The following is a 57,671-nucleotide window of genomic DNA, read 5'->3' as shown; positions in this document are numbered from 1 at the left end:
TCGCCGAGTGGACACCGCAGCTCTACACCTTCCAGGGCGGGCAACTGAATCTGTCGCCGGACGAGCAGACCCGCTGGGTCGGTGCGCCACGGATGAGCGCCATCACCCGCGGCTTGCTCGAGGGGCTGGAGGTGCAATTTGCCTGTCGGATTACCGAGGTCTATCGCGGCGAAGAGCATTGGCATCTGCAAGACGCCGAAGGCTTCACCCACGGGCCATTCAGTCATGTCGTGATCGCCACGCCGGCACCGCAAGCTACGGCGCTGCTGGCCGCCGCGCCGAAACTCGCCGGTGCCGCCGCCGGGGTAAAAATGGACCCGACCTGGGCCGTCGCCCTCGCCTTCGATACGCCGCTGGATACTCCGATCGAGGGTTGCTTCGTGCAGGACAGCCCCCTCGACTGGCTGGCGCGCAATCGCAGTAAACCGGGGCGCGACAACACCCTCGACACGTGGGTACTACACGCGACCAGCGCCTGGAGCCGACAGCACATCGACCTGCCCAAGGAAGCGGTGATCGAACAACTGCACGGCGCGTTCGCCGAATTGCTGCACAGCGCGATGCCAGCACCGACCTTCAGTCTTGCCCATCGCTGGCTCTACGCACGCCCGGCGACGGGCCACGAATGGGGAACGCTGGCGGATGCTGATCTGGGCCTGTATGCCTGTGGCGACTGGTGCCTGTCCGGACGCGTCGAAGGTGCCTGGCTCAGCGGCCAGGAAGCTGCCCGCCGCCTGCACGAGCACTTGCAATGAATCGCATCAACCCACGCAAATTGCTGCTGTCGAAATGGACAGCAGCCCACCCGCAAAACCGTGAAAAGCATTTCCTGGTGACTGAGCTGATTTGCGATGAAGAGGGCACGGTGCTCGAAGTCGAGTTGCAGGCAGTGCTGACCAAGCGCGTCGAACGATTCGACTGGCATGCTTTACAAAACAACGCCCAATGGAAAATCGGCTGGCTCATGTAGGAGCTGCCGAGGGCTGCGATGTTTTGATCTTTGCTTCTCAAAACTCCCAAATCAAAAACAGGATCAAGAGATCGCAGCCTGCGGCAGCGCCTACAGAAAAACTTATACAAATGATTTGACTTGTACAGCTATGAATCTATGCTTAGGAAATGTTGTACAGAGATCAATCTCTGTACAGGTATAGATTCGAGAGGTATCCATGTCAGACCTTTCCATGTCCCGGCCGAAGATCGCCATCAGTGCCTGCCTGATGGGCGCCGAGGTTCGCTTTAACGGCGGTCACAAGGAATCACGCCTGTGCAGCCGCACCCTCGCTGAACATTTCGAATTCGTCCCGCTGTGCCCGGAAGTCGCCATCGGCATGGGCATCCCCCGCGAACCGATCCGTCTGGTCGGCGATCCGCAAAACCCGCAAGCCGTCGGTACTGTCCATCCCTCGATCAACGTCACCGCGCCTCTGGCCGAGTACGGCGAGAAAATGGCCGGCGAGCTCAATGACATCTGCGGCTACATCTTCATGCAGCAATCACCTTCCTGCGGGCTGGAACGGGTCAAGGTCTATCAAGATAACGGCGCGCCGGTGAATGGCGGTGGCCGGGGCATCTACGCGCAGGCCTTCTGTGCGCGGCACCCGGACTTGCCGGTGGAAGAAGCCGGACGCCTGAATGATCCGGTGCTGCGTGAAAACTTCATCACCCGGGTTCTCGCCTACAGCGCCTGGCAGCAAGTGCTTGCCCAAGGCCTGAGCCGCCGTGTGCTCACCGAATTCCACTCACGCTACAAATACCAGCTGATGGCCCACAACCCGCTGCAATACAAGGCGCTAGGCAAGTTGCTGGGCAACATGGCGCAGAGCGACCCTGCCGAACTTGGCCCGCGTTACTTCAGCGAACTGATGGCAGCGCTAAAAAAATGTGCGACCCGCGGCACCCATAGCAATGTTCTGCAGCACATCACCGGCTACCTGAAACAGGCGATCAGCGCCGAAGACAAGCAGGAGATGGTGCATGTGATCGGCCAATATCGGTTGGGCATCGTTCCGCTCGTGGTGCCGCTGACCCTGCTCAAGCATCACTTTCGCCAACACCCCGACCCGTACATTGCGCAACAGGTTTACCTGCAACCGCACCCGGAAAATCTCAGCCTGCGAAACTTGATTTGATGAACGTGAGCCCCGACACCAGCGCCCAGGAAGACCTCGGCGCCGATTTCAAGAAAGCCCTCGACGATGGCTGGTTGCCGATCCGCGAAGTGGCGCGGCAAACCGGCGTCAATGCGATCACGCTGCGTGCGTGGGAACGGCGCTATGGTCTGATCGTCCCGCAACGCACGCCCAAGGGGCATCGGCTGTATTCCGCCGAGCACGTGCAACGCATCCTGACGATCCTCACCTGGCTCAACCGTGGCGTCGCGGTCAGCCAGGTCAAGCCGCTTCTCGACACTGCGCAAGACCTCGGCGAGTCGGTGGAAAACGATTGGCAACGCTTGCGTCAGACCCTGCTCATGGCCGTCACGCAACTCAATGAACGGACCATCGACGACAGCATCAATCAAGTCATGGCGCTGTATCCCCCGCGCACGCTGTGTGAGCAGTTGCTGGTGCCGCTGCTGGCTGAACTTGAACAGCGCTGGCAGGGCCAGTTCGGCGCGCAGATGGAGCGGGTATTTTTTTATTCGTGGTTACGCAGCAAATTTGGCGCGCGCATCTACCATAACAATCGTCAATTGCACGCCGCGCCACTGTTGCTGATCAATCATTCCGACCTGTCACTGGAACCTCACCTGTGGCTGTGCGCGTGGCTGGTCAGCAGCGCTGATTGCCCGGTGCAGGTGTTTGACTGGCCACTGCCGTCCGGAGAGCTGGCACTGGCGGTCGAACACCTGCAGGCCCGCGGCGTACTGCTGTATTCCAGCAAAGCCATGCAGCTTGCGCAGTTGCCAAAACTTTTGGCTGGCGTCAGTTGCCCGAAAATCATCGTCGGACCAACGGTTTGCATCCACCAGGCCGAGTTGTCCGCAAGAACCTTGGAAACTGCTGATTTGTACCTGGCTGAAGATCCACTTTCAGCGCATCAGGCACTCGTTCAGCGTGGGCTGATTTAATGGACGCGACGACAACCGATATGCAATTGATCTGGCTGCGCAGCGACTTGCGCCAACATGACAACACCGCCCTCGCGGCTGCCGCAGCGCGCGGTCCGACTGTTGCCGTGTATCTGCTGAGCCCGCAGCAATGGCAAGAACATGACGACGCGCCCTGCAAGGTCGACTTCTGGCTGCGCAATCTGCACGAACTGAGCAAAAGCCTCGGCCAACTGAATATTCCTCTGTTGATCCGTACGGCGGCGCATTGGGATCAGGCGTCGGCAGAACTGTGCAAACTCTGTCGCCAGCTGAATATCAAGGTCGTGCACGTCAACGAAGAGTATGGCTTGAACGAGAGCCGGCGCGATGCGGCCGTGGCCGAGGCATTGCAGGCCGAGGGCATCGAATTTCACAGTTATCTCGATCAATTGCTGTTCAAGCCTGGCACCGTACTGACCAAGACCGGGACTTACTTCCAGGTGTTCAGCCAGTTTCGCAAGGTCTGCTACGAACGCCTGCATCGCTCGATCCCGGCGTTGGTGGCCGCACCCGGCAAACAGACGCCACTGGGCATCGACAGCGATCCGGTTCCTGCATCCGTCACCGGCTTCGCCACGCCAAGCGAAACCTTGCGCGATCTGTGGCCTGCCGGTGAGAAAGAAGCCCGGCGCCGCCTCGATACCTTCGCCGACGCCCAAATCGATTACTACAAAAGCGAACGCGACTTCCCGGCCAAGCCCGGCACCAGTCAGCTGTCAGCGTACCTGGCCGCTGGCGTGGTTTCGCCACGCCAATGCCTGCACGCCGCCCTGCAAAGCAATCAGGGTGAATTCGAAAGCGGCAAAGTCGGCGCTATTACCTGGATCAATGAGCTGTTGTGGCGCGAGTTCTATAAACACATTCTGGTCGGCTATCCACGGGTCTCGCGCAATCGCGCCTTCCGTCCGGAAACCGAAGCGCTGGCCTGGCGCGACGCCCCCGACGAACTCGCGGCGTGGCAAGAGGCGCGTACCGGACTGCCGATCATCGATGCGGCGATGCGCCAATTGCTCGAAACCGGCTGGATGCACAATCGCCTGCGCATGGTCGTGGCGATGTTCCTGACCAAAAACCTGCTGATCGACTGGCGCGAAGGCGAGCGGTTTTTCATGCGTCATTTGATCGATGGTGATCTGGCGGCGAACAACGGCGGCTGGCAATGGAGCTCGTCGACCGGCACCGATTCGGCGCCGTACTTCCGCATTTTCAACCCGTTGAGCCAATCGGAAAAATTCGACAGCGAGGGCCTGTTCATCAAGCACTGGCTGCCGGAACTCGCCGACCTCGACAAAAAACAGGTGCATGACCCGGCCAGTGCCGGTGGCTTGTTCGGCGTGGCGGATTATCCGAAGCCGATCGTCAACCTCAGTGCATCGCGGGAGCGGGCGCTGACTGCGTTCAAGAACCTGCCCTCCCGCCAACCAGCCGGGGTCGATCATGAGTGAATTCCTGCGCAGCTTCGCCCGGCAATTTTCAGCGCTGAACAAAGACAACCTGCAACGTCTGGGCGAGTTGTACAGCGATGACATTCACTTCACCGACCCGTTGCATGAAGTTCAGGGGCTGGCGCAGCTGCGCGATTACTTCGGTGAGCTGTACGCCAACGTCAGCGAGCTGCATTTCGATTTTCACGGCTACGACCAGATTGGCGAGGGTGAAGGCTACCTGCGCTGGGTCATGAGTTATCGCCACCCGCGTCTGGCCAGTGGTCGGGAGATCCGCGTCGGCGGCTGCTCGCACTTGCTGTGGCGCGACAAGGTTTATCGTCACCGGGATTATTTCGATGCCGGGGCGTTGCTGTATGAGCACTTGCCAATATTGGGCCGGGTGATCGCCTGGCTGAAAAGGAGAATGGGATGAGTCGTACACCTCCACGGCGTTATTGGTTGACGGGTGCCAGCAGTGGCATTGGCGCAGCATTGGCAGAAAGCATTCTCGCCACCGGCGCGCACCTGGCTGTCAGCTCGCGCCAGGTCGCCGCGCTCAAAGTGTTGTCGCAACGCTATCCGGGACAAGTGCTGGTGGTGCCGGGCGATCTGACCAATAGCCAGACCGTGCGTGAAATCGGTGAGCAGATCGCTGAGGACTGGGGGTCGCTGGACACCGTGATCCTCAATGCCGGCACCTGTGAATATGTCGATGCCCGGCAATTCGATTCTTCCATCGTCGAGCACGTGGTGCGCACCAATCTGCTCGCCAGCGCCTACTGCATCGAAGCCGCCCTGCCGCTACTGCGCAAAGGCACCGCGCCGCATCTGGTAGGGATGGCGAGTTCCGTCACTTACCTGCCGTTGCCACGGGCAGAAGCGTACGGCGCATCGAAGGCCGGGTTGCGCTATCTGTTCGAGTCGTTGCGCATCGACCTGGCGGATGAGGGCATCGAAGTCACGGTCATCAGCCCCGGTTTTGTCGAAACACCGCTGACCGCCAGGAACGATTTCCCGATGCCGCTCAGTTGGCCTGTGGATAAAGCTGCGCGGCATATCTTCGCCAAGCTCAAGGATCGCCCACTGGAGATCGCTTTCCCGGCGCTGTTCATGGCCGCGCTGTGGCCCTTGTCGAAACTGCCAACGGGTCTGCAACTGGCAATCGGTAAACGCATGGTGCGCAAACCGCCACCGCAGCGAGATCCAGTATGAAAATCGCCATTATCGGCAGCGGTATCGCAGGACTCACCTGCGCCCATCTGCTCAATCGCCGACATGACGTCACGGTGTTCGAGGCCGGCGACTGGGTCGGTGGCCACACGCACACGGTGCAGGTCAGCGTCGAAGGTCGCCAATATGCCGTGGACACTGGTTTCATTGTATTCAATGACTGGACCTACCCGAATTTCATCCGCCTGCTCGGCCAGCTCGGCGTGAGCTTCAAACCGACCGAAATGAGCTTCTCGGTCAACGATCCGGACAGCGGCCTGGAATACAACGGCAACAACCTCAACAGCCTGTTTGCCCAGCGGCGCAATCTGCTGTCGCCGGGTTTCTGGGGCATGCTGCGCGACATTCTGCGATTCAATAAAGAAGCCCAGCGCGACCTCAACGAGCTGCGCATCGACGCCGACATGACCCTGGATGATTACCTCAAGGCCGGCGGCTACGGCGAGCGTTTCATCCTGCATTACATCGTGCCGATGGGTGCAGCGATCTGGTCGATGTCGATGGCCGAGATGCTCAATTTTCCGCTGCAATTCTTTGTGCGCTTCTTCAAGAATCATGGCTTGTTGTCAGTCAGTGACCGGCCGCAATGGCAAGTGATCGAAGGCGGTTCCAGCGCTTACATCGCGCCACTGACCGCCGCGTTCAAGGACAGGATTCGCCTCAATTGTCCGGTGAAGCGAGTGGATCGCGACGAACACGGCGTGGTTATCCACAGCCCGGCGGGGATCGAACACTTCGACAAAGTGGTGTTCGCCTGTCACAGCGATCAGGCCCTGCAAATACTGGCCAGCCCGAGCGAGGCCGAACGCGCGATCCTCGGTGCCCTGCCCTACGCCGACAACGAAGTGGTGTTGCACACCGACACGCAACTGTTGCCCACACGCAAACTGGCATGGGCCAGCTGGAACTATCGCCTGAGCGGTGCTGGCCATACTCACGCGGCCGTCACTTACGGCATGAACATTCTTCAGGGCATCGAAAGCGATACCACGTTCTGTGTCAGCCTCAACCAGAGCGCCGGCATCAACCCCGACAAAGTGCTGGCTCGCTTCACTTATGCCCATCCGCAGTTCAGCCTAGCGGCGGTGGCGGCGCAGAACCGCTGGGCCGAACTGGATGGCGTCCGCCACACGCACTACTGCGGCGCCTATTGGGCCAACGGTTTTCATGAGGACGGTGTGGTCAGCGCACTGCGCGTGGCGGCCGCGTTCGGGGAAACCCTATGAACAGCGCCCTCTACAGCGGCTGGATCGGCCATCGGCGCTTCTCCCCGCGCCGACACGAATTTCGTTACCGGATCGGTTTGCTGTACCTCGATCTGACCGAACAGGACGCGTTGTTCGGCCTGTCGGCGCTGGCCAGCCGCAGTCGCTTTGCGCCGTTTTCATTTCGCGAGACCGACTACCTCAAAGCCTTCACCGGCACCGGCATGCGCTTGATCGACGCCGTGCGCCAGCAGGTCGGCATCGCCATCGGCCATGAACCGCAAGGGTCGGTGTGCCTGCTCACGCAACCGCGCAGTTGGGGGCTGGCGTTCAATCCGGTGAGTTTCTTTTATTGCCATGAGGCCGACGGGCAACTGGCGGCGATTGTCTGCGAAGTCACCAACACACCGTGGCGCGAGCGCTATCACTATGTGTTGCCAGCGCGCGCGCCAATCGATCCGCAGAGCGCTCATCAGCATTTCGCGGTAGCCAAGGCCTTTCATGTTTCACCGTTTCTGCCGCGCGATCTCGAATACCGCATGAGCTTCAGCCCCGCCGCGCAAACCCTCGGCGTACACATGGCCGACTGGCAGGGCGAGCACAAACTGTTCGATGCCACGCTCAATCTGCAACGCGAAACACTCGACCGTCAGAGCCTGCACCGCTACTTGCGACGCTTCCCGTGGATGACCGCGAAAACCGCTCTGGCGATTTATTGGCAAGCCGTACGACTGCTGTTCAAACGCGCTCCGATCTTCTCTCATCAGGCTGCTGACGGCAGCTTTCAAACCGCCACCGTGCCTACCAAGGAACACCGCCATGAAATCCTCTAGTCTGTCGGTCAGTCGGCTCAGTGCCAACGGCTTGACCGGTTCGCTGCTGCGTCGTGGCGTGCTACGGCAAATGGCCCGGCTCCAACACGGTCAGCTTGTGGTGGTCGAGGATGGCGAACGGATGCTGTTCGGCGCACCCGGCAGTGCCTTGGTGGGCGAGATCCACATACTCGATGCCGCCGCCTGGGGCATGGTCGCCAGCAACGGCTCGATCGGCGCAGGCGAAGCATTTATCCACGGCTATTGGAGCTCGCCGGACTTGACCGCCGTGGTGCGAGTGTTCGTCAGCAACCTTGAAGTTCTCGATGCGATGGAAGGAGGGCTGGCTCGTGTCGGCCGACCACTGGTGCAAGGCTTGCACTGGCTCAATCGCAACACGCGCAAAGGCTCCCAGAAAAACATTGCCGCGCACTACGACCTCGGCAACGAGCTGTTCGAACAGTTTCTCGACCCGACCATGATGTATTCGGCGGCGCAGTTCCTGACCCCCGAAGACAACCTGGAACAGGCGCAACTGAACAAACTGGAGCGCATCTGCCAGAAACTCGCGCTCAAACCCAGCGATCACCTGCTGGAAATCGGCACTGGCTGGGGCAGCATGGCGCTTTACGCGGCGCAAAATTACGGCTGTCGGGTGACCACCACCACGTTGTCGAAAGAGCAGTACGCGTTCACCGCAAAACGCATCGAACAACTGGGCCTGCAAGATCAAGTGACGTTGTTGCTCAAGGATTATCGCGACCTTACCGGCGAGTACGACAAACTGGTGTCGATCGAGATGATCGAAGCGGTCGGCCACCGCTTCCTGCCGACCTACTTCAAACAATGCGCGCAGTTGCTCAAGAGCAACGGCCTGATGCTGCTACAGGCGATCACCATCCGCGAGCAGCGTTATGAGCAAGCCAAGCGCGGCGTGGACTTCATCCAGCGCTACATCTTCCCCGGCGGCGCCCTGCCCTGCGTGCAGAAGATGCTCGAAATCGTTGGCCGCGACACCGACATGAACCTGCTGCACATGGAAGATTTCGGCTTGCACTACGCCAAAACCCTGCGCCTGTGGCACGAGAATTTTCGCCGCGCCCACGGCCGCTTGAGCGAACTGGGCTACGACGATTACTTCCTCAGGCTGTGGGAGTTTTACCTGTGCTACTGCGAGGGTGGCTTCCTGGAGCGCACCATCGGCACCGCGCAATTGTTGCTGGCCAAACCGGCCGCCATGCCCGCGCCGCTGCTCGGACGCTTCGATGCTTAAGCGGATCGCCAATGCCGCGCTGTTCCAGATCGGCTGGCTGGCCTGCGTGCTGGGCGGCAACAGTTTGTGGCTGTTGCTGGCGCTGGCGGTGCTGGTGATTCATCTGCTCTGGGTCAGCAGCTGGGCGGCGGAGGGACGTTTGATCCTCAGCGTGGTGATTGTCGGTACGGCGGTGGACAGCGTTTTGCGCAGCCTCGGTGTGTTCGCGTTCGAGGATTCGTCACCGCTGATTCCGTTGTGGCTGATGCTGCTATGGGCGTTGCTGGCGACCACGCTGCGCCACTGTCTGCAATGGACCGCACGGCCATGGTGGCTGGCCAGCGTGCTGGGGGCCGTCGGTGGTGCGCTGTCGTATTACGGCGGTGGGCGCCTGGCCGGCGTGCAATTTCCCTACGGCGAGCTCCCCAGTCTGATCGGCATTGGCCTGCTCTGGGCGCTGCTGTTCCCGCTGCTGCACCTGATGGCTCGACGCCTGGCTCATTGAGCGTCTGTCAGAGCGTTCACACACGCAGCATCCACTGCCTTACACTGCCGCCCATGAAGACCATTCCCCACCAACAAATCGCTGAACCGGCGGTCACCTGTTCGACCTGCGCAGCCTGCTGCTGCCAGCTCGAAGTGATGCTGATCACCGACACCGGCGTGCCTGATCGTTTCATCGATACCGATGAATGGGGCGGCGAAGTGATGCTGCGTCTGGACGACGGCTGGTGTGCGGCGCTGGATCGCGACACGATGATGTGCACGATCTATGAGAAGCGTCCGCTGATCTGTCGCGAGTTCGAAATGGGCGCGCCGGAGTGCATCGAAGAACGCCGGGGCATTGCCACGGTATATCGCTGATCTTTCAACGAGCGTGTGCGATGAACCGCCATCGCTCAGCCACCTGTTTCTGGTCGAGGACGGCGGGTGGCTGGAGATCCTTTTGCAAATGGACCAGGCAATAACCTGCTGCCCTGCAGGCCAATCAGTTCCTACGCGTGTTGCCGTCATTTCCTGCCGCCCCTGTCTGCCTTTCTGATCTCATTCAGTATCTCCAGTCGATATCGTTCACGTCCCCGTTCGAGGGTGCTGATTGCGTCAAGACACACTGCAAATAACGACGATATTCGACGGCTTTATCTCGGTATCAGTATGAGCAGGCTGGTCGATTGCTTTCCCGTCTGGTGCGAAACGATCGACAGCAGAATCGCTCCCAACACGTCAATCGGCAGGATGCCGAAACACCGAGCCTCGCAAGCGCCGAGGGCAATTTTTCAAGGATGAAGAAATATGGCAGCAAAACCACCTCGCGGTGGCAAAACCCACGTAGAGGCCGATGTCCACGTCAGCCCCAACCGGCCATCACAAGGGGACTCAACCCATCCTGACGGGGTGAATCAAAACGGCTTCGCCCCCTGGACGTTCAAAGTGGATTCGGCAACGCGGCCCAGCTCCGTGAGTGAGATCGACCTTGATGCGATTCTGCCGGCTGCGGTTGTCACGGTGCAGCAGACTTCAATGGCAACTCAAACCCGTCCCTCCACGCAGACGCTGTTAATGCACTACCTGATCGATGCGCAGATAAAACTGCCGCATGCCGACAGTGATGGCTTCAGGGTGTACAACAAACGTCATTATGTGGATTTGTCCGACGGCGGCACCGTTCTTGTCGCACTCGACGCCAAAACTGGCCTGTACCGGGCCCGACGCGCAAACGAATTGCAGCCGTCCGGCCCTGAGCTGCAGCGTAATCCCGATACCGGCCTCTGGCATGTGCGCAATAACGCTGCGCAAGACACCGCACCACTGACTGAAACCCGCCTGCAGGCGTTTCGCACCGAGCTGGATTTCGGCTCGGCCGAAGCCGATAGCGACGGTCTGTATCGCCACGACGGCAAGCGCTACGCAGTAATCTTCAATCACGCGTATCAGGCGCTGCATGATCTTGATGCGTCCACACCCTCGAATAAGGTGTGGCGCATTGTTAAACCCACTGATCCCGTTGCCAGCGATAGTGCCAACATCTACCGCGCCAGTCGAAGCGGCGAGAGCCTGGCCATTACTCGCAATGAGGACAACGCCTGGATTTCTATTTTCGTGGGGTTGAGGGGAGGCATGCGGCGCAATGAGCCCGGGCCGGCCAACCCGGGCAATTTGCACCGCCCCTGGCTCGACACCACGCCAGGCCCCTCAGGCAGGCAACCCCCGGCCGTTGTCGGCACCACGCGAGCGCAGGTCAAACGCTATTTTCCCGAAGCAACTGATCAACACGCCGATGACTTCATCGCTCGGTTCGGTGACGCGGGCGCCGCAGAGATGGAGCTCGAACGGCTGCGGCTTGGGCTGCCTGAGCTGATCCGTGAACTCAGCGCCTGGGAAGCTGCTTATAAGGGCGGTGATAGCGAAGAGCGCATCAGGCGACTGGCGATTTGTGACACTTTGCATCGACTGTACAAGTGGCAAGGCGACGCTTCGGAGAAGGTCTATCGCGATGGTCAATTGGTGGGCTTCAAACTGGAACTGGACCTGGGCAACCGTGCCAATCTACAGCCGCCGATTCTTTCCACTCGAGTCGACTCCATTGTTTCTCTGAGTTTGAAGGGAGCGGCCGTGCAGAAACTGGATGTACTGTTTTCGAGGTTCTCTCACGTTGAAGCACTGGAAGTCCGGAACCTGGCGGGCACCGGCAAAGAACTGTTTGCGGCAATGAACAGGTTCACGGAGCTGAAACTACTGGAGATTCATCAATGCACGCTTTTTCCGCCGACACCTGAAGGTACGAACTTCTCTGAATTGTCCCGCCTGCGCGAGCTGACTCTGATTGATTGTCAGGTCCATTTCAGTATTTCGGTGCGCGGCCTGACCGAATTGCGGGTATTGAGAGTCCGAGGCAGTAACATGCAGTTTCCACCTGCGGGGCTTACCGATAGGCCGGGGCCGTCACGCCTGGAAGTGCTTGATCTGAGCAGAAACCCGTATTTGGAAAGACTGCCTGACTTTACCTCTATGCTGTTTTTGCGCGAGCTCGACCTGTCATTCAATGCTCAAGACGCACACCTTGTCGGATTGGACGCGAATGTCTGGCGGGAGCGGCTTGAAATATTGAGACTCGAAAACACTCGGCTGACAGGTGAGCTGTCACTCAGAGGCATGAAAGGTCTGCGGGAGTTGAATCTGGCAGGTATGGGATTAACCCGTTTGCCTGACTCACTGAGGACACAGGACGGGCCGATGCGTCTGGAAATATTGAATCTGGCCAGAAATCGGCTCGATGACGCACCGTCACTCAGAGGAAGAACCGCCTTGCGGGAGCTGGATCTGGCAAATACCGGCATAACCCAGCTGCCCGAAGGGCTTGGCACGGAGAATGGGCCGCTGCGTCTGGAGATATTGAACCTCAGCGCAAATCCGCTGTTCGTTGCGCCGTCGTTCAGAGGAATGACTGCATTGCGCGAAGTCGATCTTCGCGAGACGCATATCGACAGCTTTCCGCAAGGCGTCACCTCCGAGATTCCCCAGACATCACTGAATCTTGCCGACAACTTCATCTCATCCATCCCCGAGTCTCTTGAGCTAAGAAAGGGGTTTAACCTGGCGGGCAATCCGCTCCTGGATGCAGCGTCCCAAAGGCGATTCATTGCAGCGCGTCACCAGACCGGCAGCGACATCTGGCTGGGAAAGATGGATCCCGACACCTCGGCGAATCTCTGGTTACACAATGTGCCAGAAGCAGGTAGACGCGAAAAACTGGAGCTTTGGAGCGCTTTGGGAGCAGACACAAACCCGGTAATTCGCCGACTGAGCATGACGCCGGAGTTCCGGATCGAGCGTCAGCAGTTGCAGCGCCGCGTGTGGGCCATGCTTGAGGGCTTCAGCAGGGCTGAACCTGATGAGAAAAGCCAACTGAGAGCGATTATGAGGAGTGAGCCCTGCCCCGGAAAAATGCTCGACAGGCTGGAAGAGCTCATGAAGAAGTTTGATCCGACGCGGCAAAACCAGCCTGCGCATCATCTATCCAAGCGCCCAGGGTTTGATTAGTCGGCGCTGATGAACTGAAACCTGACAGTTCGCAGGCTCATTAGCGAAAGCGGTGTGTCAGTCGATATGGATCTCGATTGACACACCGCTTTCGTGGGCAAGCCCGGCCTGGCGCAGACGATGAGCTTACAGCGGCATCGTGTAATGCAGCGCGTAGCTTTCTACACCATCGTTATCGCTGGACAGGCCGGCGTTGGAATAGTGCGTGGCACGAATCCCGATTTCATGCCCGCCATTGAAGCGCACGCCAGCACCGATACGGTCTTCGAACTGGAACGAACCGCCGATATTGTTCGACTCGTATTTGGTGTTGGAGAACGCTGCAACACCAATCCCCGCCTCGATGTACGGCTTCACCGACTCACCGGCAAATTCGTAAACAAACACTGGCGAGAACGACAGGCTGTTGTTACTGGAGGTCTTGTCACCCTCCCAATAGGTGTAGGCACCGCTCCAGTAACCGGTCAGGCGACCGACGTCGCTCTGCAGCCAGCTCTTGTCCCAGTCGAAATTCATGCCCAGGCGATACGTCACTGTCGAATCGCTGGTAGCGCCAACGGCGAATTCAACGCCGGCAGCCTGTGCGGTAATACTTTGCCCCATCAATGCGGCCGCAATCGCGGCCAAGCAGAATAGTCGCTTCACTTTGAAACTTCCCTTTACGGAACGATCGTTCGGTTTTCTGGATAACTCATCGCTATAGAAGCCAGCGCTTGATCAGAAGTTCAGCTGATTTTCAGTTATTTCACATTTTTTTTACAAACTGAATTTTTGCACGTCGAAAGCGGTTTGCCCCAGCAGGGGCAGGGTTTGGCTGAAATGCTTCGCGTCACCACTGGTCCAGAATCTGACTGGCCGGTCAGGCCCTGCAGCAAGCAGATCGCGTTCGGCCAAAAGGCGCTGGAGTTGTCGCGCTACAGCGGCACCGGTATCGATCAGGCTGATGGTCTCAGGGATCATCGACGCGAGCATCGGCTTGAGGAAGGGATAGTGCGTGCAGCCGAGAATAATCGTGTCGCAACCGCTGGCCAGCAGCGGATCGACATACCCCTGCAGCAACGTGCGCAACTCGGCACTGTGCAGATCGCCGCTTTCAATCAATTCAACCAGACCGGGGCACGGCTGGGTGATCACGCGTACATCGGTGGCGAAGCGGTCGAGCAAGGCTGCGAACTTGGCACTCTGCAAGGTGCCAGTGGTGGCTAGCACACCGACCACGCCGCTGCGGGTAGCGGCGGCGGCCGGTTTGACCGCCGGCTCCATGCCGACAATCGGCCAGTCGGGAAAATCGCGGCGCAGATCGGCAACAGCCGCCACGGTCGCGGTATTGCAGGCCACCACCAACGCCTTGGCGCCCTGCTCGCGGAAAAAACCGGCCATCACATTGCAACGCTGACGGATGAATTCCGGGGTTTTCTCGCCATACGGAATGTGCCCGCAATCGGCGAAGTACAGCAGCGACTCATTGGGCAACAAGCGCTGAATTTCAGCCAGTACCGACAAACCGCCGACACCGGAATCGAACACGCCGATCGGCGCCTCACGCATGCTGCGATCCACAGACGCTGCAACCCGGATCGCGTTTGACGCGCAATTCACGAAAGCGCGAACCCAAGGCATCGATCAGCAGCAAGCGGCCTACCAGCGGTTCACCAAAACCGACCAGCACCTTCAATGCCTCAAGCGCCTGAAGACTGCCGACCAGTCCCACCAGGGGCCCGACCACGCCGGCTTCGCTGCAGGTCAGTTCAGCTTCGCTGCCGTGCCCGTATAAACAGTGGTAGCACGGGCTCTCGGCGCGACGCGGGTCGAACACCGACAGTTGCCCTTCGAGGCGAATCGCCGCGCCGCTGACCAAGGGTTTGCGCGCAGCCACGCACGCAGCGTTAACGGCTTCGCGTGTGGAAAAATTATCCGAACAGTCGAGCACCAGATCCACCGCCGCCACTGCCGCCGCGAGGGAATCCTCGTCCAGCGCCTGACGATGGGCGATCAGTTGAATCTCTGGATTGATCGCGCCCAGACGCTTGAGCGCCGAGTCGACCTTGCTCATGCCGACGCTGTCGGTGTCGTGGATGATCTGGCGCTGCAGGTTGGTCAGATCGACCGTGTCGAAGTCCGCCAGATGCAGCTCACCGACACCTGCCGCCGCCAGATACAAGGCAACCGGTGCGCCGAGACCACCGAGGCCGACGATCAGGACGCGACTGTCCTTGAGCTTCAACTGGCCGTCGATGTCGATGTGTTGCAGCAGAATCTGCCGGCTGTAGCGCAGCAATTCCTGATCGTTCAGCACGGCAGGCGCCCCAAGCTGATGCGTTGATGGCCGCCCAGATCGGTGCGGCTGTGGACTTCTTCGAAACCGCGACCGAGCAGCAGATCGCGCACGGTTTCGGCTTGATCATAGCCGTGTTCGAGCATCAGCCAGCCACCGGCCTCCAGATGCGCCGGGGCCTGGGCGACGATCAGACGCAGATCGTCGAGCCCGTCCTCACCGGCCACCAATGCACTGGCGGGTTCGAAGCGCACATCGCCTTCAATCAGATGCGGATCGGTCGCGGCAATGTACGGCGGGTTGCTGATGATCAGCTGAAAACGCTGACCTTCAAGCGCACTGAACCAATGACTGCTCAGCACCTTGACATTGTTCAAATGCAGGCGTTGGCGATTACGCTCGGCCAGCGCCACGGCTTCGAGCACGCGATCCACAGCCGTGACCTGCCACGCGGGACGCTCGCTGGCCAGGGCCAAGGCAATCGCGCCACTGCCAGTGCCGAGGTCGAGGACTTTGGCCGGTGTCGCGGGTAGCAATTCCAGCGCCGCCTCCACCAACAACTCGGTGTCAGGGCGCGGGATCAGCGTGTGCGGTGCGACTTCCAGATCCAGTTTCCAGAAACCCTGCTGGCCGAGGATGTAAGCCACCGGCTCACCTGCGCGGCGGCGTTGCAGGTACTCGGCAAACTTCAGCGCGGCGTCAGTCGGCACGATACGCTCGGGCCAGGTGTGGAGAAAGCTGCGCGATTTGCCCAGCGCCGCGGCCAGAAGCAATTCGGCGTCCAGCCGTGCGGTCGGTGAATCCGGCAGGTCGGCGGCGCGCAACAGGCTGGCAATGATGGTCATTTATTCACCTATCGCCGCGAGTTGGTCAGCCTGGTATTCGGCCAGCAACGGCTCGATGACGGCCTCCACGCCACCGGCGAGAATTTCATCAAGCGAATACAAAGTCAGGTTGACGCGATGGTCGGTCACACGGCCCTGAGCAAAGTTGTAGGTGCGAATCCGCTCGGAACGGTCACCGGAACCGACGAGCAATTTGCGCTCGCTGGCGATGGCATTTGCCGCGGCAGCGGTTTGCTGATCGTTGAGTTTGGCCGACAACCAGGCCATCGCCCGCGCACGGTTCTTGTGCTGGGAACGTTCTTCCTGACACTCGACGACGGTGCCGGTCGGTATGTGGGTGATGCGGATCGCCGAGTCGGTGGTGTTGACGTGCTGACCACCGGCCCCGGAGGAGCGGAACGTGTCGACGCGCAAATCCGCCGGGTTGATCTCGATCGCTTCGCGCTCGTCCGGCTCGGGCAACACCGCCACGGTGCAGGCCGAGGTGTGGATACGACCCTGGGATTCGGTGGCGGGCACACGCTGTACGCGGTGCGCGCCGGACTCGAATTTCAGCTTGCCGTAAACGTTGTCGCCTTCAATGCGCGCAATGACTTCTTTATAGCCCCCGTGTTCGCCTTCGTTTTCCGACAGGATCTCCACACGCCAGCCACGTCGCTCGGCGTAACGCGAGTACATGCGGAACAAATCGCCGGAGAAGATCGCCGCCTCGTCGCCGCCGGTGCCGGCGCGAATTTCGAGGAACACGTTACGCCCGTCGTTGGGATCCTTGGGCAGCAACATGCGTTGCAGATCGCCTTCCAGCGTGATCAGCATTTCTTTGGCTTCACGGACTTCTTCTACAGCCATCTCACGCATGTCCGGGTCGCTGTCCTTGAGCAGCGCCTGCGCGCCTTCAAGATCGCTTTGTACGCTGAGCAGTTTTTTATAGGCGTGTACGACCGGCTCAAGTTCGGCGTATTCCTTGGAATAGGCGCGGAATTTAGTCTGATCGGAAATGACTTCGGCATCGCCGAGCAGCGCGGTCAGTTCCTCGAAACGGTCCTGGAGGATGTCCAGCTTATTGAGCAGTGACGCTTTCATTGCGGTTTTTTATCCGAAAAGCTATCCGGTGAGCCCTCGAGGGCAAAGAGTTCCTGAGCCATGGCCAGCGCATCGAGGCGGCCTTCGGCAGAAAGCTTTTTCAGTTGCACGCTGGGCGCATGCAACAGTTTATTGGTCAGGCCGCGGGCCAGTTGCCCCAGCACATCTTCGGCGTTGCCGCCGTTGGCCAGCAGGCGCAGGGCTTTTTGCAGCTCCTCGTCGCGCAGGCGTTCGCTCTGTTGACGATAGGCCTTGAGCACATCAACCGCTGCCAGTTCGCGCAGGCGCACCATGAAATCGCTGGCGCCGACCGAAACCATTTCTTCGGCCGCTTGTGCTGCGCCCTGACGACTCTTGAGGTTTTCAGCGACCACTTCGTGAAGATCGTCGACGCTATAGAGGTAAACGTCGTCGAGTTCGCCGACTTCCGGCTCGATATCCCGGGGAACGGCGATGTCGACCATGAAGATCGGCTTGTGCTTGCGCAGCTTCAATGCGCTCTCGACCGCGCCTTTACCGAGGATCGGCAACTGACTGGCGGTCGAACTGATGACGATATCGCTGCGCACCAGTTCCGCCGGAATGTCCGACAGCAACACCGCGTGGGCGCCGAACTGCTCAGCCAGAAGGCTTGCGCGCTCCAGCGTACGGTTGGCGACAACGATGCGCTTGACCCCCAGCTCATGCAAATGGCGGGCGACCAGGGTGATGGTCTCGCCAGCGCCGATCAGCAAAGCCTGACTGCGTTGCAGGTCACTGAAAATCTGTTTCGCCAGACTGACCGCCGCAAACGCCACGGACACCGGGTTTTCACCGATGGCGGTGTCGGTACGCACCTGTTTGGCGGCATTGAAGGTTGCCTGGAACAGACGCCCGAGCAACGGACCGATGGTGCCAGCCTCTCGGGCCACGGCGTAGGCCGATTTCATCTGGCCAAGAATCTGCGGTTCGCCCAGCACCAGCGAGTCGAGTCCGGAGGCGACGCGCATCATGTGACGAACTGCCGCATCATCTTCATGCACATAAGCACTCGCGCGCAGCTCTTCGAGGCTTAAATGGTGATAGTCGGCGAGCCAGCGCAGCACGATATCCGCCGACAGCTGATCCTGTTCTATATAAAGCTCACTGCGATTGCAGGTGGAGAGGATCGCAGCTTCGCGGCTGTCGGTAAGTCGGCAGAGCTGCTGCAACGCCTCAACCAGCTGCTCAGGGGTAAAGGCCACGCGCTCGCGGACGTCTACTGAAGCAGTCTTGTGGTTGATACCGAGTGCAAGGAAGGCCATTCAAAGTCGCTGATGGTGACGTGAAGCCGGCAATTGTCCACCTTCGTCAGATTCAGAACAACTACCGCTGACTATTGTCCCAATTGTCCGCCCCTATAATGGGCACAATTGAGACTCGGTTATGTTTGGCCGAAGGCTTGTGTCATGATGATCCGACCGCAGGTTAGTCGTCCTCTTCCTATATGAATAGATCCTCCGCGTTGCTCCTCGCTTTTGTCTTCCTCAGCGGCTGCCAGGCCTTGGCCCCCGTGTCGCCGGACGGTACGCCGCCGGTTGAAGACACCACCCCTGCGCCTGAAAAACCCAAGGTTTACAGCTCGTTCAGTGAAGAAACCGTGTTCAGCCTGCTGAGCGCCGAGCTCGCCGGCCAGCGCAATCGTTTCGACATTGCCCTGGACAACTACGTGACTCAGGCCATCAACACCCAGGATCCGGGCGTCTCCGAGCGCGCGTTCCGCATCGCCGAATACCTCGGTGCGGATCAGCCTGCGCTGGATACCGCGTTGATCTGGGCGAAAAACGCGCCGGACGACCTCGAAGCGCAACGCGCCGCCGCCGTGCAACTGGCGCGTGCCGGGCGTTATGACGATTCGATGGTCTATATGGAGAAAGTCCTGCAAGGCAAGGGCGACACCCATTTCGACTTCCTTGCGCTGTCGGCGGCTGATACCGATCAGGAAACCCGCAACGGTCTGATGAAAAGTTTTGACCGCTTGTTGCAGCGTCACCCGAACAACAGTCAGCTGATTTTCGGCAAGGCCCTGCTCCTGCAACAGGATGGCGACAACAAAGCGGCGCTGGCACTGCTCGAAGACAATACGCCAGAGGACGGCGAAATCGCCCCGATTCTGCTGCGCGCCCGTCTGCTCCAGCTGTTGAACCGTGGCGACGAAGCCCTGCCACTGCTGCAAAAAAGCATCAGGAAATATCCGGACGACAAACGTCTGCGCCTGACTTATGCGCGGATGCTGGTAGAGCAGGATCGGATGGACGACGCCAAGACCGAATTCTCCAGCCTCGTTCAGCAGTACCCGGAAGACGACGAACTGCGTTATTCGCTGGCGCTGGTATGTCTGGAAGCCAAGGCCTGGGATGAGGCCAAAGGCTATCTGGAAGACCTGATCGCTCGGGAAAGCCATGTCGATTCGGCGCACCTGAACCTGGGGCGCATCGCCGAAGAACGCAACGACCCGCAGGGCGCATTGATCGAGTACGCCCAGGTAGGCCCGGGCAACGACTATCTGCCGGCACAGCTGCGTCAGGCCGATATCCTGATGAACAACGGCAAGACCGCCGAAGCCCAAAGCAAACTGGCGGCCGAACGCGATGAACAACCGGATTACGCGATTCAGTTGTATCTGATCGAGTCGGAAACCCTGTCTGCCAACAAACAGGACGACAAGGCCTGGAAGGTATTGCAACAAGCCTTGCTGCAATACCCCGACGATCTGAATCTGCTGTACACCCGCGCCATGCTCGCGGAAAAGCGCAATGACCTGGCGCAGATGGAAAAAGACCTGCGCCTGATCATCAAGCGCGACCCGGACAACGCCATGGCGCTGAACGCTTTGGGCTACACCCTGTCCGATCGCACGACCCGCTACGCTGAAGCCAAGACGCTGATCGAGCAGGCATACCAGATCAATCCGGAAGACCCGGCGGTACTCGACAGCCTCGGCTGGGTGAATTTCCGCCTGGGCAATCTGGACGACGCCGAGAAATATCTGCGTCAGGCGCTGGAGCGTTTCCCTGACCACGAAGTCGCCGCACACCTGGGCGAAGTATTGTGGGTCAAGGGCAACCAGCGCGAAGCCAAACAAATTTGGGGCAAATTCCTCAAGGATCAGCCCGACAGCACCATTCTGCGCAGCACCATCAAGCGCCTGACCGGATCCGAGACTCTTTAACTCATGTTTTTGCGCCACGTTATTGTTTTCAGCTTTATCGCCCTGCTCGCCGGTTGCGCGGGTTTCGGTGCTCGTGAATCGGTCGAAGGGCACGGTAGCCCGGCACTATGGGCGGCGAACAAACAACAGCTGACCGGCCTCGACGGCTGGCAGATCGACGGCAAGATCGGCATCCGGGCACCTAAAGATTCCGGTAGCGGCACGCTGTTCTGGCTACAGCGTCAGGACTATTACGACATTCGCCTGTCCGGCCCGCTGGGTCGTGGCGCGGCACGCCTGACCGGGCGTCCGGGCAAAGTTTCGCTGGAAGTCGCCAATCAGGGCCGCTACGAATCGCAATCGCCGGAAACCTTGCTCGAAGAGCAGTTGGGCTGGAAATTGCCGGTGTCGAATCTGGCCTGGTGGGTCCGCGGCCTGCCTGCGCCGAACAGCAAAAGCCGACTGAATCTGGATGCCAACAGCCGCTTGGCCAACCTTGAACAGGATGGCTGGAAAGTCGAATACACCGCTTACACCGAACAAAACGGTTACTGGCTGCCCGAGCGCATCAAGATGCACGGCACCAACCTCGATGTGACGCTGGTGATCAAGACCTGGCAACCGCGCAAGTTGGGGCAATAACGCATGACCGCTGCACGCCTGACCCTGCCCTCGCCGGCCAAACTCAATCTGATGTTGCACATTCTGGGTCGCCGTGAAGACGGTTATCACGAGTTGCAGACCTTGTTTCAGTTTCTCGATTACGGTGATGAAATCACTTTTGCCGTACGCGATGACGGCGTGATTCAACTGCATACCGAATTTGCCGGCGTGCCGCATGACAGCAATCTGATCGTGCGTGCGGCGAAAATGCTTCAGCAACAGTCCGGCTGTGCGCTGGGCATCGACATCTGGATCGACAAGGTTCTGCCCATGGGCGGCGGCATTGGTGGCGGCAGCTCAAATGCCGCGACGACTTTGCTGGGGCTCAATCATCTGTGGCGACTGGGCTGGGATGAAGATCGGCTGGCGGCACTGGGTTTGTCGCTAGGCGCCGATGTTCCGGTTTTCGTCCGTGGTCACGCGGCGTTTGCCGAGGGCGTGGGCGAGAAACTCACCCCGGTGAACCCTGAAGAACCGTGGTATCTGGTGCTCGTGCCGCAAGTCTCTGTAAGTACGGCAGAAATTTTTTCCGATCCTTTGTTGACACGTAACACGCCGCCCATTAAAGTGCGCCCCGTTCCCGAGGGAAACAGTCGAAATGACTGCTTGCCGGTGGTTGCAAGGCGTTATCCAGAGGTACGTAACGCATTGGATTTGCTAGGTAAATTTACCGAAGCAAAGCTCACCGGAACTGGAAGTTGTGTGTTTGGGGGCTTCCCAAACAAAGCTGAAGCTGATAAAGTCTCGGCCCTTCTGACAGAGACCCTTACAGGGTTTGTAGCGAAAGGAAGCAACATTTCGATGTTGCATCGCAAGCTGCAAAGTCTGCTCTAAAGGAACCAGGTGCTCGGCACTTGATGCAACAGATACAGGGGCGTCGCCAAGCGGTAAGGCAGCAGGTTTTGATCCTGCCATGCGTTGGTTCGAATCCAGCCGCCCCTGCCATTTTCCATACTCATCCAGGTTACCCTCAGCCTCTAGGTACTGCGCGTGTCCAAGATGATGGTCTTTACGGGGAACGCTAACCCCGATCTGGCTCGGCGTGTTGTACGTCAGCTGCATATCCCTCTCGGTGACATCTCTGTCGGCAAATTTTCCGACGGCGAAATTACTGCCGAGATCAATGAAAATGTTCGTGGTAAAGACGTTTTCATTATTCAGCCGACTTGCGCTCCGACCAACGATAACCTGATGGAACTGGTAGTGATGGCTGACGCCTTCCGCCGCTCCTCGGCTACTCGTATCACTGCTGTTATTCCTTATTTTGGTTATGCCCGTCAGGATCGCCGTCCGCGTTCCGCACGTGTGGCTATCAGCGCGAAAGTCGTCGCTGACATGCTTACCGTAGTCGGCATCGACCGTGTTCTCACGGTTGATCTGCATGCTGACCAGATTCAGGGTTTCTTCGATATTCCGGTAGATAACATCTACGGCTCCCCGGTTCTGGTGGATGACATTGAAGATCAGCGCTTCGAAAACCTGATGATTGTTTCCCCTGACATTGGTGGCGTCGTGCGTGCACGTGCTGTTGCCAAGTCGCTGGGTGTTGATCTCGGGATCATCGACAAACGCCGTGAGAAAGCCAATCACTCTGAAGTGATGCATATCATCGGTGATGTCGAAGGGCGTACCTGTATTCTGGTCGATGACATGGTCGATACCGCCGGCACTCTGTGCCACGCGGCCAAGGCCCTGAAAGAGCATGGCGCAGCCAAGGTCTTTGCCTACTGCACACACCCTGTGCTGTCGGGTCGGGCCATCGAGAATATCGAAAATTCCGTGCTGGACGAGCTGGTGGTGACTAACACCATCCCGCTGTCCGCTGCAGCACAAGCCTGTGCACGTATCCGTCAACTGGATATTGCACCGGTAGTTGCCGAAGCGGTTCGCCGCATCAGCAATGAAGAATCGATCAGCGCGATGTTCCGCTAAGGGCCCTGCCCTTCTCGAAATGTCTCGTTGACGAAAAGCGCCCCGCCCCGGCATTCCTGTCGGGGCGGGGCTTTTTTGCCCATACCGTGTTAGGCGCTGGTCGCAAACGCCGCTCGGTCATGGCTATTTTGGAGATACAAAATGAACGATTTTACTCTGAATGCTGAAGTGCGTTCCGACCTGGGGAAAGGTGCGAGCCGCCGCCTGCGTCGTCTCGCCGCTCTGGTTCCAGCTGTTGTTTACGGTGGCGAAAAAGCCCCTGAATCCATCAGCATGCTGGCCAAAGAAGTTGCCAAACTGCTCGAAAACGACGCGGCTTACAGCCACATCATCGAGCTGAACGTTGGTGGCACCAAGCAGAACGTCATCATCAAAGCTCTGCAACGTCACCCGTCGAAAGGCCACGTTCTGCACGCTGACTTCGTACGCGTTGTAGCAGGTCAGAAACTGACCGCTATCGTGCCTGTGCACTTTGTTGGTGAAGAAGCTCCAGTGAAGAAAGGCGGCGAAATCTCGCACGTTACTTCGGAAATCGAAGTGACCTGCCTGCCGAAAGACCTGCCTGAGTTCATCGAAGTCGACCTGTCGAAAGCAGAAATCGGCACCATCATTCACCTGTCGGACCTCAAAGCTCCTAAAGGTGTTGAGTTCGTTGCTCTGGCACACGGCGATGACAAGGCTGTTGCCAACGTCCACGCTCCACGTGTTGCTCCAGAAGCTACCGAAGAAGGCGCAGCAGAGTAATTCACTCTGTGACGCCGGAGTGATCAAGTAACATCGCGGACTGGAACGTAGCGAGAAAGCGGGCGAGAACGCGGAGTTTACATCTATGGTAAATGAGCTTTTTTCGTCCACTTTCGCCGCTCTCCCTGATTGCGGCGATGTTATCCACCACTCCAAGGAAGGGCCCCTATCGTGACTGCCATCAAACTGATCGTTGGCCTGGGAAATCCAGGCGCTGAATACGAACAGACCCGGCATAACGCAGGGGCCCTTTTTGTTGAGCGCATCGCCGCCGCACAAGGTGTGAACCTTGTCGCCGATCGCAAATATTTCGGCCTGACCGGGCGCTACTCGCATCAAGGTCAGGATGTTCGTCTGCTGATTCCCACCACCTACATGAACCGCAGCGGCCAGGCCGTGGCGGCACTCGCCGGTTTCTTTCGCATCAAGCCTGAAGAAATCCTGGTGGCGCACGACGAACTCGACCTGCCTCCGGGCGTCGCCAAGCTCAAGCAGGGCGGCGGCCACGGCGGTCACAACGGGTTGCGCGACATCATCGCGCAACTGGGCAATCAGAATACTTTCTACCGTCTGCGGCTTGGCATCGGCCACCCGGGCGTCGCCAGTATGGTTTCAAATTTCGTCCTGGGTCGTGCGCCACGCGCCGAACAGGAAAAACTCGATGCCAGCATCGACTTTGCCCTCGGCGTGCTGCCGGATATCCTCGCCGGAGAATGGAACCGTGCGATGAAAAACCTGCACAGCCAGAAGGCCTGACTCTTATCCGAGGGGAAACACCATGGGATTCAATTGCGGCATCGTCGGCCTGCCTAACGTCGGCAAGTCCACCCTGTTCAACGCGCTGACCAAATCCGGTATCGCGGCCGAGAACTTCCCCTTCTGCACGATCGAGCCGAACAGCGGCATCGTGCCGATGCCCGATGCACGTCTGGACGCACTGGCGGCCATCGTCAATCCCAAGCGCATCCTGCCAACCACCATGGAATTCGTCGACATCGCAGGCCTGGTTGCCGGCGCCTCGAAAGGTGAAGGCCTGGGCAACAAGTTCCTCGCCAACATTCGCGAAACCGACGCCATCGCTCACGTGGTGCGCTGCTTCGAAGACGAAAACGTGATCCACGTTTCCAACAGCGTCGACCCGAAACGCGACATCGAAATCATCGACCTGGAACTGATCTTCGCCGACCTCGACAGCTGCGAGAAGCAACTGCAGAAAGTCGCGCGCAATGCCAAGGGCGGTGACAAGGACGCGGTCGTTCAGAAGGCTCTGCTGGAGCAACTGATCGCTCACTTCACCGAAGCCAAGCCTGCGCGCAGCCTGATGAAGTCCATGAGCGCTGACGAAAAAGCAGTGATCAAAGGCTTCCACCTGCTGACCACCAAGCCGGTCATGTACATCGCCAACGTCGCTGAAGACGGTTTCGAGAACAACCCGCACCTGGACGTTGTCCGCGCCATCGCCGAAGAAGAAGGCGCCATCGTCGTTCCGGTCTGCAACAAGATCGAAGCAGAAATCGCCGAGCTCGAAGACGGTGAAGAGAAGGACATGTTCCTCGAGGCCCTGGGCCTGGAAGAGCCGGGCCTGAACCGCGTCATTCGCGCCGGTTACGAAATGCTGCACTTGCAGACCTACTTCACCGCCGGCGTCGAAGAAGTCCGCGCCTGGACCGTCAAAGTCGGTGCCACTGCACCTCAGGCTGCTGGCGTGATCCACACCGACTTCGAAAAAGGCTTCATCCGCGCCGAAGTGATCGCCTACAACGACTTCATCCAGTACAAGGGCGAAGCCGGCACCAAAGAGGCCGGTAAATGGCGTCTGGAAGGCAAGGACTACATCGTCAAAGACGGCGACGTAATGCATTTCCGCTTCAACGTCTGAGCCGACTGGCTGCTTTCGTGGTGTTTCATGAAACATCACGAAAATGGCGAGAGCCCTTTAAAGCCGCGCATTTGCGCGGCTTTTTCGTTTCAGAGCGCCCTTAAATGTTGCCCGAGCAACCACAAAAATCTCGAGCCCAAAGACGAGTACACATTTTGTCCCTAGTCAAAAAATGAGTACAGCCTGCAATCTCTCTTCGATGGTAGCGCCCGCTGCATCCTTCGGCGGGCGTCTGGATGGGGTCAGTTCAGTCTTTTGAACTCTGCGTCGATGGCTTCAGCTTCAACGCGCCATGCCTGGAAGCATTGCTGACGTACACGGCTTTCATCCACATTGCTCTGCAGTTCTTGGCAGCGTGTGTTGAGCAACAGGTAATCTGGGAAGAACTCCTCCTTGAAGCGTTCCGAGTTAACGAGGGCTAAAAAGTCCTGACGCTGTTGTTCGAAGTTACCGACCATCGTCGCGACGGCTTTCTTGAAGGCTTCTTCGCGCTTGTATTGCTCCCAACTGTCCCAGGCTTCAAGGGCCACGCCGAGGATGGCCAGAGCGCCATTGGCACCTTTGGCGAACTTCACCGCGCCCCACGGTTTGAATTTCAGATACTTGCCGATATCCATACCCACCGTCTTGGCAATGGTGGTGAGACCATCGCGTGCGGCCAGCACCGTGGTGTTAGTTATGAAGTTGCCTTTTAGCACGTGGTTGATGCCCTGTTTGCCCAAGGCTTTGACAGTGGTATTAAAGTGGTTGACCTCGTTGTCGAAGCCCATTTGCATCTTCTCGACTTCGAGCGTGATCGACTGGGTCTGTCGGCTGAATTCATTTTGCAGGCGGGTGGACAGGATAATGCCCTCAGCACCCACCTCACGTTCAAAGAAGTCCGCGAAGGTTTCCAGGCTGCAGCCCTTGGCCTGCAGGATCAGGTCAGAAAAGTAGCGTGTAGCAAAATCACGAAGACTGATCCGCGCTTCTTCAATTTGCTGCCCTGTTGCTGCCAGTTGCTTACCCAGGCGAGAGTTGAGTTCGTCGAGCCTGCCGACTTCCAGAGACACCTTCTGATCGTTCTCTATGGCAACGGGCAGTTGGTTGCTCAACACATCTCGGATAACGCTGGCGTGCATGTCGTTAACCAGCGCGGCGCTGCCACCGTTCTGCTGAATTTTCCCTGTGGTGGCCGTCTGAAGTGTGGCGATATGGGACAGCGACTTGAACTGCTCGAGGTTGCCCAGCCAATGCTCTACACCCATGTCGAAGGGGTTGGCCGCGACGGCGACAATGGACAGCTGCGCTGCTTCTTGGTCAGTTAGCGAAATCTGCTCGCGAAGCCGGCCTGCCACGTTTTCGTGTTTGACCTTCAAGTTGGCCAAGTAGTCCTGCTCATCCTCCACATCAGCCACTTCGTCGAAACGGCTGAGCACGAACACTGTGCGTGGCAGCAGATCCAGAGTGCGGAACAACCAGGTCAGGTCATCCTTGTGGCTTTCCTTGACGGGGTTGGTCGAGTTCATCACGTAGAGCACCAGGTGAGATTCGCTCACGTACTTTTTGGTAATGTCCTTGTACTTTTCGATGGCGTGCGTTTCGGCATTTTCCTGCTCTTTGAAGCCGAACAGGCCAGGGGTGTCGATCAGCAAGAAGTCTTCGCCGACTTCATAGATTTTCACCTCATTTGAGGATTCCTGATGGCTGATCTTCATGCTGGATCTGTCCAGCTTTTCCATCCAGGCCGCCGCGATCGAAGTCTTGCCTTCAGAGAAGCCGCCAATCAGCGCGACCTTAAGTTTCTCACCAGACACGCTGCTGATGACATTCTGCAGCTTGATGCTCAACGCGGGGTCAATCGATACGCCGGCCTGTGCTCCCTGACCGAGGAAGTTCTGCAGCCTGTCCAGCAGCGTCAGTGCATTTGCCTGTTGAACCTTGAATGTCTTGAGGGTGTTTTCCATTATAGATTTCCTGCGAGTTCGATTTGGCGGGAAAGGGTCTTCAGGCGGATGGTCGAGCGAGAGAGCGTGCTCACCTGGTTTGCAGCCTGTTTGGCAGGCGCTTCAAGCGCCAGGTCGAGTTGGTCGATAGTCTTCTGCATTTCGCTCAGGGCGCTGTCAAGGCTTTCGCGCAGCATGTCGCGCAATTGGGCGGTGGCGCTGCGCAGATTCTTATCAAGCGCCTGACGTTGCTGAGACATTTTGTAGTCCGTGCTAAGCGCACTCCAGAGCGCTTTGCCGATCGAGATCAGCGCCCCCAGTATCGATGCTCCAGCGATCCACAGGCTGGCGCCGCCGGTGAACGGTGCCGCGGCGATACCCACAAGGCTCGCCAACAGGGTCGCTACCTTGATGCCGTTGTCGATTTTTATGTTGAGGTTGAAAGGCTGGTTGAATCGCATGCTGCCGAGTTTTCCATAACTTGAGGTCAACTCTTGGGCGTGTTTTTCAAAACGGGAGAGAATATCTTCGGCAGCCTTCTGAAATTTACCGACCTCTACGTTCACTGCTACGGGCAGTTGCTTGCCCAGCTGTCGCTGCTGAGCATCAAGCTGTTCGGTCAGGGCGCTTTTGAAAGCGTCGTTGCTGATATCTTTTTCAATGCGTGCATAAACGTCGTTACGCACCTTGCTGGCGAAGTTGTCGATCAAGGTTTCGCCGCAGGACTCCAGACGTTTTTTCAGCGCTCCAAAGCTGCTGGTCAGCTGGCTCTTGGCGCTTTGCTCTTCCTGAGAGAGCTTTTCCGACAGCGCATTCAGGGTTTGCTGAACGCCTGAGAGCGTTTGGGTGGTGTGGTTGAGCGCCTCATTAGCCTTGTTGAAGTTGGCCCGAATGATCTTGGTTTTGCCATTCTGGATTAACTGGCGACCGAGCAGTTGCAGGAAGGGACGCAGACGGGATTTTTCCAGCAACTCGTCGGCACCGAAATCCTCAAGTACTTTGCTGCGGCGCTTGGCATTCTGCGATCCCGGCGCGAGGTGATCGGTGGAGGCGAGAAAGGCAGGAAGCGCGCTCAGCGCAAACACACTCTTATAGTGCTTGCCGAGCTGCTCGCTCATTTTCTGGTCAAGCCCGGCAAGGCTTGCGGTTTCGTCGTCGGAAACCAGCTGCCGGTCAGTCAGCGAGTGCTTGGGGTTGGTGATCTTCTTGTTGAAGATGGACCACACCTCGGTTTGTGCGCCCAGGTGCTGCTTGATCTTTTCCAGTGTGCCTTGGTGCTTCCCGTCACCCGTTTGGGGCGGGGCGGCCTGGTTGGTGACGTAAAAAACCGCATGAGCGGTCTGGACGGCACGTTCTATCTGGCCAAGTACCAGTCCTTCCTTGCCCTCGATACCGGGTACATCCAGCAGAGCGAAGGGTTGGCCATCTAGCTCGAATTCATAGCGCTGTGTCTCGCGAGTGAAGTCGCTCAAGCCGTGCCCGATGATTTGACCGTCAGCATGAAGCTGTAGCTCTCCCAGCAATTGCTCCAGCTGAGTCTTTTGTTCCAGGCGCTGCTGAATCAGCGTTCGTTGCTGCTGAGTCGCCTCCGCTTGTTGTGCGGAAAGCGCCGCACACGCGTCGCCGCGCTTCGTCGCGATCTCGCTCACCTGCCGCTCCATTGCAAGACGCTCCTGCTCGGCCTTCGTCTGTTCGACATCCAGCGTCGCGGCAGCACTGTCCCGTGCAGCTGTGGTGACGGTCAGCGCAGCGGTGGCCTCATTCAACTGAAGCTCTTCCGGCATCGTTCTGAAAAGATTCAACAGCATCTGCCAGAGCGAAGCGTTGCTCTTGCGTGACGCAAGAAGCGTATGCATGCGAGTGACGGCGGCAAGGGCGTCCTTGTGTGACTGCTCGTGCTGCGCAAGCGCTCCGCCAAGCCGTTGCTTCACCTCACTGGACCGTGCGTTGGCATGGTCCAGCGCGCTTTGGGCATCCCTGAAAGGCTGCTCGAACTGCTGCACCGTCGTGCTCAGTTGCTGCGTCAATTCCTCAAGTCGCGCTTCGACTTGATCGATGCTCCGTTGCAGACCCTGCATGGTTTCCTCAGTCAGCCCGTACTGCTCTCGCAGCTTGCGAAACGCCTGCTGACTGACCAGCTTGCCAGGCTCCTGGAGCAGAATGCGTAAGGTCTCGATGAGGGTCGACTTACCAGCGCCAGTCTCACCATAAAAAGCGATGGTGAACGTATTCCACTCCGCGTTCTTCTCAAGTTCCGCGAGCCGTTCGAACAGCGCTATCCGATGTTCGGTAAGCCGTCGGAGCGCCTCCTCGCGAGCCTGATTCAACGCTTCGTCGTCCGAGGGATGTTTCAGTTCACCGATAATAATTGCCAGCTCGTCGTTGATTTGCTGGTAAACATCACGTGGGCTGCTCAGTTCGAGTTTCATGTCGTGTTCTTCGGCGAGTTGTTCGGGCATCTGCGGTGGCAGGAGCGCTTCAGCAGGTGTTTGAGCAGGCTCAGAAGAGCCGGGCGTGTGGGCTTTTTTAAAGCGGGTTTCGACCAGCACTTCCTGCAGCCGATCCCAGTAATCGGTGTGGCTGAAATCGTTCATCTCGATGCTCTCGAAGTGCTCGACCTCGTTACGTCCCAGGCAGGTTTCACCCCAGTTCAACAGCAGGGTCCTGTCTGCCTTGGAATAGGCATTGATGAGTCTCCCCTTGAACCGTTCACGCAGCTGCCGCGCTTCCAGGGGAGTGACCTCAACGGCGGCGGCCATCAGTAGCACATCGTTGATAGCCAACTGCTGTCGATACGAAAAATTCTTCAGGCTGCTGATAACCAGCCGTCCACCGAGCGAGTGCCCGATCAGGTTGATGGTCTTGATCTTTGGATGGTTGGTACGCAGGTAATCCTGCAACTGGTCAAACAACACCGCCCCCATGTGCTCCGCCCGAGTGCGGGCCTGCGTGAAGTTGCCCATCCGGTCCTTAGCGAACGCTCCCGCAATGCCGAAAGAATCGAGGGGCGAACTTGACATGGTTTTGCCGAAATTCAGACCTGCCGCGCCAAACGCCCAAAGCGAAGACTTGTCGAAACGCAGAAGATGATTTGAAGGCCAGAACGCAAAGATATTGGTGTAGTGCTTTAGCTGACCGGGGATCTTGTCGAGCAGAAACTGCTTGTCCTCATCGCTATGCCCGGCACTGTAGCCATGGACAAAAACGTTGGCTTCAGTGGTGTCCGGTCCGGCAAACGGCGAGGTTTGAAACTGAAAAGGGTGAGGCATGGATTCTCCTTATCCAAGGTCATGCCGTTTCGAGGCTTGGCTGTCAGACTTATTCGCGTGGGTACTTAGGGAGCGGCAGGTCCCTAGGGACCGTCATCGCGGGTGGGCATAGCTACATCCTTGTGCTGTTCTGGGGGCTTGATGGCGCCACCTCTTTGGCTAATCTACCTCAAGAATGTAGCAAGTTGCCATCAGAAGGTGGCGGGGTTGGGCAATGCGCCGTTGGTGATGCCCTAAATTTGGACATGCACTGTGTTTCAGCGACAGCCTCAGCATCGATAAATACGTACGGACCGGCGCCGCCGATGCTGCGTACACTCGCGTCAAACCATGTGCGCTGCACGCCATGTGGACCAGATAGTCGTCGTCAATGGTTGAAATCTTGCTGAGTCAAACTTTTTTAGTCCTCGGCAAAAAAATCGCCAACACCCCAAACAACGGCAAGAACGAGCACAGGAAGTACACGTATTCAATCCCGTGCACATCCGCCAGATGCCCAAGCAACGCAGCGCCAATCCCGCCAAAACCGAACATCAGGCCGAAAAAGATCCCGGCAATCATCCCGACATTCCCCGGCACCAGCTCTTGCGCGTACACCACAATCGCCGAGAACGCCGAAGCGAGGATGAAGCCGATTATCACGCTGAGCACACTGGTCCAGAACAGATCGACGTGAGGCATCAGCAGCGTAAACGGTGCCACTCCAAGAATCGAAAACCAGATCACAGCCTTACGTCCGATCTTGTCGCCAATCGGCCCGCCGAAGAACGTGCCCGCCGCCACCGCACCAAGGAACAGGAACAGGTGCAACTGCGAGCTGGCCACCGACAGGTCGAACTTCTCGATCAGATAGAACGTGAAATAGCTGGTTAGGCTGGCCATGTAGAAGTACTTGGAGAACACCAGCAGGCCGAGCACCACCAGCGCACTGGTCACCCTGCCCTTTGACAGCCCGTGAGTCGCCGCCTGGCCCGCCTTGAGTTTGAACAGGTTCAAGTGATGGGCGTACCAGCGACTGATGCGGTACAGCACGAACAGCGCAAACACCGCGAACAAACCGAACCACGCCACATTGCCCTGACCGAACGGAATGATGATTGCTGCCGCCAGCAGTGGACCGAACGCGGAACCGGCGTTACCGCCGACCTGGAAAGTCGATTGCGCCAGACCAAAGCGCCCACCCGAGGCCAGCCGCGCGATCCGCGACGCCTCGGGGTGAAAGGTCGAGGAGCCGATGCCGATAAGCGCCGCCGCCAGCAGAATCATTGGAAAACTGCCGACTACCGACATCATCACGATGCCGATCAGCGTGCAAATTGAGCCCGCCGGCAACAGCCATGGTTTTGGGTGCCGATCGGTGTGATACCCGACCCAAGGCTGCAATAGCGAAGCGGTCAGCTGGAAGGTCAGAGTGATCAGCCCGATCTGGGTGAAGGTCAGACCGTAGCTGGCCTTCAGCATTGGGTAGATCGACGGCAAAACCGACTGGATCAAGTCATTGATCAGATGCGCCAATGCCACTGCGCCGATGATGCGCATCACCAGTGGGCTGCTTTGGGGAGGAGCGGACGCCGAAACAGTGGCGGTCGGAGCGTTGCTGATAGCCATGGAAATTTCCGGACAGCAGATGGGTGCACGCAGGCAGGTGCGTCAATGTGCCATTTTTCGGTGCGCCAAAGCTATCCCCTTAGCCAGCTAACTAACTGACTGTTCGTCATTGACCAGGTGATAGCGCAACGCCATGGTCTGAATCTTGCCTTGCTTCTTGGCTTGAACGCGGTCGCCTTACAAAGGTGATCGACAATGGGAAGTTTCGCTACAAAGTTTGCCCACAGAGCGAACGAGAGTGAACTTTCGAGGCCTTTTAGCAGGGCACAACATCAACGTCGACCGACCGCGATGCACGCCATTGGTGCGTGGTGTCCAGAGGAGTCATGGGGCATGCAGGCTTTCCTTTCACCGGGGATCAAGTTGCTGGGGCGATTTGGCTTCGCACGTAAATTCCAGTTGTTGTTTCTGCTATTCATTTTGCCGTTGGCCGGCAGCCTGTTGATGATCGGCCAGGACTATCGCGACAAACTCAATCTGATTTCCGGCGAACGTGCCGGCGTGCGTCAGTTGCTCGCGCTCGATGCGCTCGACAACCTGCTCGCGGCCCAGCGCGACCGCGCCGCGCGTTGGCGTGCCACGGAAACCAATCGTCAGCCGACACCCGCGACGCTCGCCGCCATGGCTGCGTTCGATGCTGTGCAGCCAGCGGTCCAGCAAGCCACCACTGACTTGGGCAATGCGCTGAATAACGAGGGCGCCGAAGGCGAAACCCTCTCCCGCTATCAGGCGTTGCAAACCGCGCTCGGCGGCCTGGATTCGAAAAGCCTCAGCGGCGTCGGCTGGTGGCCGGACGGTTACGACCGTTTCACCAACGCCCTCAGCGCCCTGCAAGCACTGCGCGAGCAAATCGTCATGGACAACCGCCTGACCCTCGCGCCATGGCTGGAAACCTATCTGCTGACGCAGATTTCCACGCAGCATGCACCCGACCTGATCGAACGGGTCGGACGCCTCGCGGCGGTCGGTCAGGCGTCGGTGGTGTCCGGTCAGTTCACTTTGCAAAGTCGCTTGCAGTTGCGCGACCTGCGCAGCCGCATCGGCGATGCCCGTGAGCAGTTGGTGAAAACCGCAGGCCTGCTGGAAGCGCGCCTGCACCCAGGCCTGCAATCCTGGGCCAGCCAATACCACGACAGCCTCAAGCACCTGGACAGCGGCCTCAAAGTGTTGGACGACGGCGTGTTCGGTGGCAGCATCAATCTCAAACCGGAAGACTTCGAGCGCAGCCTTGATGCGTTGCTGGCTGACCTCGCCTCTCTGCGCCAGCAATCGCTGATGTCGCTGGATCAGCGCCTCGAAGACCATCACGGCTCGGCGGTTCGCCAGCTGATCATCGTCGCGGCGGTATTCGGCTGTCTGCTGCTGGCGGCGCTGTACCTGTTCATCTGTCTGCAAGCCTCGATCCGCCGTAGCGCCAGCGGCATCACCGTCCTTGCCCAAGCCCTGCGCGACGGCAATCTGAGCCTGCAAGTACCGGTCGTGGGACACGACGAACTGGCGGCGATCAGCACCGCACTCAACGTCGCCGTGGTGCAATTGCGCACCAGTATGATCGGCGTCGATCACGAGACTTCACAACTGAGCAGCGCAGTTCGCAGCCTCAACGATCATTCCAGCGGCGCCCTCAGCGAAGTCGAAGCACAGCAGTTGCAAATCAGTCAGATCGCCGCTGCGGCCACGCAACTGGCCGCGACCTCCCAAGGCGTGGCACAGAGCTGCGAGCAGGCCTCTGGCAGCGCTCAACACACCCGCCGCATTGCCGCCGACAGCAGCCGCGACAGTCAGCGCACCACAGCGAGCATTCAACAGCTCAACCAACGCTTGAACGACACCGCAGCCGCGCTAGGCCGGGTCAGTGAGCAAGGGCAGCAGATTCAATTGGTGGTCGACACCATTCGCGGTGTGGCCGAGCAGACCAACCTGCTCGCGCTCAACGCAGCCATCGAAGCTGCGCGCGCCGGGGAACAGGGTCGCGGTTTCGCCGTGGTCGCCGATGAGGTGCGTAGCCTGTCGCAACGCACGCAATCGTCCACCGCGCAGATCGCCGGCACGGTCGACAGCCTGCGCGCCACGGTCAACGAAGCCGTGAGCCTGATGGAAGCAGCCTGTGGCCAGGCACAAACGGACGCCGAAGCCGTGACCGGGCTGGGCGAACGCTTGGGGGAAATTGCCAGCGCCGTGCAAAGCGTCACCGACACACTGGCGCAGATCGCCACGGCGGTTGAAGAGCAAGCGAGCACCGCCGACGAGGTCAGCAGCAGTATTCAGCAAGTCGATCAGGCAGCAGTGCGATTGCTCGAAGGCGCGCGCGCGGTGAATCTGGCGGCGGACACCTTGAGTCAGGGCAGTCATGCCTTGAGTGCCAACACCGCGAGATTTCAGCTGCGTTGATGCCCTGCCCGGCCCCGATTTTCGGGGCCGGTGGATAAGCGGTTGAAAATAAGAAGAAATATTTTAAATTTACGCTTGACGCTTTTCCATTTCAGGGGAATAATGCGCGCCACTTGGCTACATAGCTCAGTTGGTTAGAGCATAGCATTCATAATGCTGGGGTCCGGGGTTCAAGTCCCTGTGTAGCCACCAAGTACTAAAAACGGCTTACCGAAAGGTAGGCCGTTTTTTTATGCCTGTAGAAAAGTCTCGGTAATCTCCTGTTCCGCCAGGCCGAGAAAGCACCGTAGGAAACGGATTCGATCCAGGTACGAATTGGATTTTTCGTGAAACCGGGCGCCTGTAACTCAATCCATCGGTTTGCCCGACTCCCCCATTGACCGACAAGCTCCCCCGGCTCGATTCAAATCCCTCTTCGGCACCGCTGTCGCGACGGCGATAGTTGCCGATCTGGCCTTGAGGCGTTTGGCGGGTGGTGGCGTTCTGCAACAACGCCTCAACTGGGCCATACGCGACGCAGGCGGGCCGGCCAGCCTGTTAATACTCGCAATGCTGCCGACCAAGATGAGCGACGGCACGCTGCATTGGCGCGCAGCCAATGGACTGCCTGGCCTCAAACATTGAACGCGCAACGAAACTCAAGCTTGTCTGTGGCCCCTCACCCCGCCAACGCCGCCAACCCCCTCCCCCAAATCTGCCGAGTCCGCAACCCCACCATCGCCCGCCAATCCGGATCCGCCGGATAAAACTGCTCCAGCAGATTCAGTTTGATCACCCTCCCCGTCGCATCCAGTGGATCACCATGCAGATGCAGCCAATGATCATCACGCAGATGCCGATGCACATCCGCCCCCGGATACGTACCGCACTCAATAACGAATGGCATCAATTGCACGCCCGGCAATGTATTGAGCAACGCCTGCGACGTATAGCCGGTAGCGGTGGCCGCAACACCGGTTTCACTCAGGGCATCGGCGCCGGTGTGCAGCGTGTAAAGCCACGGGCCGTAAATCTGTTGGGCCTGCCCTAGCGCTGGATAAGGCGCTTCAGTAATCGTCAGCAACATCGGATGGCCATATTCACCGGCGCCAGTGTGCAGGTCGAAACACATCACGGTTGCAGCCCCCGTCAGATGCTCAGCGATGATTTGCTGCAACGTGCGATTCGACCAGCTCGGCGCACGGCCGCCATAGAACAGCCCATCGGGATGACTGTGCTGACCACCCTCGACAATCGACATCACTGCGGGCCAGCCATGCTCGCTGATCTGCGCATCCAGCAACGCATCGGCGCGCAGCCGCTCGGGGCCATTCAAGTCGGTGCACGCATAGATTTCATGCAGTGCGGCGTACGCGCGGTTATCTGGGAGAGGCCGGGTGAAATCCAGGTGATTGCGATTGAGGTCGATGTTGTCTTCGTTGACCCGCCGCAACCACGCCGTGCCCCAGGGATTGATCAGGTGAACCATCACCACGGCAACATCCTTGGGCAGCGAACCCGGCACGAACGTTTTCAGCCAGTCGATCTGACAGTCAGAGCCGTAATAACCCTCCACCCCGTGCGTGCCGCTGAGCGCTACCAGTCGGCGTTTGGCCTGTGGATTGCCGAGCACCGCGACGTCGGTGTTCAGGAGTTCGCCAAAGGGGCCGCAGCGGGGATGGGCGTAGGAGGTAAGCGTGGCTCCGGCGGTATTGGCCGCGGTGATGAACTGTTCGCGTTGGTCGCGGTAGCTGGACTCGGTGGGGAACTCGCTCTGCATTATTGGCCTCTTCCAGGTTTTGTATTTGTGGGAGCGAGCCTGCTCGCGAAGCGGTGTTTCATTCAATATCAAGGCTGGCTGATACACCGTATTCGCGAGCAGGCTCGCTCCCACAGGGGCTTGTTTCAGTTCGATGAATTTGACATTGACCCTAGCGAACATCCGCGCTGAAAAGAAAGACAAAATGCCCACCGGTTTGCGTCGCGACCGGTCGGTCGATAAAGTCCCTCAGACTTTTCCCCCACGGACGGAGAGCCCGCGTGTTTTCAGCCTTGCCCTTGAGCCGCTTTCGCCTGCCTGCCCTGACGCTGATCATCAGCGCCCTGTCACTCACCGCGTGCAACGCCCCGCCCTCCTCGACCCTGCCGCTGGCACCGGAAGCCGCCTCCGGTTATCGCACCGACCTGCAAACCCGTCACGCCAGCAAACACATGGCCGCCGCGGCGAATCCGCTGGCCGCCGAGGCCGGCCGCGAGATGCTACGTCAGGGTGGCTCGGCGATTGATGCGGCGATTGCCATGCAAGCGGTGCTGACGCTGGTGGAGCCGCAATCTTCCGGCATCGGTGGCGGTGCAATGATTGTGTTGTGGGATGGCAAACAGGTGCGCACTTATGACGGTCGCGAAACCGCGCCGGCTGGCGCCACCGAGAAACTGTTCCTGCAAGCGGACGGTACACCGATGCCGTTCCCGCAAGCGCAAATCGGCGGGCGTTCTGTGGGTACACCGGGCGTGTTGCGTGCGCTGGAGATGGCGCATAAACAGCACGGTCGTCTGCCTTGGGCCAAGCTGTTCGAGCCGGCGATCAAACTGGCCGAACAAGGTTTTGCGATTTCCCCGCGCCTGTATTCGCTGCTGGCGTCCGATCCGGTGATCCGCCGCTCGCCAGACATGGCTGCTTACTTTCTTAATGGCGATGGCAGCGTCAAAGCCGTCGGCACTCGCCTGCAGAATCCGCCCTTGGCTGCCGTGCTCAAACGCATTGCCAGCGAAGGTGCCGATGCGCTGTACACAGGCCCGATCGCCGAGGAGATCGTCGCCAAGGTGCAGGGCCACGCCAATCCCGGCAGCCTGTCGTTGAACGATCTTCAAGGTTACAAAGCCAAAGAGCGCGCGCCTTTGTGCACTGACTACAAACGCTGGCAGGTTTGCGGCATGCCGCCACCGTCATCGGGCGGGATCGCCGTGGCGCAGATCCTCGGCACCTTGCAGGCACTGGAGAGCCGCGATCCGCGCCTGGCGCTGGCACCACTCAAACCGCTGAAGACCGACAAACCCGCCGGTTTCGAACCGGCGCCGCAAGCCGTGCACCTGATCGCCGAGGCAGAACGCCTGGCCTATGCCGACCGTGCGCAATACGTCGCCGATACTGACTTCGTGCCGGTGCCGGTCAAAGGCCTGGTCGATCCGGGCTATCTCGCCAGCCGCGCCAGTCTGATCGGCGAACGCAGCATGGGCAGCGCCAAACCGGGCATACCGCCGGGCGTGCAAGTGGCTTACGCACCGGATCGCTCACCGCTGCGCATCTCCACCTCGCAAGTGGTGGCGGTGGATGACCTCGGCGGCGCGGTATCGATGACCACCACCATCGAAGCTGCGTTCGGCTCGCACCTGATGGTTCAGGGCTTTTTGCTGAATAACCAGATGACCGACTTCTCGTTCATCCCGCAAGAGAATGGCCAGAAAGTCGCCAACCGCGTCGAACCCGGCAAACGTCCGCGCTCATCCATGGCACCCACGCTGATCTTCGACCGCACCAGCGGCGAATTCCTCGCCGGCGTCGGCTCGCCGGGTGGCTCGCAGATCATCGAGTATGTCGCCAAAACCACCGTCGGCCTGCTCGACTGGAACCTCGACCCGCAAAGCGCCATCAGCCTCCCCAACTTCGGCAGTCGCAATGGTCCAACCGAACTGGAAAAAGGCCAGTTCAGCCCGGCACTGATTCAGGCGCTGAAGGACAAAGGGCACACGGTGAATGAAATCGACATGACCAGCGGCACCCAAGCCATCGTGCGGGTCAAGGATGTGCAGGGAAATGTATCGCTGGAAGGTGGCGCAGATCCACGGCGCGAGGGAGAAGCGCTGGGGGATTGAGATCAACAAAACTCAAACCGCCAGCGTCTTGCCGTCCACCGGGGCGCCTATCGTCAGGAAGTGCCCGCCGGCTACATGGTGCAAAGTGCGCAGGCCGTCGTGCCCTTCGAAATGCCAGCGTCCTTCGCTGAACACCCGTTCATCGGCATGGGCGGCGATGACTTCGGCGAGGAACAGATCGTATTGATCGTGATTGCGCGGCTCCGGCAGCAAGCGGCATTCGAGCCAGGCGACACACCCCTCGAGCAGCGGCGCTTCAATCTTGTTGCCGCTAAAGGTCTGCAAGCCGTAGGCCTGAAACTTGTCCTGCCCTTGGCTTTGGGTGATTTCCAGACCCGAGGTCGAACCGACGGTTTGCACGATATCGGCCTGATTGACGCAAGGAACGTTGATTACGAAGGTGCCGGATGCCTCGAGCAACTGCCGCGTCCAGGTGGATTTGTCGAGGACGACGGCGACTTTCGGCGGTTCGAAGTCCAGTGGCATCGCCCACGCGGCGGCCATGATGTTGCGCTGGCCGTCATGGGCGGCGCTGACCAGTACGGTCGGGCCGTGATTGAGTAAACGGTAGGCTTTGTTCAGGGCAACCGGGCGGCGGTATGAATCGCTCATGGGGATCTGCTCCGGGAAAAAGGAGCAGATTGTAGCGCTGTCACTGAAGAAACACAGATTCGGTGGGAGCGAGCCTGCTCGCGAAAGCGGTGTGTCAGTCAACATCCCTACGGAGTGAACTGACGCTTTCGCGAGCAGGCTCGCTCCCACATTGGATCAGTGCAGGTCAGTTAGACAGTTGATTGGCGAACTGCCCCACCGCATCCACCACTTTCTGCGCGCCGTCCTGAATCTCGACGATCACTGTGCCCGCCTCGGCCGCCAGCGCCAGCCCTTGTTCGGCCTGGAGCTTGCCGTCGGTCATCAGTGCCACGGCGTTGCGTGCCATTTCCTGGTTCTGCCGTACCACCACGACGATTTCATCGGTCGCCTGGCTGGTGCGCGAGGCCAGTTGCCGCACTTCGTCGGCGACCACGGCAAAACCACGGCCCTGCTCACCGGCACGGGCCGCTTCGATCGCGGCGTTGAGCGCCAGCAGGTTGGTCTGTTCAGCAATGCCGCTGATGGTTTTGACGATCGTGCCAATCACCAGCGACTGTTCGTTGAGCGCTTCAATGCCTTCACCGGCGGCCTGCATGTGCCGCGACAAGTCGCGCATCACGTTGACCGCTTCGGTCACGACAGTCGTGCCGCGCTGGGCAGTACTGTCGGTTTGTTGCGAGGTGCTGTAGGCAATGCTGGCCGCGTCGGCGACGGCTTGTTCGCGGTTGACCTGATCGGTAATCACCGTGGCGAACTTCACCACTTTGTACAGTTTGTTGTTGGCATCTACCACCGGGTTGTAGGACGCCTCCAGCCAAACAGTACGACCATGGCTGTCGACACGTTTGAAGCGGTCGGCCACGAATTCGCCGTTGTTCAAGCGACGCCAGAAATTCTGATACTCGGCACTGTTGTACTCTTCGGGCGTGCAGAACATGCGGTGATGCTTGCCCTTGATCTGCGCCAGGCTGTAACCCATGCCGTTGAGAAAGCGTTCGTTGGCGTTCAGCACGTTACCGTTCAAATCGAACTCGATCACCGCGGTGGAACGCACCAGTGCACCGATCAGGTTTTCATGCTCGCGGGAGGCTTCGATCGTGCGGGTCAGGTCGCTGGAGAAGATCGAGATGTGCTTGATCCGCCCATCCGAAGCACGTACCGGCTGCACGATCGAGCGCAACCAGGCCTCGTCACCATTGCCACGCAGAAGTCGCACAGCGCCGGCGAAATGCTCGCCGCGAGTCATGGCGTTCTTGAAGCGCTGATGGAATTCGTCGGATTTCACATGGGCCGGGACGATGTCATCGATGGCCCGGCCAATCAGATCCTGGCTCTTGTAGAACATCTCGTCGAGGAAGTTCTGGTTGACCGACTGAACCCGTCCGTCCGGCTCGAGGGTCAGCACCATCATCTCGCTTTCCAGGCTTTCCTTCACTTGCACAAGGCTGGAGAGTTCTTCACGAAGAGCAGCCAGCTCTTGCTTCAAGCGTTTATTGAACATGGGAAAGCACCGATGGGCAGGGTGGAAAGCGGGATACAGCCTAACCATCGGCCTTGGACAGCTTTTCTGAAGAGCGATTGAGACTCGTCAGTCAAAAATAGTTCGGGCTCTGCGAGTCAGGCAGTTCCGGCAACCTGACATGGCCCCGTACGCGGCATCCGCGCGCCAAAATACGCCGCACTCAGCACACCCACTGCGCCCATCACCGCGCAGAAGATTACGCAGATCCACGGGCTCCATGGCATCAGACCGATCAGCAACAACGGCGTGATACTCGCCCAAGCGGCGTAGGCAATGTTGTAGGTGAAGGAAATGCCGGAGACCCGAATACGCGCCGGGAACAACCCGACCATCACCGACGGCACTGCACCGACAACGCCACAGGCAAGACCGGCCACCGCGTACGCCAGACCAATCCAACTGCCCCCCATGATCAAGCAGCTGTAAAGCAATCCAATGCCCAGCGGCAGCAGCACGCTATACAGCATCACCGTGCGCCACGCACCGATGCGATCCACCAGCAACCCCGCGATCACGCAACCGATGTTGAGGAAGACGATGCCCAGGGCGCTGAGCGCAAAAGTGTGGCTGGCGGTCATGCCGAAGGTCTTCTGCATCATGGTCGGGGTGATGACCACGAACACCACCACTGCCGATGTCAGCACGCAGGTCAGCAACATGGCTGGCAGCATTGCCAGTCGATGTTCACGCAGCACTGTACGCAGCGGCAGCTCGACTCGCGCCTCGCGCTGCGCCTGCATCGCCATGAACACCGGGGTTTCACTCAGCCAGCGACGCAGATAGACACCGATCACACCGAACACGCCGCCCAGCAGGAACGGATAGCGCCAGGCGTAATCAAGAATTTCCGCCGGGGTGAAGACTTGTGCCAGGAATGTCGCAGTCAGCGCGCCGATCAGATAGCCGAAGGTCAAACCGGCCTGCAAGAAGCCCAAGGCATAACCGCGATGCGCGGTCGGTGCGTGCTCGGCGACGAATACCCAGGCACTCGGCACTTCACCGCCAACCGCCGCGCCTTGCAAGATGCGCAGCGCCAACAACAGCAGCGGAGCGAAATAACCGATCTGGGCGTAAGTCGGCATGATCCCGATCAGCAGGCACGGCAGCGCCATCATCAGGATGCTCAGGCTGAAGACTTTTTTGCGGCCCATCCGGTCGGCGAAATGCGCCATCAGAATCCCGCCCAGCGGCCGCGCCAGATAACCGGTGACGAAAATCCCGAAGCTTTGCAGCAGTCGCAGCCACTCGGGCATTTCCGGTGGGAAGAATAACTGGCTGAGGGTCAGGGCGAAGAATACGAAGATGATGAAATCGTAGATTTCCAGAGCCCCGCCAAGGGCCGCAAGGCCCAGGGTCTTGTAGTCGGAGCGGCTGAACGGCACCGGTTTGGCCGTGTTTTGGGCAGTCATGGCAAAGAACTCTGGCAGGCAAAAAACCAAGGCGCACATGGTCTACGCAAATGCGCCGATGGACAACCCGTTAGACCATAGTCCCGATTTTGCAAAACCTGCTCACAAAAATGGCCTGGCTTGAATTACTGTTCAGGCCTGTCCAAAGGGACGACGCAACGCCGACCGACCGCAGTGAACCCCATGTGTGAGCGAGCCTGCTCGCGAAAGCTTCAGTTCAGGCAACCTCGATGTTGAATGTGCCGAACTCTTCGCGAGCAGGCTCGCTCATACAGGGGATCTCTTTGCTGTCGAGATGGGCGGCGGCTCCCGCGGACCACAATAACCATAAAAATCCGAGGTACTCCCGTGGCCGTTGATATCGAAGATAGCCGCTCTGCACGCTTTGCCCTGCGCTGTTCAAGCTTTGCCGAACGCTGGTTTCCCGATTCCTGGGTATTCGCGGCGTTGGCCGTGATCATCGTTGCGCTGGCCACAATGGCCATGGGCGCCAAACCCACCGCCGCCGCCATGGCATTCGGCGACGGGTTCTGGAGCCTGATCCCGTTCACCATGCAAATGGCCTTTGTGGTGATCGGCGGCTACGTAGTCGCCAGCTCCCCGCCCGCCGTGAAACTGATTGATCGCTTGGCGCGTATCCCGAAAAACGGCCGCTCTGCCGTGGCCTGGGTCGCGTTGATCTCGATGGTTGCCTCATTGCTGAACTGGGGCCTGTCGCTGGTATTCGGCGGTTTGCTGGTCCGTGCCCTCGCCCGCCGCACCGATCTGAAAATGGACTACCGTGCAGCTGGCGCCGCCGCTTATCTGGGGCTTGGCGCGGTGTGGGCGCTGGGGCTGTCGTCGTCGGCGGCGCAGTTGCAGGCCAACCCTGGCAGCCTGCCGCCGTCGATTCTGTCGATCACTGGCGTTATCCCGTTCACCGAAACCATTTTCCTCTGGCAGTCCGGCGTAATGTTGCTGGCGCTGATCGTGGTTTCGATCATCATTGCCTACGCCACCGCCCCCGGCCCGAACTCTGCGCGCAGCGCCGAGGCCTGCGGGATTGACCCGGCCTTCAACCTGCCGCCGCTGCAACCACGCACGCGCCCGGGCGAATGGCTGGAACACAGTCCGCTGCTGATCATCGTACTGGTGCTGCTGGCGGCGGGATGGCTGTTCCACGAGTTCTCGACGAAACCGGCGATTACCGCGATTTCCGGGCTCAACACCTATAACTTCCTGTTCATCATGCTCGGCGCATTGCTGCACTGGCGCCCGCGCAGCTTCCTCGATGCGGTCGCCCGCGCGGTGCCGACCACCACCGGCGTGCTGATTCAGTTCCCGCTGTACGGCTCGATCGCCGCGCTGATGACCACCGTCAAAGGCGCCGACGCGCAAACCCTGGCCCACCACATCTCGACGTTCTTCGTCAGCATCGCCTCGCACGATACCTATGCGCTGCTGATGGGCGTGTACTCGGCGATTCTCGGTTTCTTCATCCCGTCCGGCGGCGGCAAGTGGATCATCGAAGCGCCGTACGTGATGCAAGTCGCCAACGATCTGCAATACCACCTCGGCTGGGCGGTGCAGATCTACAACGCGGCGGAAGCCTTGCCGAACCTGATCAACCCGTTCTACATGCTGCCGCTATTGGGCGTGCTCGGCTTGAAGGCGCGGGACCTGATCGGTTTCTCGTTCGTGCAATTGCTGGTGCATACACCGTTGGTGCTGCTGTTGCTGTGGGCGCTGGGGACGACACTGGCGTATACGCCGCCGGTGATGCCGTAAAGCGTTCGACCTCACCACATAAAACCAATGTGGGAGTGAGCCTGCTATCACGAGCAGGCTCACTCCCACGTTTGCAACGACTCACTCGATAACTTTTCTACTGCCCACTAGACCGCGCCACACTCGTGGTTTCAGTATGTACCCGCCCCGCAACCGGGAACCACGCTGAAAAGGATCTGAGCATGTTCAAACTCGCAGGACTTACCCTCGCCGCGCTGACACTGAGCGCCGCCGCCCACGCCGATGTCGACCTGAAACTGGGCAGCACCGAGCGCGTCACTCGTCTGTTCGCCTACCCCAACAACTGCAGCGTGATCTGCTTCCGCAACTGGACATTGGAGCAGACCGTCGCGCATTACCTGACCCAGAGCGTGCAACGCGACGGCTATGCCAATGCGAAGGTTCTGGTGAAAACCGATAACGACCAGATCTACGCCGAAATCAGCGGCGTGCCGCAGGGCTACGACAAACCGCTGTCGGCGCTGCTGGACGCGGGAGATCTGGCCTACACCGGCGCCAGCAAGCTCAACGCCGATGGCAAATGGGCGTACAGCTGGTATCTGTTCCTGCCGTTGGGCATGGCCCTGGAAAACCGTAAAAGCGTCGAATTGCTGCACTTTCCGCCGGATTACTCGCTGACCCAGGCTCAGGATTATCTGCGTTCCAATACCACCGACCGCTGGGCAACGCTGTTGACGGTGAATGGCATCCCCGCCGATCAGACCCCCGCCTATCAGACCATCATCGACATCGCCCCGATCGCCGCGCCGTCCAACGCCGGCAGTGATCTGGAAGGTGTCTATGACTACTTCAAGGACTACCAGACCACGCTGGTCAAGCAGTTCAGCCAGACCGCCAGCGGCAAGACGCTGCCGATGGTGGCGTTCGGTGCGCCGGTGAGGAACTGGATCAAGCAGCAATACGGGCCGACCGTGAACGTCCTCGGCCTGGCGACCATCAGCCCGAGCACCGGGGTGAACGTGCCGGTGCTGGGTTCGAACCACCCCAGTTACATCTGGTACGCCGCCGATCCCAAAAGCTATACCGGCGACGATGCGCAAGCCAAGGCTGACGCGGCAGGCCTGAGGGTAATGGGGCAGGATTTGAGCGCCGCCTGCTGGCAGGCCGACATGGGCAGCAAACCGGAAAGCGATGCGCAGAGCACGCTCAGTACGTGTACGCAGACCTGGCAAGTCACGCAAAAGGTCAAAACCTGCGAGTTGTTCTACACCTCGATTCGCAACCTGACCCCGGAGCAAGCCGCCACCCAGTGCGCCACCCCACCGGTCAAGGCTCAACTGCAACAGCTCAGAGCCCCGCTGCCCGCCACTGCGGCCCCCGTTCCACACTTGTAATCGCGTTGATGTCATTCCCGTGTCAGCCATGACTGACACGGGAAAGCGTCTATCTCGCCTGTCAGATCTGACAGTAGACCGTCTATACCTATTACGACTACATTGGATCCAAAGAATAGTGGCGCCGTGCTGACAGGACGTCAGATAAAGGAAGTCGCGCCCTTCTTGCAACAAGGACTGTTATGAATACCCGTGCGATTGCTGGATCTGTTCCACGCGATACCGAAGGTATCTACCCCTTCGCTGGCCTCCCCGTGCGCCTCGGGTTCCGTCCAGCGCCGACTTCGAAGTCTTCCACGATGAGCACGGCACCCCGACAGGCGTCGCAGCGCGTCGGGAATTTCAGCGCACCACCCGAATGTGCAGGGTGTCTGGACAGTTACTGCCCTACCGCTGTCGACAGACCCGACAGCTGTTGAACGGTATCCACGTCTACGATCCACGCTTTTGCGGAGCACTCGAACACGCCTGCGACCCGAACGTTTTTCTCGATATGAGCGAACTGTGGCTGTGGGCGTTGAAAGATATCCACAGGGGTGAGCGGCTGACCATGGATTACGCCGCCACCGAAGACAAACTGCTGCATCAGTTTGCCTGCGATTGCGGTTCTGTACGTTGCCGTGGGTGGATCACCGGTTACAACGAACCCCCGAGCATCGAGGGCCAGCACTTTTTACAGCGCTGGCGACGGCAAGGCTCACGCTGATCCACGCGGGCAACCTTCCGCGGCTACGGCGCCCCGACAGGACGCAAGCGATACTGCGGCGGCAATTGCTCGAAACCGCTGATGGTCGCGTTCAGGCTTTTCCAGCGCCCATCCTTGATGCCGTAGATGCAACCGTGGATCGACAGGCTCTGCCCGCGATGCCAGGCGTTTTGCACAATGCTGGTGTGGCCGACGTTGGCCACTTGCTGGATCACGTTGAGCTCGCACATGCGATCGACCCGCTCTTCTTCGGTCGGCAGCTTGGCCAGTTCGTCACGCTTGTCGTAATAGAGGTCACGGATCGAGCGCAGCCAGCCGTCGATCAGGCCGAGCTGACGATCCTGCATCGACGCCCGCACACCGCCACAACCGTAGTGGCCAGTGACCAGAATGTGTTTGACCTTGAGCACATCGACCGCGTACTGGATCACCGACAGGCAATTGAGGTCGGTGTGCAGCACGACGTTGGCGACATTGCGGTGCACGAACAAATCGCCCGGCAACATGCCGACGATTTCGTTGGCCGGCACCCGTGCGTCGGAACAGCCGATCCACAGATATTCAGGGGTTTGCTGACGCGCCAGCTTGGCGAAGAAATCCGGGTCTTCCTTGGTGATCGCGTCAGCCCAACGCTCGTTGTTATCAATCAGGTCTTGTAAGTCATGCATGCTGTAAGGCCTCAAGAAAGATGCGCTGCTTTGACAGACGACCGTCGGTCGGGGTCACGAAAGGATCGCAAGTGTTTTTGTTGGAATTCTCGTGTGCCCGGTGAGTCCACCTTAGTAAGGCCCACACTATGAGGATTTGCCATGACTGATTCACGACGCCCTTACGATGCGGTGCAACCGGAACCCATCGATGATAACGAAGATCGCATGGGTTCGATGCACGAGCTGGATTTCGACGACGAACAGCCCAGCGCGAAAATCGGCGACGAACTGCCGGAGCAGGAGCGCAAGCAACTGATACCAGAAGAGCGCGTGCGTGAAGCAGGTCTCACTGGCGCGTCGACTGCCGATCATGAGCCGACCGACGATGACATGAGCCCGGAAACGCTGATTCGTGAGGATGGCGCCAGAGATGCCAGCGAATCCGGTGAAGACAATCCTGCGGATTGGGATTTGAGCGTGGTCGATGAAGACGATATCGGCGGCGGCAATGGTCTGGACGAAGCAGAGCTGGCGCGGCGCAAACCATTGGATGGCAATCGCTGATTATCAGCAGTAACGCAATCCCTGCTGATTACCTGCATTAACGCAATCCCTGTAGGAGCTGTCGAAGGCTGCGATCTTTTGATCTTGTTGTTCAACATCCAAAGCAAGATCAACAGATCGCAGCCTTCGACAGCTCCTACCGGGGGCTCAGCTATACATCAGTGGAATCAGTCAACCAAGGTGCAAGCCATGACGACAGCGTCTTCACGCCCACCCACTGCCGGATAATAATCCCGACGCCGGCCAATCTCATTGAAGCCATAACGCTCATACAAACGGAACGCCGACCGGTTGCTGTCACGCACCTCCAGAAAACACTCGCGCGCCTGGGCGGCATACGCCCGCGACATCAGATGCTCCAGCAACGTCAGCCCCAGCCCACGCCCCTGATTCTCCGGTTTGACCGTGATGTTGAGCAGGTGCGCCTCATCCAGAATGATTTGCACCACGCCGTGACCGACCTGCTGCTGACCTTCGAACATCAACCAGATCTGGTATTTGCCCAGGCCGTCGAGAAAAATTCCACGGGTCCACGGGTGGCTGTAGGCGGCGAATTCAATCTTCAGCACAGCGTCCAGGTCCGCCTCGGTCATCGGTCGGAACGTTACAGCGTCACTCATTCGATTCTTTCCAGCGCGCCATCAGCCGACGCATGGCTTGCCACACAGCGGCTTTGCGCTGTGGCTCTTCCATTAACAATTCCAGACCGGGAATGGCCCAGGCCGGGCCCAGACCTTCGATCTGCAATTCACGATTGAACGCTTCGGCGTCAGCTTCACCGGCAAAACGCACCGCCGGCAGGCCGATCAGCCATAGGCAGGCGCACGGCGCCGCTTCCATTTGTACCGAAAGAAAACCTTGCACGAAGTCGCGCGCAGCCTCCGGGCCCTGATCCATCGTGCCGCGATTCAACCACGGCCAGCGCACCGGCTCGCCGACGATCTGCGGCGCATCGGGCAGACCGGCGGCACGCAACATGTCCTTGAGCAAGAGATACGCCGGATCGCGGCTCTGGAAGGATTCACCTGTGGGTAACTCCACCAGCAGCAGGCAACGCCCGGCGCGCAGCAGTTGCAGGGCGAAACGCGGGGGGGGCACTGGCGCAGGTTTGGCGACCACCGGCGTGTCGTCCGCCTCCTCGACCGGTTTTGTGCTGGCTCGAGTACTCGGCGACGAAGGCCGCGGCACTTCGATCTTCTGCCGCTCGGCTGGGTGCACGGCAGGCTGCACCGGGGTTTCGGCCTGTGGCGCAGCCACAACCGGCGCCTCGATTTCGGGCTCGGGCATGTCCAGCAGCTCGGGCCGCGAAGGGGCAGCGAAGGGCAATTCGGTGCGCGGCAGCCAATTGACCACCTGCATGGCGTTCAAATAGGCGCGGCGGCGGGACTCGATAAGCAAAGGTCGGCCACTTGTGGATAACTGAAGTGCGCCGATTCTACCGCCCTTCGCTCAAGATCGCTCGCTGTTGATCGATAGTCTTGAGTCACGCTCAACCTTAGAAAAAGCGACAGCCCGTCCCGAGAGTGAATCGCATCCTTCGTGATGCAGTACAATCGCGGCTTTTAATCGCCAACCAGCCGGCCATTCCGATGATCGAACCCAAGCGCGTCTTGCGCGCCCTCGCTGAACACTGGGCACTTCTGGAGCCACTGTGCGAGCACTTCGACCAAGGCACACTGAGCCTCAACGAACTGCGCATGCAACTGGCCGCCCAACAACTGGACAGCACGCCGCAGGACATCACCAGCCTGCTCGACGTGTGGATTCGCCTCGACATTCTGGTGCCCGTGGCGAAAAGTCCGAACCGTTTCGAGCTCAATGCGCAGATTCACGACTTCCTCGCCTACCTGCGCCGGGAGCACCGTTTGGGCCTGTGCCTGGAAATCGAAGCGTATCTGCGGCATCTCGAACGCCTGGCTGGTTATATTCAGGACGCATTCGACATCCGCGATGGCCACGACCTGGCCCGCCAGCTGCGCTTGCTCGACATGCGCGTACGCGACGTGTTGAAGAAGCTCGACAACGACGAGCAGGCGCTGGTGGCCGTGGCCGAACGCGCGAAGACCAGCGACCGACAGATTCCACTGCGTCAGCGTTACGCCGAAGTTCTGGCGACCTGGGACGAATACGTCGAGCCGATGATCGATCTGGTCAACGCCGACGGTGCCTTCGAACAAGGCGTGCGCAAGGTCGAAACCGTACTGCTGAAGATGCTCAGCGAACAGCAACGCCTCGGCCATCTGGTCGATGACGACATGCTGCTGCGCACCCACGCGCGCATCCTCGAAATGCAGACCAGCGCCCAACTGACCCTGCGTCATGCCCGCGAACTGCTGCTGCCGCTGCGTGAAGAAGCGCGCCGCCATAACGCCGTGACCCGTGGCGCCGCACTGGCGCTGGCCGCGATCCGCCGCAAAGGTATCGATGCCGTGCCGCAAGCGGCGATGCCGCTGTTCACCCGGCCGCAAAGCACCTTCCTCGGCAGCGCCAGTCAGGTCGAAGCCTACGTTTATGCACTGGCGCGTTTCGAGCCCAAGCCGGCGCGTTTCCCCAAGGCCCACAAAACCCAAAAAGGTGGCGAAGCTCCACGTGCGCCTCGCACGGTGCGCGAAATGCTCGATCGCTGCGAAGACGCCCTGCCGATGCCGGACCTTATGGTCTGGCTGCTGGAGCAGGAACCGGACGGCGCCACCGACGAATTGCTTTACTGGTTCTCGCGCCTGTCGCGGGAAAAACGCTTCAAGCGCGAACGTCTGGAACGCCGCGAATACCACACTCACGAGCACCAGGTCAGCCTGCGCTCCTTCGCCCTGCTCTCGGCCCGCGACCCCGCCGCCGAGGATTCTGCGAGCATCCCAAATGCATCTTGATCTCTCCGAACTGTCTCAACTCGCGCCGATCTTCCGCGAACTGTTCAAGGGCTACCACGTCAGCCGCCGTGATCCGGAGCTGTACGCGCAACTGTCGAACTTCCAGGATCAGTACCGCACGCTGTTCAAGGCCCTGGGCTTTGAACTGGTCTGCGACACCCGTGGTTTCTACTACTTCGTACCGGACCTGGCCGCGACGGCGGTAAACAAGACGGCCCAGCGTCTGGCCCTGTTTACCTTCATCCTCGTCGAGCATCTGGCCGATCAGGGCCGCGACCCGATTGCTGTGCTTGATGGTGGCAGCCTCGGCCGCGAAGAGTTGCCATCGTTGCTGGAGAAGTACCGCGATCTGTTTATTCAGGCCGAAGTACAGACCGTTGAAGAGCTGGAAGAAAAGATCATGCGCCGCATGACCCAGCTCGGCTTCGCCGGCGAAGAAAACGGTGTGTACCGTTTCCTGCCGCCGATGCACCGATTCCTCGATGTGTGCCTGTCGGTTCAGCAAGACCGCGACCTGGCCGCCAGCGTGCACAGCGTTCTACCGCTGCCAGCGCCAGTGCTGATCGACGAAGCTGCCGAAGCCAAATTTCTCGAAACCGACGATCCGCTCGATCTCTCGGAATTTGAAGAAGAGAGCGAAGAAGACGCACTGGCCCGCGCCATTGCCGAAGAACAGGAGTCCGACGCATGAGCCAGGAACGCTACGGCATCCGCCGCTTTGCCCTTTTGAACACCGCCGGTTACAGCCTCGGCCTGTTTCCGCTGGAAGAACCGCTGTCGGTTTATGGCGCGAACAACCTCGGTAAATCGGCGTCGATCAACGCCTTGCAGTTCCCGATTCTGGCGCGCATGTCGGACATGAGTTTCGGCAAATACAGCCTGGAACAATCGCGGCGCTTCTACTTCGCGACCGACACCAGTTACATCCTTGTCGAAGTAAGCCTGCCCCACGGCCCGCACGTTATCGGCGTGGTCGGTCGCGGCCCCGGCGGTGGTTTCGGTCACCAGTTCTTCGCCTACGCCGGCAAACTCGATCTGGCCCATTACCAGAAAAACGACACCTGCCTGCGCCAGAAAGAGCTGTTCAGCAACCTTGAGAAAGAAGGCCTGAAAGCCTACGAACTCAAGCCTGACGAACTGCGTCGCTTGCTGGTTGGCGGTCACACGTCGATCCCGCTGGACCTGACCCTGATCCCGCTGCGGTCCACCAGTGAGCAGAGCCTGAAGACGTTCCGCGCACTGTTCATCAACCTGCTGCACATGCGCGAAATCACCGCGGCCAAACTCAAGCAACTGTTCCTCGATGCGTTTGAGCACAGTTTGCGTTCGGGTAGCGTTGATTACATCGCCGCGTGCGAAGAAGCGTTCCGCGACGTACGCCGAATGGAACAGGACTACAACTCGCTGGTCGCCGCTGGCCCCTTGGTCGAAGCCTTGGCCAATGGCGTGAAACAGCGCGACGTGCTGCGCGGCAAACTGCACCGCCTGTCGCCGCTACTCGATTCGCTGCTCGGCACCTGGTCGGATTACGCCGGTGCGCGCAAGGAAGAGCTGACGATTCAGGCCGATCACTACCGCGGCGAGCAGGATGCACTGCAAAACAATCAGCGTGGCGGTACACAAGAACTGATGCGTCTGGAACGGGAAATTTCCGGCATCCAGCGCTGGCTCGGTGAATTGTCGGTGTTGAAAAATCGCTTCGCGCTGGTCGATGACGTCAAAGTGCTGGAGCAACAATTGCTCGCTGCCAAAGACGCTCACGACGAGTTGGCCGGTGCCTTGGCGCAATCGCGTCAGTTCAGCGCCGAAGATCTGGAAGAGCGTCTGCGCGATCTGGAAAAACGCCTGAAGTCGGTGAAGCAGCAACTCGATCACGCCGACAACAACAGCTACGCCCGTCTGCGCGAAGAGTTCTCGCAGCCCGACGTCGAGCGTTTGATGCGTCTGTTCAACAGCGCGCTGTTCAGCTTGCCGTTGGGCGAGCACGGCATCACCCTCGACGAGGATGGCCAATGGGTCAAATCGGTTGAGCTGATTCTTGATGGCTTCAAAGGCGAGCGCTTCGAGGTGCCGGGCCTGTCGATCGACCTGTCGCACATCGAGCCACCGGCCCTGCAAGCCTTGGCCGACCGTGCCGCGCTGCGCGATCAGAAAGAGCGTCTTGATAAAGAGCTCAAGCAACTGAAAACCCAGCAAGCCGTGGCCGCCGACCGCGCCGCGAGCAAGACCCAGACCGAAGCGCTTTATCAGCAGGTGCTGGATGCGCAAAAGGCGCTGGAAGACTTCCGTCGCTGCCAGACCCTGAGCGCCGAAGAAGGCGACAAGCTTGAGCAACTGGCGCAGATGGAAGGCGCGCAGGACGAACTCAAACGCTCCAGCGATGCGTTCACCGAGCGCGTCCAGCAGCTGTCGGCCAAGCTGCAACTGGTTGGCCGGCAGATCGCCGATATGGAAGCCAAGCAACGTACCCTCGACGACGCCCTGCGCCGCCGCCAGTTGCTGCCGGCGGACCTGCCGTTCGGCACGCCGTTCATGGATCCCGTCGACGATTCGATGGACAACCTGCTGCCGCTGCTCAACGACTATCAGGACAGCTGGCAGGGTCTGCTGCGCGCCGATGGCCAGATCGAAGCGCTGTACGCGCAAGTGCGCCTCAAAGGCGTGGCCAAGTTCGACAGCGAAGACGACATGGAGCGCCGCCTGTCACTGCTGATCAACGCCTACGCACACCGTACCGACGAGGCGCTGACCCTCGGCAAGGCGCGGCGTGCGGCAGTCACCGACATCGCCCGGACCCTGCGCAACATTCGTAGCGACTACGACAGCCTCGAGCACCAACTGGCGCTGTTCAACCGCGAGATCAACAAGCGTCAGGTGTCCAACCTGCAGAGCTTCCGTATCGTCCTCGCGCCGAACAAGGAAGCGCTCAAGCACATCGACCAGATCATCCACAGCGCCGGTCAGTACGAAGAAGGCGAAACCCTGTCGGTGTTCGACCTCAGCCAGAGCGCCGAGCAAGACAACAAGAACGAAGAGGCCAAGGAATACCTGGCGCGGTTGGTGGCGGCAAACCACAACCAGCTCGGCCTCAAGGACTTGTTCGAACTGGCGTTCGAGATCACCAAGGTCAACGGCCAACCGGTTATCCACACCGACATCGACGGCGCGGCGTCCAACGGCACCACCATGACCATCAAGGCGCTGACCAACATGTACTTGTTGCTGCACTTGATGGACCGCGATCAGGCCGGTCGCGTACGCCTGCCGTACTACCTCGATGAGGCGGCGGACATCGACGAGAAGAACCAGGCAGCCTTGCTGGAAACCAGCCTGCAACTGGGCTTCGTACCGATTCTGGCGAGCGTGAAGCCGCAGGTCTGCGCCAGTGTCGCCATCGACCTGGAAGGCGGCAGCGGCCCGGCGGGGATCTACATCGACGAGGCGGACTGGAAGTACATCCGCCGCCATGATGTGGTCAAAGCCACGGTGAATGTTGAAGCGGATGAGCCGGAGCTGGATGCGGTTTGATCGGCGTTAACTGAAGGCAATAAAAAGGGCCGCGATCTGATTGGATCGCGGCCTTTTTTATGGCTTGGGATGTGTGCTGAACGCTGAGGCCTTTTCGCGAGCAGGCTCGCTCCCACCGGGATTTATGGTTGGCACAGAATCTGTGCCTACCGCCGATCCACTGTGGGAGCGAGCCTGCTCGCGAAGGCATCTTTTCAGACGCCATATCAACACCGGGTTATTTACCGAGCGAAATCTTCGGCGCCCACGTCAGCCACTCATCCTCGAACTTATCGAACAGCGGGAACGTCTGCTCGGGCCGAGCGGGATTGCCCATGCGCTCGCCATCCGGCGTGGCAAACGCGATACCGCCCTGAATCGCCGTTTCAAGCGATTCCGTGCGTACCGTCAAGCCGTTGAACAAGCCGATATCGAAGCCCACACCGCTGGTGTTCCAGAACCGGCTGCCACTGCGTACCAACGGTGCATATTTCGGCTCGATCAGAATGTGCACCAACACGCGATCAGCGGTCTGGCCCAGTTCATAACCGGTGACTTTGCCCACGGTGATTTCACGGTAGGTCACTGGCACACCCGGTTTCAGCGAGCCACGACGAGCCGCGCTCAATACCAGACTCAAACCCGCCTCTTGCCTGGTCACTTCCGGTGCATTAGCCAGCGCGACAAAGTTCTTCTGCGGCCCGAGGTTCTTCGCCGCCGGTTGCACTTCGATGTATTGCCCGGTGACCAGGGTTTCCAGATTGGAAGTCTTGATCAACCCCAACTCCGGTTTGACCACCCAGAACTGACTGCCAACCCGGGCAATTTTCTCCGGCACTTGCGTGATGCGTGCGGTGAGGATGACCGCTTGCAGATCGTCGGTCAGATCGACACTTTCAATCTTGCCGACATCCAGCCCCTTGAAGCGAACTGGCGTACCGCTGCGCAAACCATCGGCACGATCAACCTTTATCGTCACAACATCGCCCTTTTGATTGGCGTCGTCATGGCTGGCAAACAGGCGGAAGCGCGGAATACGTTTCTTCAATGGCGCCTTGGGCTGTGGCGTTTCGAAAGCAATACCCCCGGCCATCAGCGTCTGCAGTGATTCACTCTTCACCTGAATGCCGCCCGTCAGGCCACCGGTCAAGGTAATACCGCTGACATTCCAGAAACGGGTCGAGGCGTTAACCAGATTTTCGTATTCCTTCTCGATGTGAACACCGATAACCACCTGCTTTCGGGTTTTGGAAAACTGGTAGCTCTGTACCGAACCGACCTTGACCTGTTTGTAAAGAATCGGACTGCCGACCTCAATCGAACCAAGGGCATCGGTGAACAACACCAGGTGCAGACCCGGCGAACGCAGATCCAGCGGCGGTGCCTTTGGTCTGGCCTCGAATTCACGTTTCGGGGCAGCCCCTTTGTCACCGGGGCGCACGGCGATGTAGTTACCTTTCACCAGTGCTTCCAACCCGGTGATACCGGCCAGGGAAATCGACGGTTTGACCACCCAGAATTGCGTGCCATCGACCAGATAGTCTTCGGCCAATGGATCAAGGGTGAGTTCGGCAGTGGCGCTGTTCAGATCCGCATCGACCTTCAGCGCCTTCAGATTGCCGACCTGAATACCTTTGTACATCACCGGCGTACGACCGGCCTGCAGACCTTCGAAGTCACTGAGTTTGACCTTCACGCGGATTCCGGCAGCGGCGGCGTCGAAGTCTTCATAAAGACGGAACGGCAAGCTTGGATCGGTCGCCGGGCTGTCCTTGCGATTCTCAGGTGTTGCGAAGGCAATACCGCCGGCGACAATACTCGCCAGCGATTCGCTGCGCACTTTTACCCCAGACAGGTTGGCGTCGATGCTGATGCCGCTGGCGTTCCAGAAACGTGTGTGTTTACGCACCAGTTTGGCGTAGGTCGGCTCGATAAAAACTTTGAGCTCGACGGTACTCTGGTCTTCCGAAAGCAGATAGCTTTTGACCTGACCGACCTTGATCTGCTTGTAGAACACCGGGCTGCCACGACTCAGCGAGCCGAGCCGATCAGCCTTGATGGTCAGGTGCAGGCCAGGCTTGGCATCAGACAGCGGCGGCTCTTCCGCCAGCGCCTTGAACTTGCGCAAAGGCTCGCCTTCGCCGGGACTGATTGCGACGTAATTACCGGAGACGAGTGTTTCCAGCCCGGTAATACCGGCCAGCGTCACGCTTGGTTTGATCAGCCAGAAGCGGGTGCTGGTCTTGAGGTATGGCTCGACGTCTTTATTCATCTCGACCGTGGCGATCACTCCTTTGGAGTTCCCTTCATCGTCGAGCTTGAGCGTCTTGACCTTACCGACCGACATACCTTTGTACATGACCTCGGTCTTGTTGGCCTGGATGCCTTCGCCGCTCTCGAAGCGAATCTGGATCTCGATACCGGTTTCGGAGTAAGCACGCCAGCCGAGCCAGCCACCGATGATCAGCGCAATCAAAGGCAGTACCCAAATGGCAGACCAGTTCGAGGCCGGTCGGGTTTTCGCTACAGGCAAATCAGTCATGGTCGTCATCCGACTCCGTGTTATCCCAAATCAGTCGGGGATCGAAAGTTACTGCAGCAAGCATCGTCAGAATCACCACAGTGGCGAAGGCGATGGCGCCAAGATTGGCTTCGACACTGGCAAGCCGGCCGAAGTTGACGACCGCCACGAGGATGGCGATCACAAAGATATCGAGCATCGACCAGCGGCCAATGAATTCGATAAAACGGTACATCCAGATGCGCTGACGCGCGGACAACGGCTGACGTCGTTGCACCGAAAACAGCAACAGTGCGATGCCCACCAGTTTGAAAGTCGGTACCAGAATACTGGCGATGAACACGACCGCCGCAATAGGAATCATGCCGTGCTGCACCAACTGAATCACCCCGGACATGATGGTGCTCGGATCACCCTGCCCCAAAGAACTGACAGTCATGATCGGCAGCACATTGGCCGGGATATAGATAATCGCTGCTGTGATCAGCAGTGCCCAGGTTCTGGCTAGGCTGTTCGGACGGCGCGGGTGAACAACTGCGCCACAGCGCGTGCAGGTTTGCTCGTCGGTGTCCGCGTCTTGCCTGTTCAACTCGTGGCATTCGGTACAAGTCAGAATGCCCGCATCAATCGCCCGCATGAGCATCCTCTCCAGATAACGCCTGCCAGATCTGATGCGGCGACATCACCACCTCCAGCCAGACCTGAATCAACAACAAGCCAATGAAACACGCCAGACCGAGGCCAACGGTGATGGCCGCCATGTCCGCCAGTTTAACGATCGCCACCAGTACGCCCATGAGGTAGACCTCGAGCATCCCCCAGTCTTTGAGGTGGTGGTAAATGCGATAAAGCAGCAGGCCGTAGCTGCGCCCAAGGTTCAAGCGGATCGTCAGCAATACCGCCAATTGGCACAGCAACTTGATTAACGGAATGGCCATGCTGCACAGGAATACGACGATCGAAACACCTTGCATGCCGGTGTTGAACAAACCCACAACGCCGCTCCAGACAGTGTCGTGCGACGACTGCCCGAGAAGATTGAGCTGCATGATGGGTAAAAAGTTCGCTGGCACGTAGAGCAAGAGTGCCGCGATGACCAAGGCAAGGCTGCGCTGCACCACATTATGGCGGTGGGCGTACAACTCGTAACCACAGCGTGGGCACAGGGCTTTTTCGCCGTGGGCAAGTTTCGGCTTGCGCATCAACAGGTCGCACTCGTGACAGGCCACCAGGTCTTCCAGCGGTAAATCTGACAGCCCTGGGGCGTCAACCGGATCTGACATAAAGGCTCTGGCTCCGAAAAAGATGGGGCTATTCTAGTGTTCTGATACGAAAATAACTGTGCAAATTTGTTCGGTGGTGCGAACAAAAACTTTTCTGCGCGCAAAACAAAACCCCAACTGCTTTCGCAATTGGGGTTTCGGAATTTAATCTTGACGATGACCTACTCTCACATGGGGAAACCCCACACTACCATCGGCGATGCATCGTTTCACTGCTGAGTTCGGGA

Annotated in this window: 47 protein-coding genes, 2 tRNA genes, 1 rRNA gene and 3 pseudogenes (1 of these 53 running past the window's edge); 32 read left to right on the top strand and 21 right to left on the bottom strand. The window is 59.1% G+C overall.

The features are described from left to right. From IEQ42_RS21245 to IEQ42_RS21185, 13 genes are all read left to right on the top strand, one after another. Nucleotides 1-755, top strand: the 3' portion of a protein-coding gene (locus IEQ42_RS21245; RefSeq protein WP_047303137.1) for an NAD(P)/FAD-dependent oxidoreductase. It extends 232 nt beyond the left edge of the window; 755 of the gene's 987 nt are visible here — the last part of the coding sequence; its start codon lies beyond the left edge, outside the window; it ends in the stop codon at nt 753-755. Continuing rightward, the gene (locus IEQ42_RS21240; protein WP_042561036.1) at nt 752-970 is read left to right on the top strand and encodes a TIGR02450 family Trp-rich protein; all 219 of its coding nucleotides are present in this window, start codon (nt 752-754) and stop codon (nt 968-970) included. Before IEQ42_RS21245 ends, IEQ42_RS21240 begins: the two co-directional genes overlap by 4 nt. A 199-nt stretch (nt 971-1,169) precedes the next feature. Beyond that, nucleotides 1,170-2,132 (top strand): YbgA family protein, encoded by a 963-nt coding sequence (locus tag IEQ42_RS21235; protein WP_210705070.1) that lies wholly within the window; start codon nt 1,170-1,172, stop codon nt 2,130-2,132. After that, complete coding sequence (locus tag IEQ42_RS21230) at nt 2,132-3,073, top strand: MerR family transcriptional regulator (protein ID WP_210705069.1); 942 nt, start codon at nt 2,132-2,134, stop codon at nt 3,071-3,073. Before IEQ42_RS21235 ends, IEQ42_RS21230 begins: the two co-directional genes overlap by 1 nt. 20 nt (nt 3,074-3,093) lie before the next feature. Then, nucleotides 3,094-4,539, top strand: a complete 1,446-nt coding sequence (gene phrB, locus IEQ42_RS21225; protein WP_210705068.1) for a deoxyribodipyrimidine photo-lyase — start codon at nt 3,094-3,096, stop codon at nt 4,537-4,539. Further along, nucleotides 4,532-4,954 (top strand): nuclear transport factor 2 family protein, encoded by a 423-nt coding sequence (locus IEQ42_RS21220; protein WP_210705067.1) that lies wholly within the window; start codon nt 4,532-4,534, stop codon nt 4,952-4,954. The genes phrB and IEQ42_RS21220 overlap by 8 nt, the downstream gene beginning before the upstream one ends. Next, the gene (locus tag IEQ42_RS21215; RefSeq protein ID WP_042561041.1) at nt 4,951-5,733 is read left to right on the top strand and encodes an SDR family NAD(P)-dependent oxidoreductase; all 783 of its coding nucleotides are present in this window, start codon (nt 4,951-4,953) and stop codon (nt 5,731-5,733) included. Before IEQ42_RS21220 ends, IEQ42_RS21215 begins: the two co-directional genes overlap by 4 nt. Further along, entirely contained in the window at nt 5,730-6,977 is a 1,248-nt protein-coding gene (locus tag IEQ42_RS21210) for an NAD(P)/FAD-dependent oxidoreductase (protein WP_210705066.1), read from the top strand. Before IEQ42_RS21215 ends, IEQ42_RS21210 begins: the two co-directional genes overlap by 4 nt. After that, on the top strand, nt 6,974-7,789 hold the full coding sequence (locus IEQ42_RS21205; protein WP_042561043.1) for a DUF1365 domain-containing protein: 816 nt from the start codon (nt 6,974-6,976) through the stop codon (nt 7,787-7,789). Before IEQ42_RS21210 ends, IEQ42_RS21205 begins: the two co-directional genes overlap by 4 nt. Next, nucleotides 7,776-9,041 (top strand): SAM-dependent methyltransferase, encoded by a 1,266-nt coding sequence (locus tag IEQ42_RS21200; protein ID WP_210705064.1) that lies wholly within the window; start codon nt 7,776-7,778, stop codon nt 9,039-9,041. Before IEQ42_RS21205 ends, IEQ42_RS21200 begins: the two co-directional genes overlap by 14 nt. After that, nucleotides 9,034-9,525 carry a DUF2878 domain-containing protein gene (locus IEQ42_RS21195; protein WP_210705063.1) on the top strand — a complete coding sequence of 164 codons (492 nt, stop codon included), beginning with the start codon at nt 9,034-9,036 and terminating at the stop codon, nt 9,523-9,525. Before IEQ42_RS21200 ends, IEQ42_RS21195 begins: the two co-directional genes overlap by 8 nt. Nucleotides 9,526-9,578: 53 nt before the next feature. Next, nucleotides 9,579-9,884 (top strand): YkgJ family cysteine cluster protein, encoded by a 306-nt coding sequence (locus IEQ42_RS21190; RefSeq protein ID WP_042561046.1) that lies wholly within the window; start codon nt 9,579-9,581, stop codon nt 9,882-9,884. Nucleotides 9,885-10,313: 429 nt separating this feature from the next. Then, on the top strand, nt 10,314-13,061 hold the full coding sequence (locus IEQ42_RS21185) for a leucine-rich repeat domain-containing protein (RefSeq protein WP_210705061.1): 2,748 nt from the start codon (nt 10,314-10,316) through the stop codon (nt 13,059-13,061). 126 nt (nt 13,062-13,187) lie between these two features. On the opposite strand, the gene IEQ42_RS21180 is transcribed toward IEQ42_RS21185, so the two are convergent. From IEQ42_RS21180 to hemA, 6 genes are all read right to left on the bottom strand, one after another. After that, nucleotides 13,188-13,706, bottom strand: coding sequence for an acyloxyacyl hydrolase (locus IEQ42_RS21180; protein WP_210705059.1), 519 nt, complete (start codon nt 13,704-13,706; stop codon nt 13,188-13,190). Nucleotides 13,707-13,817: 111 nt separating this feature from the next. Beyond that, a complete protein-coding gene (gene murI, locus IEQ42_RS21175) occupies nt 13,818-14,609 on the bottom strand; it encodes a glutamate racemase (RefSeq protein WP_115148152.1) in 792 nt (263 codons plus the stop codon). Next, nucleotides 14,602-15,357, bottom strand: coding sequence for a molybdopterin-synthase adenylyltransferase MoeB (locus IEQ42_RS21170; RefSeq protein WP_042561050.1), 756 nt, complete (start codon nt 15,355-15,357; stop codon nt 14,602-14,604). Before IEQ42_RS21170 ends, murI begins: the two co-directional genes overlap by 8 nt. Further along, complete coding sequence (gene prmC / locus IEQ42_RS21165) at nt 15,351-16,181, bottom strand: peptide chain release factor N(5)-glutamine methyltransferase (protein ID WP_210705057.1); 831 nt, start codon at nt 16,179-16,181, stop codon at nt 15,351-15,353. The genes IEQ42_RS21170 and prmC overlap by 7 nt, the downstream gene beginning before the upstream one ends. Then, nucleotides 16,182-17,264 (bottom strand): peptide chain release factor 1, encoded by a 1,083-nt coding sequence (prfA, locus tag IEQ42_RS21160; RefSeq protein ID WP_210705055.1) that lies wholly within the window; start codon nt 17,262-17,264, stop codon nt 16,182-16,184. Next, nucleotides 17,261-18,547, bottom strand: coding sequence for a glutamyl-tRNA reductase (hemA, locus tag IEQ42_RS21155; protein WP_042561053.1), 1,287 nt, complete (start codon nt 18,545-18,547; stop codon nt 17,261-17,263). Before hemA ends, prfA begins: the two co-directional genes overlap by 4 nt. Nucleotides 18,548-18,729: 182 nt before the next feature. Between hemA and IEQ42_RS21150 the strand changes: the two genes are divergently transcribed. The 8 genes from IEQ42_RS21150 (at nt 18,730) to ychF (ending at nt 25,651) form a co-directional block, all read left to right on the top strand. Continuing rightward, nucleotides 18,730-20,454, top strand: coding sequence for a tetratricopeptide repeat protein (locus tag IEQ42_RS21150; protein ID WP_210705053.1), 1,725 nt, complete (start codon nt 18,730-18,732; stop codon nt 20,452-20,454). A 3-nt stretch (nt 20,455-20,457) separates the two neighbouring features. Next, nucleotides 20,458-21,075 carry a lipoprotein insertase outer membrane protein LolB gene (gene lolB, locus IEQ42_RS21145; RefSeq protein WP_210705051.1) on the top strand — a complete coding sequence of 206 codons (618 nt, stop codon included), beginning with the start codon at nt 20,458-20,460 and terminating at the stop codon, nt 21,073-21,075. 3 nt (nt 21,076-21,078) lie between these two features. Next, on the top strand, nt 21,079-21,930 hold the full coding sequence (gene ispE / locus IEQ42_RS21140; RefSeq protein WP_210705050.1) for a 4-(cytidine 5'-diphospho)-2-C-methyl-D-erythritol kinase: 852 nt from the start codon (nt 21,079-21,081) through the stop codon (nt 21,928-21,930). A 36-nt stretch (nt 21,931-21,966) separates the two neighbouring features. Next, a tRNA-Gln gene (locus IEQ42_RS21135) sits at nt 21,967-22,041 on the top strand. A gap of 45 nt (nt 22,042-22,086) precedes the next feature. After that, entirely contained in the window at nt 22,087-23,028 is a 942-nt protein-coding gene (locus tag IEQ42_RS21130) for a ribose-phosphate pyrophosphokinase (protein WP_003171603.1), read from the top strand. Nucleotides 23,029-23,169: 141 nt separating this feature from the next. After that, nucleotides 23,170-23,772 (top strand): 50S ribosomal protein L25/general stress protein Ctc, encoded by a 603-nt coding sequence (locus IEQ42_RS21125; protein WP_042561057.1) that lies wholly within the window; start codon nt 23,170-23,172, stop codon nt 23,770-23,772. A 171-nt stretch (nt 23,773-23,943) separates the two neighbouring features. Next, entirely contained in the window at nt 23,944-24,528 is a 585-nt protein-coding gene (pth, locus tag IEQ42_RS21120; RefSeq protein ID WP_003228164.1) for an aminoacyl-tRNA hydrolase, read from the top strand. A gap of 22 nt (nt 24,529-24,550) precedes the next feature. Further along, entirely contained in the window at nt 24,551-25,651 is a 1,101-nt protein-coding gene (gene ychF, locus IEQ42_RS21115) for a redox-regulated ATPase YchF (RefSeq protein ID WP_150592616.1), read from the top strand. A gap of 242 nt (nt 25,652-25,893) precedes the next feature. On the opposite strand, the gene IEQ42_RS21110 is transcribed toward ychF, so the two are convergent. The 3 genes from IEQ42_RS21110 to IEQ42_RS21100 form a co-directional block, all read right to left on the bottom strand. After that, entirely contained in the window at nt 25,894-27,597 is a 1,704-nt protein-coding gene (locus tag IEQ42_RS21110; RefSeq protein ID WP_210705049.1) for a LeoA/HP0731 family dynamin-like GTPase, read from the bottom strand. Continuing rightward, nucleotides 27,597-30,845 carry a DUF726 domain-containing protein gene (locus tag IEQ42_RS21105; protein ID WP_210705048.1) on the bottom strand — a complete coding sequence of 1,083 codons (3,249 nt, stop codon included), beginning with the start codon at nt 30,843-30,845 and terminating at the stop codon, nt 27,597-27,599. The genes IEQ42_RS21110 and IEQ42_RS21105 overlap by 1 nt, the downstream gene beginning before the upstream one ends. 390 nt (nt 30,846-31,235) lie before the next feature. After that, nucleotides 31,236-32,453, bottom strand: a complete 1,218-nt coding sequence (locus tag IEQ42_RS21100) for an MFS transporter (protein ID WP_210705047.1) — start codon at nt 32,451-32,453, stop codon at nt 31,236-31,238. 333 nt (nt 32,454-32,786) lie between these two features. Here IEQ42_RS21100 and IEQ42_RS21095 point away from each other — a divergent pair, with 333 nt between their 5' ends. The 3 genes from IEQ42_RS21095 (at nt 32,787) to IEQ42_RS21085 (ending at nt 35,468) form a co-directional block, all read left to right on the top strand. Continuing rightward, nucleotides 32,787-34,844 carry a methyl-accepting chemotaxis protein gene (locus IEQ42_RS21095; protein ID WP_210705046.1) on the top strand — a complete coding sequence of 686 codons (2,058 nt, stop codon included), beginning with the start codon at nt 32,787-32,789 and terminating at the stop codon, nt 34,842-34,844. 115 nt (nt 34,845-34,959) lie between these two features. Then, nucleotides 34,960-35,036 (top strand) — tRNA-Met (locus IEQ42_RS21090). A 264-nt stretch (nt 35,037-35,300) separates the two neighbouring features. Continuing rightward, entirely contained in the window at nt 35,301-35,468 is a 168-nt protein-coding gene (locus tag IEQ42_RS21085) for a hypothetical protein (RefSeq protein WP_228732017.1), read from the top strand. A gap of 34 nt (nt 35,469-35,502) precedes the next feature. Here the strand turns inward: IEQ42_RS21085 and IEQ42_RS21080 are convergent, their stop codons facing one another. Further along, nucleotides 35,503-36,603 carry a DUF2817 domain-containing protein gene (locus tag IEQ42_RS21080; protein WP_210705044.1) on the bottom strand — a complete coding sequence of 367 codons (1,101 nt, stop codon included), beginning with the start codon at nt 36,601-36,603 and terminating at the stop codon, nt 35,503-35,505. 260 nt (nt 36,604-36,863) lie between these two features. Between IEQ42_RS21080 and ggt the strand changes: the two genes are divergently transcribed. Next, nucleotides 36,864-38,696 (top strand): gamma-glutamyltransferase, encoded by a 1,833-nt coding sequence (gene ggt, locus IEQ42_RS21075; RefSeq protein ID WP_210705043.1) that lies wholly within the window; start codon nt 36,864-36,866, stop codon nt 38,694-38,696. Between the two features lie 12 nt (nt 38,697-38,708). On the opposite strand, the gene IEQ42_RS21070 is transcribed toward ggt, so the two are convergent. The 4 genes and pseudogenes from IEQ42_RS21070 to IEQ42_RS21060 form a co-directional block, all read right to left on the bottom strand. Beyond that, the gene (locus IEQ42_RS21070) at nt 38,709-39,308 is read right to left on the bottom strand and encodes a flavin reductase family protein (RefSeq protein ID WP_210705042.1); all 600 of its coding nucleotides are present in this window, start codon (nt 39,306-39,308) and stop codon (nt 38,709-38,711) included. A gap of 166 nt (nt 39,309-39,474) precedes the next feature. Continuing rightward, nucleotides 39,475-39,912 (bottom strand): annotated as a pseudogene (locus IEQ42_RS27805) (methyl-accepting chemotaxis protein); the annotation flags it as partial. Nucleotides 39,913-40,014: 102 nt separating this feature from the next. Beyond that, nucleotides 40,015-40,698, bottom strand: a pseudogene (locus IEQ42_RS27800) (PAS domain-containing protein); the annotation flags it as partial. 209 nt (nt 40,699-40,907) lie between these two features. Beyond that, a complete protein-coding gene (locus IEQ42_RS21060; protein ID WP_210705040.1) occupies nt 40,908-42,221 on the bottom strand; it encodes an MFS transporter in 1,314 nt (437 codons plus the stop codon). Nucleotides 42,222-42,569: 348 nt separating this feature from the next. Between IEQ42_RS21060 and IEQ42_RS21055 the strand changes: the two genes are divergently transcribed. The 3 genes and pseudogenes from IEQ42_RS21055 (at nt 42,570) to IEQ42_RS21045 (ending at nt 46,049) form a co-directional block, all read left to right on the top strand. Then, a complete protein-coding gene (locus IEQ42_RS21055) occupies nt 42,570-43,988 on the top strand; it encodes a short-chain fatty acid transporter (protein WP_042561066.1) in 1,419 nt (472 codons plus the stop codon). A 182-nt stretch (nt 43,989-44,170) separates the two neighbouring features. Next, nucleotides 44,171-45,343 carry a hypothetical protein gene (locus tag IEQ42_RS21050; protein ID WP_210705039.1) on the top strand — a complete coding sequence of 391 codons (1,173 nt, stop codon included), beginning with the start codon at nt 44,171-44,173 and terminating at the stop codon, nt 45,341-45,343. A gap of 182 nt (nt 45,344-45,525) precedes the next feature. After that, nucleotides 45,526-46,049: pseudogene (locus IEQ42_RS21045) on the top strand (SET domain-containing protein-lysine N-methyltransferase). 23 nt (nt 46,050-46,072) lie between these two features. Here the strand turns inward: IEQ42_RS21045 and can are convergent. Beyond that, on the bottom strand, nt 46,073-46,717 hold the full coding sequence (can, locus tag IEQ42_RS21040; protein WP_042561069.1) for a carbonate dehydratase: 645 nt from the start codon (nt 46,715-46,717) through the stop codon (nt 46,073-46,075). A gap of 141 nt (nt 46,718-46,858) precedes the next feature. Here can and IEQ42_RS21035 point away from each other — a divergent pair, with 141 nt between their 5' ends. Beyond that, nucleotides 46,859-47,263, top strand: coding sequence for a serine kinase/phosphatase (locus tag IEQ42_RS21035; RefSeq protein ID WP_210705038.1), 405 nt, complete (start codon nt 46,859-46,861; stop codon nt 47,261-47,263). 167 nt (nt 47,264-47,430) lie between these two features. On the opposite strand, the gene rimI is transcribed toward IEQ42_RS21035, so the two are convergent. Both rimI and IEQ42_RS21025 read right to left on the bottom strand, forming a co-directional pair. Next, a complete protein-coding gene (rimI, locus tag IEQ42_RS21030) occupies nt 47,431-47,883 on the bottom strand; it encodes a ribosomal protein S18-alanine N-acetyltransferase (RefSeq protein ID WP_047303173.1) in 453 nt (150 codons plus the stop codon). Continuing rightward, a complete protein-coding gene (locus tag IEQ42_RS21025; RefSeq protein WP_210705115.1) occupies nt 47,876-48,622 on the bottom strand; it encodes an energy transducer TonB in 747 nt (248 codons plus the stop codon). Before IEQ42_RS21025 ends, rimI begins: the two co-directional genes overlap by 8 nt. Nucleotides 48,623-48,852: 230 nt before the next feature. Between IEQ42_RS21025 and mksB the strand changes: the two genes are divergently transcribed. From mksB to mksF, 3 genes are read left to right on the top strand one after another with little or no spacing between them, the layout of a single operon-like run. Further along, nucleotides 48,853-50,133, top strand: coding sequence for an Mks condensin complex protein MksB (mksB, locus tag IEQ42_RS21020; protein ID WP_210705037.1), 1,281 nt, complete (start codon nt 48,853-48,855; stop codon nt 50,131-50,133). Next, entirely contained in the window at nt 50,123-50,824 is a 702-nt protein-coding gene (mksE, locus tag IEQ42_RS21015; protein WP_210705035.1) for an Mks condensin complex protein MksE, read from the top strand. Before mksB ends, mksE begins: the two co-directional genes overlap by 11 nt. Beyond that, nucleotides 50,821-53,661 (top strand): Mks condensin complex protein MksF, encoded by a 2,841-nt coding sequence (mksF, locus tag IEQ42_RS21010; RefSeq protein ID WP_210705034.1) that lies wholly within the window; start codon nt 50,821-50,823, stop codon nt 53,659-53,661. The genes mksE and mksF overlap by 4 nt, the downstream gene beginning before the upstream one ends. Nucleotides 53,662-53,878: 217 nt before the next feature. Here mksF and IEQ42_RS21005 read toward each other — a convergent pair whose 3' ends face one another. The 4 genes from IEQ42_RS21005 to rrf form a co-directional block, all read right to left on the bottom strand. Beyond that, the gene (locus IEQ42_RS21005) at nt 53,879-56,182 is read right to left on the bottom strand and encodes a PqiB family protein (RefSeq protein WP_210705033.1); all 2,304 of its coding nucleotides are present in this window, start codon (nt 56,180-56,182) and stop codon (nt 53,879-53,881) included. Next, nucleotides 56,175-56,798 carry a paraquat-inducible protein A gene (locus tag IEQ42_RS21000; protein WP_210705032.1) on the bottom strand — a complete coding sequence of 208 codons (624 nt, stop codon included), beginning with the start codon at nt 56,796-56,798 and terminating at the stop codon, nt 56,175-56,177. The genes IEQ42_RS21005 and IEQ42_RS21000 overlap by 8 nt, the downstream gene beginning before the upstream one ends. Next, entirely contained in the window at nt 56,785-57,444 is a 660-nt protein-coding gene (locus IEQ42_RS20995; RefSeq protein ID WP_042561077.1) for a paraquat-inducible protein A, read from the bottom strand. Before IEQ42_RS20995 ends, IEQ42_RS21000 begins: the two co-directional genes overlap by 14 nt. A 148-nt stretch (nt 57,445-57,592) precedes the next feature. Further along, nucleotides 57,593-57,671 (bottom strand): 5S ribosomal RNA (gene rrf, locus IEQ42_RS27865); the annotation flags it as partial.

It is taken from the genome of Pseudomonas iridis (assembly GCF_017980685.1).
Classification (GTDB): domain Bacteria; phylum Pseudomonadota; class Gammaproteobacteria; order Pseudomonadales; family Pseudomonadaceae; genus Aquipseudomonas; species Aquipseudomonas iridis.
This window is presented reverse-complemented; position numbering and strand designations above follow the sequence as displayed.

Excerpts from the sequence above, each read along its gene's own strand:
- IEQ42_RS21205 (WP_042561043.1), top strand. The coding sequence starts at position 6,974 with ATGAACAGCGCCCTCTACAGCGGCTGGATCGGCCATCGGCGCTTCTCC.
- IEQ42_RS21095 (WP_210705046.1), top strand. The coding sequence starts at position 32,787 with ATGCAGGCTTTCCTTTCACCGGGGATCAAGTTGCTGGGGCGATTTGGC.
- phrB (WP_210705068.1), top strand. The coding sequence starts at position 3,094 with ATGCAATTGATCTGGCTGCGCAGCGACTTGCGCCAACATGACAACACC.
- IEQ42_RS21105 (WP_210705048.1), bottom strand. The coding sequence starts at position 30,845 with ATGCCTCACCCTTTTCAGTTTCAAACCTCGCCGTTTGCCGGACCGGAC.
- can (WP_042561069.1), bottom strand. The coding sequence starts at position 46,717 with ATGCATGACTTACAAGACCTGATTGATAACAACGAGCGTTGGGCTGAC.
- IEQ42_RS21190 (WP_042561046.1), top strand. The coding sequence starts at position 9,579 with ATGAAGACCATTCCCCACCAACAAATCGCTGAACCGGCGGTCACCTGT.
- IEQ42_RS21000 (WP_210705032.1), bottom strand. The coding sequence starts at position 56,798 with ATGCGGGCGATTGATGCGGGCATTCTGACTTGTACCGAATGCCACGAG.
- mksF (WP_210705034.1), top strand. The coding sequence starts at position 50,821 with ATGAGCCAGGAACGCTACGGCATCCGCCGCTTTGCCCTTTTGAACACC.
- IEQ42_RS21240 (WP_042561036.1), top strand. The coding sequence starts at position 752 with ATGAATCGCATCAACCCACGCAAATTGCTGCTGTCGAAATGGACAGCA.
- IEQ42_RS21200 (WP_210705064.1), top strand. The coding sequence starts at position 7,776 with ATGAAATCCTCTAGTCTGTCGGTCAGTCGGCTCAGTGCCAACGGCTTG.
- IEQ42_RS21035 (WP_210705038.1), top strand. The coding sequence starts at position 46,859 with ATGACTGATTCACGACGCCCTTACGATGCGGTGCAACCGGAACCCATC.
- IEQ42_RS21100 (WP_210705047.1), bottom strand. The coding sequence starts at position 32,453 with ATGGCTATCAGCAACGCTCCGACCGCCACTGTTTCGGCGTCCGCTCCT.
- IEQ42_RS21235 (WP_210705070.1), top strand. The coding sequence starts at position 1,170 with ATGTCAGACCTTTCCATGTCCCGGCCGAAGATCGCCATCAGTGCCTGC.
- IEQ42_RS21210 (WP_210705066.1), top strand. The coding sequence starts at position 5,730 with ATGAAAATCGCCATTATCGGCAGCGGTATCGCAGGACTCACCTGCGCC.
- IEQ42_RS21005 (WP_210705033.1), bottom strand. The coding sequence starts at position 56,182 with ATGACTGATTTGCCTGTAGCGAAAACCCGACCGGCCTCGAACTGGTCT.
- lolB (WP_210705051.1), top strand. The coding sequence starts at position 20,458 with ATGTTTTTGCGCCACGTTATTGTTTTCAGCTTTATCGCCCTGCTCGCC.
- IEQ42_RS21070 (WP_210705042.1), bottom strand. The coding sequence starts at position 39,308 with ATGAGCGATTCATACCGCCGCCCGGTTGCCCTGAACAAAGCCTACCGT.
- IEQ42_RS21050 (WP_210705039.1), top strand. The coding sequence starts at position 44,171 with ATGTTCAAACTCGCAGGACTTACCCTCGCCGCGCTGACACTGAGCGCC.
- IEQ42_RS21215 (WP_042561041.1), top strand. The coding sequence starts at position 4,951 with ATGAGTCGTACACCTCCACGGCGTTATTGGTTGACGGGTGCCAGCAGT.
- mksE (WP_210705035.1), top strand. The coding sequence starts at position 50,123 with ATGCATCTTGATCTCTCCGAACTGTCTCAACTCGCGCCGATCTTCCGC.
- IEQ42_RS21125 (WP_042561057.1), top strand. The coding sequence starts at position 23,170 with ATGAACGATTTTACTCTGAATGCTGAAGTGCGTTCCGACCTGGGGAAA.
- IEQ42_RS20995 (WP_042561077.1), bottom strand. The coding sequence starts at position 57,444 with ATGTCAGATCCGGTTGACGCCCCAGGGCTGTCAGATTTACCGCTGGAA.
- prfA (WP_210705055.1), bottom strand. The coding sequence starts at position 17,264 with ATGAAAGCGTCACTGCTCAATAAGCTGGACATCCTCCAGGACCGTTTC.
- ispE (WP_210705050.1), top strand. The coding sequence starts at position 21,079 with ATGACCGCTGCACGCCTGACCCTGCCCTCGCCGGCCAAACTCAATCTG.
- ychF (WP_150592616.1), top strand. The coding sequence starts at position 24,551 with ATGGGATTCAATTGCGGCATCGTCGGCCTGCCTAACGTCGGCAAGTCC.
- IEQ42_RS21185 (WP_210705061.1), top strand. The coding sequence starts at position 10,314 with ATGGCAGCAAAACCACCTCGCGGTGGCAAAACCCACGTAGAGGCCGAT.
- IEQ42_RS21230 (WP_210705069.1), top strand. The coding sequence starts at position 2,132 with ATGAACGTGAGCCCCGACACCAGCGCCCAGGAAGACCTCGGCGCCGAT.
- IEQ42_RS21220 (WP_210705067.1), top strand. The coding sequence starts at position 4,532 with ATGAGTGAATTCCTGCGCAGCTTCGCCCGGCAATTTTCAGCGCTGAAC.
- prmC (WP_210705057.1), bottom strand. The coding sequence starts at position 16,181 with ATGACCATCATTGCCAGCCTGTTGCGCGCCGCCGACCTGCCGGATTCA.
- IEQ42_RS21025 (WP_210705115.1), bottom strand. The coding sequence starts at position 48,622 with ATGCAGGTGGTCAATTGGCTGCCGCGCACCGAATTGCCCTTCGCTGCC.
- murI (WP_115148152.1), bottom strand. The coding sequence starts at position 14,609 with ATGCGTGAGGCGCCGATCGGCGTGTTCGATTCCGGTGTCGGCGGTTTG.
- hemA (WP_042561053.1), bottom strand. The coding sequence starts at position 18,547 with ATGGCCTTCCTTGCACTCGGTATCAACCACAAGACTGCTTCAGTAGAC.
- IEQ42_RS21080 (WP_210705044.1), bottom strand. The coding sequence starts at position 36,603 with ATGCAGAGCGAGTTCCCCACCGAGTCCAGCTACCGCGACCAACGCGAA.
- rimI (WP_047303173.1), bottom strand. The coding sequence starts at position 47,883 with ATGAGTGACGCTGTAACGTTCCGACCGATGACCGAGGCGGACCTGGAC.
- IEQ42_RS21195 (WP_210705063.1), top strand. The coding sequence starts at position 9,034 with ATGCTTAAGCGGATCGCCAATGCCGCGCTGTTCCAGATCGGCTGGCTG.
- IEQ42_RS21150 (WP_210705053.1), top strand. The coding sequence starts at position 18,730 with ATGAATAGATCCTCCGCGTTGCTCCTCGCTTTTGTCTTCCTCAGCGGC.
- mksB (WP_210705037.1), top strand. The coding sequence starts at position 48,853 with ATGATCGAACCCAAGCGCGTCTTGCGCGCCCTCGCTGAACACTGGGCA.
- IEQ42_RS21060 (WP_210705040.1), bottom strand. The coding sequence starts at position 42,221 with ATGACTGCCCAAAACACGGCCAAACCGGTGCCGTTCAGCCGCTCCGAC.
- IEQ42_RS21110 (WP_210705049.1), bottom strand. The coding sequence starts at position 27,597 with ATGGAAAACACCCTCAAGACATTCAAGGTTCAACAGGCAAATGCACTG.